The sequence below is a fragment of the Streptomyces sp. NBC_00341 genome, from assembly GCF_041435055.1.
In the GTDB taxonomy this organism is placed as follows: Bacteria; Actinomycetota; Actinomycetes; order Streptomycetales; family Streptomycetaceae; genus Streptomyces.
Window position 1 is genome coordinate 397,988 of record NZ_CP108002.1, and the last position, 56,068, is coordinate 454,055.

Here is a 56,068-nt window from a genome sequence, read left to right on the forward strand (position 1 = left end):
GTGACGGCCTTCTGCCGGTTGCGCTCCACCTCCGCGGACACCGAGGCCGCGAACTCCTGCTGGGTGCGCCGGCTCTCCGTGGCCCGCGGCGACGCCGTCGGCTCCGCGGACACCGTGCGGGTGCTCTTGGCGGTCCCCTGCGAAGAGGTGTCGGAGCTGTCGCAGGCGGCGGCGGAGGCGACGATCAGCGCGGCCAGTACGGCGGGGGTCAGGCTGCGGGCGGCACGGTGGCCGATGGCGCGCCGCACGGGGCTGGTCTGGTTCACGGACGCTCCGTCTGCTCGGAAGTACGAAGGAAGGACCGGCTCTCGTTCCCGCTGTCCAGGGTGAGCGTGGACATCGCGCATACCTCCTGGAGCCGGGAGTACCAATTCGCCCATATTAGGTTGCAAAGGTATGAATTGACTCGTCGAATCACCCACTCAGCACCGCAGTACGCCAAGTCCCCGGGAGGGAACAGATGGACACGGATGCCCTGACCGCCGGCCTCTTGCAGGAGCTCCGGGCGGCCAAGCCCTATCCCGCCCTGTCCCTGACCATGCCGACCCACCGGCGCGCACCCGACAACGCGCAGGACGCCGTCCGGCTGCGCAATCTGGTCGCCGCCGCGGGAAACCGGCTCGACGCCGATCCCCAGGTCGGCCGGGAGACCCGGGCCGCCGTCAAGCAGCAGCTCGACCGGGCGGTCGCGGAGATCGATCCGCGCCGGGCCCTGGACTCGCTGGTGGTCCTGGCCACGGCGGACGAGTACCAGATCTGGCAGCTCCCCCGCACCGCACCCGAACGAGTGGTGCTGAGCGACACCTACCTCACCCGCAACCTGGTCGCCGCCAAGGCGCAGGCCCGGCCGTTCTGGGCGCTCACCGTCTCCGCCGACCACGCGGCCCTGTTCAGCGGCACGGGGGACGCGGCGCACGAGGAGCGGATCGGCGGCTTCCCGCTGACGGCTCCGCACGAGCCGCCCAACCCGCAGCGCGAGGAGCGGATCGGCGACACCCCGAGCACGTTCAGCGACGAGGACACCCGCCAGTTCCTGCGGACCGTGGACGAGAAGCTGCGCGGGGTCCTGGCCACGGATCCGCGCCCGCTGTACCTGGTCGGCCTCGCTCTCGCGCTGGCGATGCTGGACGAGGTCGGTGAGAGCACCGGGGCGGCGGTCGGGCGGGTGACCAAGGGCGCTCCCGCCGACACCACGCCCGGCGGCCTGCTCACCGAGCTGCGCCCCGCCCTGGAGGCCCGGCAGAAGCGGTTCGCCGCCGAGATCGAGGGCAAGCTGGACGAGGCGCGCGGCCGTCACGCCTTCGCCGGCGGTCTCGACGAGGTGTGGGCCGCCGTACGGGAGGCGCGGGCCGGACTGGTAGCGGTGGAGGAGCACTACCAGCAGACGGTCCGGGTCGCCCGGGAGCACCTTGAGCCGGTGAGCGCGGACGCCCTGGACCCGGCGGACGAGAAGGTCCGCGAGGACATCGTGGACGAGCTGGTCGAGGCGGCGCTGGACAGTGGCGCGGAGGTGGTGTTCGTCGCGGACGACTCACTCAAGGAGCACGGGCGGATCGCGGCGGCGCTGCGCTACTGAACGTCGTACGGCAGGGGCCCGGACGGTCGTCCGTCCGGGCCCCCGCCGTACGCGGCGGCGGACCTCAGCCCTCCCAGGTCCAGTCGGCGACCTCGGGGAGGTCCGTGCCGTGCTCGCGGATCCAGGCGTGGTGACGGGTACGGGTGTCGGACATCGCCTGACGCACCGCCACGGCACGGACGCCGAGGCCCGGTACCCGGTCGATGACGTCCATGACCAGCCGGTAGCGGTCGAGGTCGTTGCGGACCACCATGTCGAACGGCGTGGTGGTCGTGCCCTCCTCCTTGTAGCCGCGCACGTGCAGCTGGGCGTGACCGGTGCGGCGGTAGGCCAGCCGGTGGATCAGCCAGGGATAGCCGTGGTACGCGAAGATCACCGGCTTGTCGCGGGTGAAGAGCGCGTCGTACTCGGAGTCGGGCATCCCGTGCGGATGCTCGTCGTGCGGCATGAGCCGGGCCATGTCGACGACGTTCACCACCCGCACCGCCAGCTCGGGCAGGTGATGCCGGAGCAGACCGGCCGCCGCCAGGACCTCCAGGGTGGGGACGTCCCCGGCGCAGGCGAGCACCACATCGGGCTCACGGCTGCCGTCGTCCGTACCCGCCCACTCCCACGTCCCGGCGCCGCGGGCGCAGTGCGCACGGGCCTGGTCGAGGGTGAGCCAGTCGAAGCTGGGCTGCTTCCCGGCCACGATCACGTTGACGTAGTCACGGCTGCGCAGCGCGTGGTCGGCCACGGACAGCAGCGTGTTGGCGTCCGGGGGCAGGTAGACGCGGACGACCTCCGGGCTCTTGTTGAGGATGTGGTCGACGAAGCCCGGGTCCTGGTGCGAGAAGCCGTTGTGGTCCTGCCGCCAGACGTGCGAGGTGAGGAGGTAGTTGAGGGAGGCGATGGGGCGGCGCCACGGCAGCCGGCGCGAGGTACGAAGCCATTTGATGTGCTGGTTGACCATCGAGTCGACGATGTGGGCGAACGCCTCGTAGCAGGAGAACAGTCCGTGTCGGCCGGTGAGCAGGTAGCCCTCCAGCCAGCCCTGGCACAGGTGCTCGGAGAGGACCTCCATGACGCGGCCGTCGCGGGCCAGGTGCTCGTCGGTGGGCAGCGTCCCGGCCTGCCAGGCCTTTCCGGTCGCCTCGTAGAGGGCGTCGAGCCGGTTCGAGGCCGTCTCGTCGGGGCCGACCACCCGGAAGTCCCTGCGGTCCGCGGTGGCCGCCATCACGGCTTCCAGCAGTCCGCCCAGGACCCGGGTCGGCTCGTGCAGGACGGTGCCCGGCCGGTCCACCCCCACCGCGTACGCGTCGAGCGGCGGAACGGGCAGGTCGCGCAGGAGCAGCCCGCCGTTGGCGTACGGGGTGGAGCCGAGCCGGGCCTGGCCTGCGGGCACACGGCTGAGGACCTGCTCCGAGGGGCGTCCTTCGGCGTCGAAGAGCTCCTCCGGCCGGTAGGAGCGCAGCCACGCCTCCAGCTGACGCAGGTGGGCCGGGTTGTCGCGGACCCCGGGCAGCGGGACCTGGTGGGCGCGCCAGGTCCCTTCGACGGGCAGCCCGTCGACCTCGGCGGGGCCGGTCCAGCCCTGCGGGGTGCGCAGCACGATCATGGGCCAGCGCGGGCGGTCGGTGTCGCCGCCGGTCCGGGCGGCCTGCTGGAGCTCTCCGATGCGGTCGACGGCCCGGTCCATCGCGACGGCCATCGCCCGGTGCACGGTGAGCGGGTCGTCGCCCGAGACGAACAGCGGTTCGTGCCCGTAGCCGCGCAGCAGGGCGTCCAGCTCCTCCTCGGGGAGGCGCGCGAGCACCGTCGGGTTGGCGATCTTGTAGCCGTTGAGGTGGAGGACCGGCAGGACGGCCCCGTCGTGGACCGGATCGAGGAACTTGTTGGCGTGCCAGGAGCCGGCGAGCGGCCCGGTCTCCGCCTCCCCGTCACCGACGACGCAGGTGACGAGCAGCTCCGGGTGGTCGAGGGCGGCGCCGTAGGCGTGGGCGAGGGAGTAGCCGAGTTCGCCGCCCTCGTGGATGGAGCCGGGGGTCTCTGGTGCGACGTGGCTGGGCACACCGCCGGGGAAGGAGAACTGTTTGAACAGCAGGCCCATGCCCGCCGCGTCCCTGCTGACGTCGGGGTACGTCTCCGAGTAGCTGCCCTCCAGCCATGAGTTGGCGAGCACCGCGGGACCGCCGTGGCCGGGGCCCCACACGCACAGCGCGGGGATGCCGCGTGCGGCGATGACCCGGTTGAGGTGCGTATACACGAGGTTGAGCCCCGGTGAGGTGCCCCAGTGGCCGAGCAGTCTGGGCTTGATGTGCTCGGGGGCGAGCGGCCGGGTGAGCAGCGGGTTGGCCATCAGGTAGATCTGGCCGACGGCCAGGTAGTTGGCCGCCCGCCAGTGGGCGTCGAGCGCGGAGATCTCTTCGTCGGACGGGCCGGCCGTCGGTGAGGCCGGTGGGGCGTCGCTCATGGTCACCTTCTCAGCGGGCGGAACAGCGGGCAGAACAGTGGGCGGAACGAGGGCTGGGAACGGGCACGGGCGCCGGGGACGCGTTCACCGCGGCTCGGCGCCGTACCAGACGGTGGTGGCGTTGCAGAACTCGCGGATGCCGTGTCCGGCCAGCTCACGCCCGTAGCCCGAGCGCTTCACGCCGCCGAACGGCAGCGCGGGGTGCGAGGCCGTCATCCCGTTGAAGAAGACGCCGCCCGCCTCCAGATCGCGGACGCAGCGCCGGCTCTCCTCCGCGTCACGGGTCCACACGTTGGAGCTGAGCCCGAACGGGGTGTCGTTGGCGAGCTCCACCGCCTCGTCGAGGCTGTCGACCCGGTAGAGCGTGGCGACGGGACCGAAGGTCTCCTCGCGGTGGATCCGCATGGCGGGCGTGATGCCGGTCAGGACGGTGGGCGCGTAGAACCAGCCGTTCTCCAGGCCGCCGCCCAGCCCCTCGGGCCGGCCGCCGCCGCACAGGGCGACGGCGCCCCGCCGTACGGCGTCGTCGACGAGTTCCTCCAGGTCTGTACGGCCCTGCTCGCTGGAGAGCGGGCCGACGTCGGTGGACTCCTCCAGCGGGTCGCCGACGGTCAGGTCGCGCATGCCCACGGTGAAGCGTTCGGCGAACTCCTCGTACACCTCGGTGTGCACGATGAACCGCTTGGCGGCGATGCAGGACTGGCCGTTGTTCTGGACCCGGGCGGTGACGGCGGTACGGGCGGCCCGCGCGACGTCGGCCGAGGGCAGGACGAGGTAGGGATCGCTGCCGCCCAGCTCCAGGACGGTGTGCTTGACCTCGTCGCCCGCGGCGGCCGCGACGGCGCGCCCGGCCGGTTCGCTGCCGGTCAGGGTGGCCGCGGCCACCCGGTGGTCGCGCAGGATCGCCTCGACCGCGGCGGAGCCCACCAGCAGGGTCTGGAAGCAGCCTTCGGGGAATCCGGCCCGGCGGAACAGATCGCCCAGGTAGAGCGCGGTCTGCGGCACGTTCGAGGCGTGCTTCAGCAGCCCGGTGTTGCCCGCCATGAGGGCGGGGGCCGCGAACCGTACGACCTGCCAGAGCGGGAAGTTCCACGGCATCACGGCGAGCACGGCGCCCAGCGGACGGTAGTGGACATAGGCGCGGGAGGCACCGGAGTCCTCGACGTCGGCGGGCGCGGGGTGCTCGTCGGCGAGGAGCTCCTGCGCGTGGGTGGCGTACCAGCGCATGGCCTTCGCGCACTTCGCGGCCTCGGCGCGGGCCGCCTTGACCGGCTTGCCCATCTCCAGGGTCATGGTGCGGGCGATGTCCTGCTGGTCCTCGTCCAGGAGATCGGCGGCCCGGTTCAGCAGCCGGGACCGTTCGCCGAACCCGGTGGTGCGGTACTCCCGGAAGGCGGCGTCCGCCGCGGCGAGCCGCCGCTCGATCTCGTCCGCTTCCAGGGCGTCGAACGTCCTCAGGGTCTCGCCGTTCGCGGGGTTGACCGTCGCGATGGGCATGACTGTGGCCTCCTTGCCTCGGTACTCCGACCGTGCCGCGCCACGTCCGGTGACGCAACGCGGGCCGGGCACACGCGTACCCGTCCGGCGCGGATCATGCGTGCGGGACGCACACGATCCGCGCCGGACGGGAGGACCGCGGGGTGCCCGCGCTCCGTACCGCGCGCCTCAGACGAGGGCGGGGGCCTGGGCCGGGGCGGGGGCGTCCGTCCCGGCGGGGGCCGCGGCTTCGGCTGCCGGGAAGTCCGTGACCACCGCGGGCGGGCGGCGGAACTCGCGGACGCCGGGCAGCGGCGGGAGCGGCACCAGCGCGATGTGCTGCGGCTCCTGCGCGTACCGGGTGAACCAGACGACCTTGCCCTCGGCGGTCCGGCAGGTGCCCCAGCTGTCGCTGAGGGCCATCACCCGGCTGAGCCCACCGCCCTCGTGGAGCAGCCGGGGCATTTCGGCACCGTTGTCAGCGACGGAGACCGTGAGGTGCCGTCCGGACCAGCGGAGTTCGAGGACACAGGTGTTGTCGTCACCGACGTGCCGCTGGACGTTGGTCAGCAGCTCCTCCACAGCACGGCACACGGGCCGTACGTGAAGTTCGAGACTCCAGTGGCGCAGATGCGCGGCGATGATCCGCCGCAGCTGGGACACGCGCTCTGCCGAAACCTGGAGTTCGACCAGATAGTGCCGGTCGAGTGGAACGGTCATCGTCGAGGCTCCTCACATCGAGGCCCACATGCTTCGCCCCGTTGAACGAACGACCCCCGAATGCAAAGAGTGAGCAGATGTCACTTCTGGGTCACTCCTTAGGGTGACCCGGTAGAGCCGGTTGCGCAACACATCCGGCCGCGCACCCCCGGTGACCAGCGCGTTTGCCTCTGCCGGGGGCGGGTGCCCCCTTCCCTCAGGGCAGTTGGGGCAGCAGCCGGTCCGGGGTGAGCGGGAGGGTGCGGAGCCGGACACCGGTGGCGTGCCGGACGGCGTTGCCGATCGCCGCCGCCGCGCCGACGATGCCGATCTCACCGATTCCCTTGCTGCCCATCGGGTTGAGGTGCGGGTCCTCCTCCTCGATCCAGTGTGCCTCGATGCCGACCGCGTCCGCGCAGGCCGGCACGTGGTAGGAGGCGAGATCGCTCTCGGTGAAGTCCCCGAACACCGGGTCCATGCTGCTGGACTCGGTCAGCGCCATGCCGAGCCCCATGGTCATTCCGCCGATGAACTGGGAGCGTGCGGTACGGGAGTTGAGGATGCGTCCGGCGGCGAAGACCCCGAGCATCCGGCGCACCCGGACCTCGCCGGTCCTGCTGTCGACGGCGACCTCGGCGAAGTGCGCCCCGAAGGCGTGCCGGGCGTACGGGGACTCGGCCGCCGTCTCGCTGTCGGTGTCGGCGGTCACCGTCACTCCCTCCTCCGGCAGCGCTCCGGTGCGCTCACCGAGCCGGCGCGCGAGGCCGGCCGCCGCCTTGTGCACCGACCAGCCCCAGGAACCGGTGCCGGAGGAGCCGCCGGCCAGCGGGGCGTCCGGCAGGTCGCTGTTGCCGATGTCGACGATCACGTTCTCGACCGGGGTCTCCAGCGCGCTCGCGGCGATCTGGGCGAGGACGGTGCGGGCGCCGGTACCGATGTCGGTGGCGTTGACCGCGATGCGGTACGAGCCGTCGGCCGCCGCGTGGGCCGAGGCGTGGGAGGCGCTCATGTAGACCGGGTACGTGGCCGAGGCGACGCCCGTACCGAGCAGCAGCGCCCCTTCCCGGCGGACCGCGGGGCGGGGATCGCGGCCGTGCCAGCCGAAGCGCTCGGAGCCCTCCCGCAGGCATGCGGCCAGACCTCGGCTGCTGAAGGGTTTCCCGGAGTCGGGCTCGTCGGCCGGGTCGTTGCGCAGGCGCAGTTCGACGGGGTCGATGCCCAGGGCCGAGGCGAGTTCGTCCAGGGCCGATTCGAGCGCGTACATGCCGGGGGCCTCGCCCGGGGCGCGCATCCAGGACGGGCTCGGGACGTCGAGGGCGGTGACCCGGTGGACGGTGCGGCTGTGCGCGGAGCCGTACATCACCCGGGCCGGTACGGCGGCCTGCTCCACGAACTCCTTGACGGTGGAGGTGTGGGTGATGATCTCGTGGGCGACCGAGGTGAGGGTGCCGTCGGCCTCCGCGCCGAGCCGGACGCGCTGAACGGTGGGCGCGCGGTGACCGACGACCGCGGCCATGTGGCGCCGGGGCATGGCGAGTTCGACGGGCCGGCCGGTGTGCAGCGCGGCCATGGCGGCGAGCACGGCCTGGGGGCGCGGGGTGCCCTTGGAGCCGAAGCCGCCGCCCACGTGTTCCGAGACGACGGTGACCTGGTCCGGCCGCAGCCCGAACACGGTGGCGAGACTGTCCCGCACCTTGGTGGCGCCCTGGCCGGAGTCGTACACGGTGAGATGCCCCTCCGGCGACCAGTGGGCGGTCGAGGCGTGCGGTTCCATGGGGTGGTTGTGCAGCGCGCCGAGCGTGTACGTGGCGTCGATCCGTACGGGCGCGGCGGCGAACGCCCGGTCGAAATCGCCGCGTTCACGTACGGCCGGGTAGCCGCCGTTGGCGGTCTCCGGGGTGTACAGACCGGGGTGATCCGCTGTCAGTACGACGTCGTGCGGGGCGCTCTCGTAGGTGATGTCCAGCGCCTCCGCACCCGCTCGCGCGCCTTCCAGGGTGTCCGCCACGACGAGGGCGATCTGCCAGCCACGGTGCGGCACGCGGTCATTCTGGAGGACGGCGAGGATCGGATCGTCCGGTTCCCGGGTCCGCGGCGCGTTCTCGTGGGTGAGGACGGCGCGGACTCCGGGGAGGGCCATCGCGTCGGCGGTGCCGATCGCGGTGACGCGGCCGCGCGGCACGGTGGCGGGCACCGGCCAGGCGTACAGGCAGCCGGGCAGGTTACGTTCGGCGGAGTAGCGGGCGGCGCCGGTCACCTTGTCCCGGCCCTCGCGGCGGACGACGGGGGCGCCCAGGGGCTGGAGGGTGTCGCTCATGGTGGGAGTCCTCGGCTCTTCAGGGGCGGGCGGCGAGTTCGGCCAGGGCGTCGACGGCCAGCCGGCGGGCCAGGGTGACCTTGAACGCGTTGTCGCGCAGCGGGCGGGCCGCGGCGAGTTCGGCGTCCACCGCGGCTTCGTAGGTCCCGTCGGTGGCGGGTGCGCCGCGGAGGATCTCCTCGGCGGCGCGGGCCCGCCAGGGGCGGTGTGCGAGGCCTCCGAAGGCGAGGGCCGCGTGTTCGCTCCGGCCGTCGCGGACATGCAGGACGACGGCGACGGAGGCCAGGGCGAAGGCGAACGATGCGCGGTCGCGGGCCTTGCGGTAGAGCGAGACCGTGCCGTCGGGCAGCGGCGGCAGAAGGACCTCGGTGATGAGTTCGTCCGGCCGGATCACGGTGTCGGTGGCCGGGTCGTCCCCGGGCAGCCGGTGGAAGTCGGTGGCGGACACGGTCCGTTCGCCGTCCGGTCCGTGCAGCACGACCGTCGCGTCGAGGGCGGCGAGGGCGACCGCCATGTCCGAGGGGTGGGTGGCGACGCACGCGGTGGAGTGGCCGAGGACGGCGAGGTCGCGGTGAGCTCCCTCGCGGGCCGGGCAGCCGCTGCCGGGCTCGCGTTTGTTGCAGGGCTTGGAGGTGTCCTGGAAGTACGGGCAGCGGGTGCGCTGAAGAAGGTTGCCGCCGGTGGTGGCGGTGTTGCGCAGCTGCCCGGAGGCGCCGGCGAGCAGCGCCTGCGAGAGGGCGGGATAGCGGGTGCGTACCGCGGGATGGGCGGCCAGGTCGCTGTTGCGTACCGTCCCGCCGATGCGCAGCGCGCCGTCGGCGGATTCCGTGACCCGGTCGAGCGGGAGCCGGCTGACGTCGATGAGCAGGCCGGGGGTCTCGACGCCCAGCTTCATCAGGTCGACGAGGTTGGTGCCGCCGCCCAGGAAGCGGGCTCCGGGATGGGCCGCGCTCTCCCGGACCGCCTCGGCGACGGATCCGGCGCGCAGATAGCCGAAGGGTTTCACGGTGCCACGTCCCCGATCGCCTCGACGATGTGCGGGTAAGCGCCGCACCGGCACAGGTTGCCGCTCATCCGCTCGCGGATCTCGGCGTCGTCCAGCCGCGCCGGAGCGGTGAGGGGCGCGTCGTGCCCGGTCGCGTGGGAGGGGAAGCCCTCGGCCGCCTCGCCCAGCACTCCGACGGCCGAACAGATCTGGCCGGGCGTGCAGTAGCCGCACTGGAGCGCGTCACGGTCCAGGAAGGCCTCCTGGAGGGGGTGCAGCCGGTCGCCGTCGGCCAGTCCCTCGATCGTGGTGATGCGGGCGCCGTCGTACGCGACGGCCAGGAGCAGGCAGCTGTTCGCCCGCCGGCCGTCCACCAGGACGGTGCACGCGCCGCACTGGCCGTGATCGCAGCCCTTCTTCGCGCCGGTCAGGCCCAGGTGGTGACGGAGCGTGTCCAGGACGGTGGTGCGGTGGTCGAGCGTCAGGGTCCGCTCTGTTCCGTTGACGTTCAGGGTCAGTGCGGAGCGGCCGGCGGTCGCCCGCGGGTCTCCTGCTCCGTCCTCCCGCCGGATGGTGGGATCCACGTGCCACAGCCCTTCGTTCGGGGTCGGTTCTCGGTGTCCTGCCGAGCCACGTCGCTTCGGCTCGCTCCAGCTCATGCCGCGTCACGCCGCTTCACGGAGTCGCGGCCTGTTTGTCCGCCAGCCGCAGCCGCACTTCCTCCTCCTGGTCGCCGGAGACGGTGCCCACGACCCGGACCGTGAAGGCTCCCGCCAGGCTGTGCCTGAGCCGTTCGACCGCCCAGTAGCCGCCCTGGGCGTCGACCGTGACGGTCTCGCCGAGCCGTACGGTCCCGGAGACGACGCGTTCCTCGGTGACGTCGACGGTCGCGGCCCAGGCGGTGGGCCGCTTGCCCGTGACGTCCTGCGGCACGTCGACCGAGGCCCGGTCGGTGGCGAACGCGGCCCGCAGCACGTCGAAGACCGTGCCGGCGTCGTCCTTCGCGCACCCGCTGAGGACGACCGACACCTCTCCGCCCTGCTGGTTCTCCTCCGTCTGTGCTTCCCCTGTGCTGTTCACCGCGGTTCCTTCCTGAGGGTGTACCTCCAGGCTCTCCCCGCGGCCGGGTGTCTGCGAGGCGAGCGGCCCCGCCGCCGTATCGACGGGGGCCGTGAAACGGATCGTACGAATCGAAACGCTTTTTACTCCTGTATCCACTTAAAACATGAATTCGACCTTCGCACCGAATGATGGCCCGGTCCCGGGGTATCCCGCATGCATGGACGTATCGAATGGAGCCCTGAATTCACTGGCCCTCACCCTTGCGGACGGGCGGGGAGCGACCGGGGTGGTGATGGCCGTTGTAGGAGTGGTCCTGGTGGCTCTGCTGATCGGTGCCGTGTGGCTGGGCAAGCGGCGGCGCGCCCAGGAACCACCTCCGCCCCGGCCCGAGGAGCAGCCGGTGGCGCCGGACCACCGCACCCACGTCGAGGAGCCCGACGTCCACGCCGACGACAGCTTCCCGGCCGACGGCCACGGGCTCTCGCCGTACGAGCTCGGTGAGCACCAGGACGGGACGGTCCGCCGGGAGAACGACGAGAAGCGCGACTGAGACGAGAAGCGCCGGCGACCGGTCCACCGCCGCGCGTGTTGCGGGAGCGGGCAGCCGCGGTGAGGCTGGGTGAGGGCCCGCAGGCCATCGGCACATATACATGTCTGCCGCACACCCATGAAGGCAGTAGGACCATGACCGCAAGCAGCTCTGGCACGGCATCCGCTCCCGCGCCTCTGACCGGGCCCGCGGCACCGTGCTGGGTCAACCTCATGACCCGGGATCTGGAGTCGGCCCAGGAGTTCTACGGCCCGGTGATGGGCTGGACCTTCCGGCCGGGCAAGCTCGGCCAGGAGTTCTCGGTGGCCCGCCGCGGGGATGTACCCGTCGCCGGTATCGGCGCGGTGGCGACCACGTTCCGCGTCGCGGTGGCGTGGACGCCCTACTTCGCCGTCGGGGACGCCGATGTGGCCGCTTCCCGGATCCGTGAGCGCAGCGGCACGGTGGCGGTGGGCCCGCTGGCCCTGGGCAAGGGGCGCGGCGCGCTGGCCGCCGACCGCGAGGGGGCGGGGTTCGGCATCTGGGAGCGGACGGAGCCCGCTACCTCGCCGCCCGCGCCGGACGGCCATTCGCACGCCTGGCTGCGGCTGCACACCAGGAGCGCCTTCGACGCCGCGATCTTCTACGGCGAGGTACTGGACTGGGCGAGCGGACAGCCCGGCTCCTGCGAGGTGTCGTACGCGAAGGACGAGGTGATCGTCACGTGCGGCGGGCGTCAGCTGGCCCGGATCAGCTCGGGGGCGGTCGAGGCGGCCCCCGATCCGCTGGTCCGGCCGCACTGGCAGGTCAACTTTCCGGTCCCCGACGTGTCCGCCGCCGTCGCGGCGGCGCGCGAGCACGGCGGATCGCTCGTCGAGGAGCTGTCGCGACCCGCCGCCCGGGAGGCGACGCTGCTCGACCCGGACGGCGGACTCTTCACCCTCACGGAGGTCCACAACCCCGGCACGGCCGCTCCGGCGTGACGGGCCGGGCGTGATCACAGCCGGTGGGCCTCGTCGGGAGACCTCGAAGGCCCTAGGATCCTGGGTACGGCATCGCGCGTCGGTCACCGGCCGGGTGAGGCGTGGAGGTGCCCGTGAGATGCCCGTTGGAGGCATTCCACAGTGTCAGTCGAGTTGAATCACACCATCGTTCACGCCCGGGACAACCGGGAATCAGCAGAGTTCCTGGCCGGCATCCTGGGGCTGGAGATCGGCCAGGAGTGGGGGCCGTTCATCCCGCTCACCACGGCCAACGGGGTCACCCTGGATTTCGCGGCCATTCCCGCCGAATCGATCACTCCCCAGCACTACGCCTTCCTCGTGTCGGAGGCGGAGTTCGATACGGCGTACGCCCGCATCCAGGAGCTCGGGGCCCCGTACTACGCGGATCCGCACGGTAAGCACCCGGGCGAGATCAACCACAACGACGGCGGCCGTGGCATCTACTTCACCGATCCCGCCGGGCACGGGATGGAGATCATCACCCGTCCGTACGGGGGCTACGGGTCCTGACGGCTGGCGCGTGTCCCAGGGGCCCGGCCGGACCCGCCGCACGCGGGTCCGGCCGGGCCCTTCGCCGTACTCAGGCGACCGGGAGCAGCAGTTCCGGCCGGTCCCACATCACGGCGGGCGGAGCGGCTCGCTCGGTGCCGGTGCGCAGGGCCCCCACGCTCAGGTAGAAGCCCTCGGCCGGCGGGTGCGAGACGATGCGGACGCCGGTGAGCCCGGCCTGCCGCGCCTCGTGCAGCAGGTGACCGGCGAGCAGCCGGCCGATGCCGCCTCCCTGTGCGTCGTCGGCGACGAACATGAGGTCGAGCTCGGGCGGATCCAGGATGAGGGAGTAGAAGCCGAGCAGCCGCCCGGTGGCCTCCTCGACGGCCACGAAGACCCTGTGCGTCTCGATGTAGTCGGGGCCCACCCGGTATCCGGCGACCATCGGGGCGTACGGGCCCTCGTAGGCCCGCGAGGCCTGGACCAGTCGGGTCAGCCGCCTCGCGTCCCGGGCGACCGCCCGCCTGATCCGTACGCCTTCACGGGGCGTCGGGCGCCCCGTCTGCGTAACACTTGATCTCATGCGTCGAGTATTACGCATCCGGGGTGCGGGACCGTCGGTGGCCCGACTGCCGCAGGCTCAGGAGGAGTCGCGCGCCGCGCGCCACTCCCCGGCCAGGGCTTCGACGTCGAACGGCTTGAGGTTCAGGAGCGGTCCCGGCGGCGGCCGTCTGATGGCCTCGGTGATCTTCTCGTTCACCTCGGTCAGCATCCGCCGCACCTCGGCCTCCGTCCGGACCCCGGGCAGCGCCGCGAGGACGTCCTCCGCCTCCTTGCGCAGGGCCAGCGTCGGCGGCAGCACGGACACGCCCTCGCGCTGCATCTTCGCCTTGATCCACCACGTCTCGTCGTACGGGCGGTCGAGACCGTCGAGCGGTTTGCCGAATCCCGGCAGCTGGGAGAAGTCGCCGCGCTGTTCGGATTCGCGGATCTGTTTGTCGACCCAGGACTCGAAGCTGATGCCCGTCGGTTTGCGTTCGGTCACCGTGACGCCCCTCCCGGAGAATTCCTGATGGCCCCTTCACGATACCGAGGAGCAGCGGGCGAACCCGCGCCGGGAGGCGTCGCGAAGCGTTCGCACCACCGTCTTCCGGCGAGCAACTCGCCGTTTCCGTGCATGAATCCGTGCGGCGGGGTACACGAGCGGCACGCCCGGACGGACTCTCGTCCGGGCACGGACCGAAAGGAATGGGGCATGACCACTGTCGTGATCATCGTCGCGGTCGTCCTGGTGGTGGCCGCCGGACTCTTCTTCGCCTTCGGCCGGCAGCCGGGCGGGCGTGGTCTGCAGCGCCGCTTCGGACCGGAGTACGACCGGACCGTCGCCCGTCACGACGGCGACGCCAAGGCCGCCGAACACGAGCTGAGCGAGCGGTTGAAGCGTCACCGTTCGCTCGACGAACGCCCGCTGTCGCCGGAGGACCGTGCGCGGTACGCCGAGCGCTGGACCCGGATACAGGGCGGGTTCGTCGATGCGCCGCAGCAGGCCGTCGCCGAGGCCGACGCCCTCCTCGCGGAGCTGGCCCGGGACACGGGATTCCCTGACGGCAGCGACTTCGAGGAGCAGACCGCGGCCCTCTCCGTCCACCACGCCGAGCACCTCAACGGCTACCGCCGGGTGCACGCCGTCCAGCGGGGCGAGGGCAGCACGGAGGAGATGCGCGAAGCCATGATCGAGGCCCGTGGACTCTTCGACGTCCTGGTCTCCAACGGCAACGGGGCCCCGGTCCGCCAGGACCACCACCATGCGGAAGGAAGTGGCACAGCATGACGTACGACACCGAACGCACCCCCCGGATCCCCACCGAATCGCCCACAGCCGGCGAGCAGTCTGCGGTCCCTGCCGAGCAGTCTCCAGTCACCGTCGAGCAGCCTCCGGTTACCACCGAGCAGCCTCGGGCAGGTGCCGGCCGGGCAACCGAGCAGTCCCCCCGGGCTGCCGGACAGCCCCCTGCGGCCTCCCCCACAGCTTCCTCCACGGCCTCCTCCCCGGCCGGCGAACCCGCCTCCGCGGCCGACCGCCCGCTCTTTCGTGAGGCTGATCAGGAGAAGCTGGCGCTGCGGCTCCAGCAAGCGGTGACCGAATTCGTCGAGAACCCCACACGTGCGGTGGAGGAGGCAGAAGGCGCCTTCGACGCGGCGGTCGACGGCCTCGCGCACGCCCTCAAGGAGCGCCGGCGCGAGATGGACGTGCAGCAGCAGGGCAGGGAGTCCGGAACCCGGACCGAGGAACTCCGGATCGTCCTGCAGCAGTACCGCGATCTCACCGAACGGCTGCTGAAGGTCTGAGACTACCGGGACAGGAACAGTCCTCAGGCGGGAGCCACGAGTTCGGCACGCAGGCGCCGCAGGGCCTCTTCCGGGAGGCGGAGCCCGTCGCGTACATAGCCGTCGAGACCTCCCCACCGTTCGTCCATGGCGTCCAGCGCCGTGTCGAGATAGCGGGGGCGGACCTCGATGATCGCGGAAGCGATCTCGGGGTCGCCGCCCGCGTCGAGGAAGTTCTGCACGTACGGCCGGTAGGCAACCCGCACGACCGGGTTCACCGCGAGGTACTCGATCCTCACCGTGTCCCGGGATGCGCCCAGCAGGAGCAGGAGCAGCGCCGCCGCCCAGCCCGTACGGTCCTTGCCCGCCGTGCAGTGGAAGAGGACCGGGCCGGCGGCGCTGTCGGCGACCGTGTCGACGAAGGCCCGGTACGCGGCCGCGGCGCGCGGCGAGAGCACCATCTGCCGGTACGTCTCCGCGAAGATCTCCTCGGCCCTTCCGTCGCCGAGCAGCCGCTCCGCCTCGACGGTGTCGGCGAGCAGGGCGCGGAGCCGGGCGGGCGCCACGCCCGGGTTGTCCCCGAGCACGTCCGCGACGAACAGCCGGGCTCCGGGCGGCAGGCGGTCGGGGGCGAACGCGCGTTCGTCCGCGGTGCGCAGATCGACGACCGTGCGGATGCCGAGGGCCGCCACCGCGGCGTCGTCCGCCGGGCCGAGACCGCTGAGCTGGCCGGAGCGCAGCACCCGGCCGGGCCGGACCTGACAGCCGTACTGCAGGGCGATGCCGCCCAGGTCACGCAGGTTGAGAACGGACACTGCCGGGACGGCCCTGACGGTTTGCACGATGAACTTCCTCTTTTCCCGGCACGTATCCGAATGAGGTTCGGCCTGGCCGGATCAAAAGTCGCATGAGGTCCGGAAATCGGCAATGTAAAACGCCGGGGCTGATCGACCGGGCATACCGGTACGCATGGAGGACACGAAAGGGGCCTCCGCTCGGCCGGCCTGCGAATCCACGGGCCGCACCGGGATGAGCGGGGATTCAACGAAACGCGGAGAGCGGGTACGCGATCACGGCGGAGCTCCGTACGAATTGCATACCCGGCGGGCTGAATGAACGTTACGGAACCACGCCTTTGGTCAATTCTCCGTCATCGCATTCACCGGCCCCCGCGGGGCGGTCGCGTTCATTCAGCCAGCAGTCTGTTCTTCTGGGCCGCGAACTCGGCGTCCGTGAGGACGCCCTGCTTCTTCAGCTCGCCCAGCCGCTCCAGCTGGTTGATCAGGTCGTCCGGGGCCGGCGCGGCCGCCTGCTGCCGCACCGGCGGCTCGGGAGCGGGGACGGGCTGCTGCTCCATCTCCCGTTCGGTGAACTTCTCCTGCTGGTGCTGCTGTACCCGGCCGCTGACCGCGGAGGCGGTGCCCGCGACGACGGCCGTCCGAGCCATCGCGCCGAGCAGGCCGGGTCCGCGTCGGTTCATTCCGGGGCCTCGAAAAATCGGCATGGCGTACGCCTTTCCGTGCGGGAGCGATGTCAGCGGGCGGAACCGGCGGCGGACAGGGCCGCCTCCGCGACACCGGCCGGGATCCGCTCATGGGCGACGAGTTGTCCGCCCGACGCGCGGACGGCCTCGGTGAGCGGCACCGCCCAGAGGTCCTCCCACACGATCAGTGCCGCGGAGCTGCCCGGTGGCACGCTCTCACCCAGCGTCCGGATGTCGTCTTCGTTCAGCATCCCGGTGACCTCGCCCTCGACCCGCTCGAACGAGACGAGGTCGTCGGGGTCGAGGTCGTCCAGCTCAACGGTCTCGATCGTGCCGTCGTCGTCCCGGTACACAAAGGTCAGGTCGATGATGCGGACCGCCTTCGACGCGACCGCGTCGGCCAGCGCCGGCGCGATGGCGCCGGTGAACCGGCTGCCGGGAAAGGCGACGACAAGGTACTCGACAGGTCCCACAGCCACGGGGGTGTCCTCTCCGGGGGGATGGATTGCCAGCAGCATAACTTCGGTCATTTGCCGCCGCACTGCGACAAAACACCCACCGACCTCCAGGGCAAGGGCGCCGAACACTCCCGCCCCGCTTGTTACTCCACAGTACGTAAGGGATCAAGTGCACCCGGGGAGGGCAAGGTCACAGCCGGTGCCTCTGCTCCGCCTCTAGAAACCTGCCCTAGCATCTGGGCATGACGGTCCAGCCTGCTGACGGGCTTTCGTTGGCCGCCGAATTCCCTGACCCCGCCCATGAGCAGTGGCAGAGCCTCGTCGAGGGTGTGCTGCGCAAGTCGGGCAAGGACGTTTCGGGTTCGGCCGCCGAGGAAGCGCTGTCCACCACGGTGGAGGACGGGCTCATCACCCGCCCCCTCTACACCTCGCGCGACGACGCGCCCGATGCCGGTCTCCCGGGCTTCGCCCCCTTCACCCGCGGCGGCAAGCCGGCGGGGAGCACGGCGGGCGGCTGGGGTGTCCGGCAACGGCACACCATCCCCGATCCCGCCCGGCTCAACGAAGCCGTGCTCGCGGATCTGGAGAACGGAGTCACCTCGCTGTGGCTGACCGTGGGGGACGCCGGTGGCGGCGTGCCGGTCTCCGGTCTCGCCCGTGCGCTGGACGGCGTCCTTCTCGACCTGGCTCCGATCGTCCTGGACGCGGGCTCCGAACTCGACGCCGCCGCGACGGAGTTGCTGCGCCTCTACGCGGAGCGGGGGGTATCGCCGCAGTCGGCGCGCGGCAGCCTGGGCGCCGACCCACTGGGGCAGGCCGCCCGCTCCGGCGCGGCGCCGGAACAGGCGGCGGCGGTCAACTGGGCGCTTCGCTGCGCCCGTGAGTACCCCGGGCTGCGGGCGCTGACCGTCGATGCGATGCCCTACCACGAGGCCGGCGGCTCGGCCGCACAGGAGCTGGGCAGTTCACTGGCCACGGGGGTCGCCTACCTGCGGGCGCTGACCGAGGCGGGCCTCGGCGTCGAAGAGGCCTGCGCGCAGCTGGAGTTCCGGTACGCGGCCACCGCCGACCAGTTCCTGACGATCGCCAAGATGCGGGCCGCGCGCCGACTGTGGGCGCGGGTCGCCGAGGTCTGCGGCGCCGCCCGGTCCGGGGCGCAGCGGCAGCACGCAGTGACGTCGCCGGTGATGATGACCCGGCGCGATCCGTGGGTGAACATGCTCCGCACCACGCTGGCCTGTCTCGGCGCGGGCGTCGGCGGGGCCGAAACGGTGACCGTGCTGCCGTTCGATCACGCGCTGGGCCTGCCGGACGCGTTCGCGCGGCGCATCGCCCGTAACACCTCGACGATCCTGGTGGAGGAGTCGCATCTGGCCCGGGTGATCGACCCGGCGGGCGGCTCCTGGTACGTGGAGCGGCTCACCGACGAGCTCGCGGAGTCCGCCTGGGCCTTCTTCCAGGAGATCGAGCGGGCGGGAGGGCAGGCGGCCGCGCTGGAGTCCGGAATGGTCTCGGAACGGCTCGCGGCGACCTGGGCGGCGCGCAAGAAGAACCTGGCGCGGCGCAAGGAACCCATCACCGGCGTCAGCGAGTTCCCGCAGCTCGCCGAGCGTGCGGTGGAGCGCGAGGCCCCGCCGTCCACAGAAGCCCGGGGCGGTCTTCCGGTGGTCCGCCGGGACGAGGCGTTCGAGGAGCTGCGGTCCCGCTCGGACGCACATCTGGCGGCGACCGGCCGACGGCCGAGGGTGTTCATCGCCGCGCTCGGCCCCGCGGCCGCGCACACCGCGCGGGCCTCGTTCGCCGCGAACCTCTTCCAGGCGGGCGGCATCGAGCCGGTCCATGAGCCGGTTCAGGTGGATGCCTCCTCGGTCGCCGCGGCCTTCGCGGCCGCCGGGACGGACGTGGCCTGTCTGTGTTCCAGCGACGCGCTCTACGCCGAACAGGCCGGCGAGGTCGCCGCGGCGCTCGTCTCGGCGGGTGCGCGGCGCGTGTACCTGGCGGGGCGGCCGGGCGACTACACCGGTGTCGACGAGTACGTCTTCGCCGGCTGCGATGTGGTGGCCGTGCTGTCCTCCGTTCTCGACCGTATGGGTGTGGCGTAATGCGGATCCCCGATTTCTCCGACATCGAGCTCGGCCCCGGCAGCGGCGCCGAGGTGACAGAGGACCAGTGGCGTACGGCGGTGAAGGAGTCCTCCGGGAGCTCCGACGGAGACCTCCGGTGGGAGACCCCGGAGGGTATCGCGGTCAAGCCGTTGTACACGGGCCAGGATTTGGAGGGGCTGGACTTCCTGGGTACGTATCCGGGTGTGGCGCCGTTTCTGCGTGGGCCGTATCCGACGATGTATGTGAATCAGCCCTGGACGATCCGGCAGTACGCGGGGTTCTCCACCGCTGAGGAGTCCAATGCCTTCTACCGCCGTAACCTGGCGGCGGGGCAGAAGGGGCTGTCGGTCGCGTTCGATCTGCCGACCCACCGGGGCTACGACAGCGACCATCCAAGGGTGACCGGCGATGTCGGCATGGCCGGTGTCGCGATCGACTCGATCTACGACATGCGCCAGCTGTTCGAGGGCATCCCGCTGGACCGGATGTCGGTGTCGATGACGATGAACGGGGCGGTGCTCCCCGTCCTCGCCCTGTACATCGTGGCCGCCGAGGAACAGGGCGTACCGCCGGAGAAGCTGGCCGGGACCATTCAGAACGACATTCTGAAGGAGTTCATGGTCCGCAACACCTACATCTATCCGCCGAAGCCCTCGATGCGGATCATCTCCGACATCTTCTCGTACACGTCGCAGAGGATGCCGCGCTACAACTCGATCTCCATCTCCGGCTACCACATCCAGGAAGCCGGAGCCACGGCGGACCTGGAGCTGGCCTACACCCTGGCCGACGGGGTCGAATACCTGCGCGCCGGACGCGACACCGGCCTGGACGTGGACGCGTTCGCGCCCCGGCTGTCGTTCTTCTGGGCGATCGGCATGAACTTCTTCATGGAGATCGCGAAACTCCGGGCCGCCCGGCTGCTGTGGGCGAAGCTCGTGAAGCAGTTCGATCCACAGAACCCCAAGTCGCTTTCCCTGCGCACCCATTCGCAGACCTCGGGCTGGTCGCTGACCGCGCAGGACGTCTTCAACAACGTCACCCGCACCTGCGTGGAAGCGATGGCCGCGACCCAGGGCCACACCCAGTCGCTCCACACCAACGCCCTCGACGAGGCGCTCGCGCTGCCCACCGACTTCTCGGCCCGCATCGCCCGCAACACCCAGCTGCTGCTCCAGCAGGAGTCCGGCACGGGCCGGGTCATCGACCCCTGGGGCGGCAGCGCGTACGTGGAGAAGCTGACCTACGACCTGGCGCGGCGGGCCTGGCAGCACATCGAGGAGGTCGAGGCGGCGGGCGGCATGGCCAAGGCCATCGACGCCGGCATCCCCAAACTCCGCATCGAGGAGGCCGCCGCCCGCACCCAGGCCCGCATCGACTCCGGACGCCAGCCCGTCATCGGCGTCAACAAGTACCGCGTCGAGACCGACGAGAAGATCGACGTCCTCAAGGTCGACAACACCTCGGTCCGCACCCAGCAGATCGAAAAGCTCCGCCGACTGCGCGAAGAGCGGGACGAGACCGCCTGCCAGGACGCGCTGCGCGCACTGACGGACGCGGCGGGCCGGGAGCCCGGCCCGGGGCTGGAGGGCAATCTGCTGGCGCTGGCCGTGGACGCGGCGCGGGCGATGGCGACCGTGGGCGAGATCTCGGACGCGCTGGAGAAGGTGTACGGGCGGCACTCGGGCCAGATCCGTACGATCTCGGGTGTGTACCGCAACGAGGCAGGGGAGTCACCGTCCGTGGACCGCACCCGCGCGCTGGTCGACGCGTTCGAGGAGGCCGAGGGACGCCGGCCGCGGATCCTGGTCGCCAAGATGGGCCAGGACGGACACGACCGCGGCCAGAAGGTGATCGCGACCGCCTTCGCCGACCTGGGCTTCGACGTGGACGTGGGCCCGCTGTTCCAGACGCCGGGCGAGGTCGCCCGGCAGGCGGTCGAGGCGGACGTGCACATCGTCGGCGTCTCCTCCCTGGCCGCCGGCCACCTCACCCTCGTACCCGCACTCCGCGAGGAACTCGCCGCCGAAGGTCGCGAGGACATCATGATCGTGGTCGGCGGAGTCATCCCGCCGTCCGACATCGAGGCCCTGCACGAGGCAGGCGCCGCAGCCGTGTTCCCGCCGGGAACCGTAATCCCGGACGCGGCCCACGATCTGGTGACGCGGCTCGGCGCCTCACTCGGCCACGAGCTGTGAGCCGCTGAGCCCATGGCCCCGAAGATCGATCTCGACAGCTACGCGAAGGGCGTACTCGACGGGAAGCGGGCGCACATCGCGCGCGCCATCACACTCGTCGAGTCCACCCGTGCCGACCACCGCGCACTGGCCCAGCAGTTGCTGCGCGAGCTCCTGCCGCACTCCGGCAGCGCCCGCCGCATCGGCATCAGCGGGGTGCCCGGAGTCGGCAAGTCCACGTTCATCGACGCCCTCGGCACGATGCTCACCGGCCTCGGGCACTGGGTCGCGGTGCTGGCCGTCGACCCGTCGTCCAGCCGTACCGGCGGCTCCATCCTCGGGGACAAGACCCGGATGGAGCGGCTCGCGGTGGACCCGGCGGCTTTCGTACGCCCCTCCCCCACCGCCGGCACGCTGGGCGGGGTGGCCAAGGCGACCCGGGAGTCCATCGTGGTGATGGAGGCGGCGGGCTACGACGTGGTGCTGGTGGAGACGGTGGGGGTCGGCCAGTCGGAGACGGCGGTCGCCAATATGGTCGACACGTTTCTGCTGCTGACCCTGGCCCGTACCGGCGACCAGCTCCAGGGCATCAAGAAGGGTGTGCTGGAGCTGGCCGACGCCATCGCGGTGAACAAGGCCGACGGACCGCACGAACGCGACGCCCGCTCCGCCGCACGTGAACTGGCGGGCGCCCTGCGGCTGATGCACCCTGCGGACGCGGCCTGGACACCGCCGGTACTGACGTGCAGCGCCCGCGAGGGAAGCGGCCTCGACACCCTGTGGGAGCGGCTGGAACAGCACCGGACCCTGCTCGAATCGACCGGCCGGCTGGCGGCCAAACGGCGTGAGCAGCAGGTCGACTGGACCTGGACGATGGTGCGCGACGAGCTGCTGGAGAGCCTGCGCAGCCACCCGGGAGTGCGGGCGCTCGCACCGGAACTCGAACTCAGGGTCCGGGAAGGCACCCTGCCCGCCACGCTGGCCGCCGAGCAGATCCTGGCGGCGTTCCGGGACTGAGTGCTGTCCCGGGACGGCCGAATGCGGCCGGACGGGCGGAAATTGGGCTGCGGCGGGAGTCCGGGCCTCCCCATACTGGGCGGGCCCGAACTCCCGGACTCCGAAGGAACTCCCCCGCGTGCAGGCCGCTGTCACCATCACACCCGCCCAGATACCCGAACTGCTCCTGGGACTCGCCACCGTGCGGCCCGTGTTCCTGTGGGGAGCGCCGGGGATCGGCAAGTCGTCGCTCGTGCACCGGTTCGCGGAGTCGCTCGGACTGGAGTGCGTCAGCCTGCTCGGGACGCAGCTCGCCCCCGAGGACCTGATCGGCGTGCCGCAGATCCGCGACGGCCGCTCGGTGTTCTGCCCGCCGGAGGCCATCGCCCGCGACGAGCCCTACTGCCTCTTCCTGGACGAGCTCAACGCCGCCACCCCCGATGTCCAGAAGGCCTTCTACTCCCTCATCCTGGACCGCCGGATCGGCTCGTACGAGCTGCCCGCCGGCTCGATCGTCATCGGGGCCGGCAACCGGGCGACGGACAACGCCCTGGCCAGGCCCATCGCGTCCGCGCTGGTCAACCGGCTCACCCACGTCCATCTGCGGGCCTCGTCGCAGGACTGGCTGGTGTGGGCGGGCGAGAACGGCATCCACCCCTGGGTGACGGACTACCTGATCGACCGGCCCGACCACCTGTGGTCGCAGCCGCCCAAGACCGAGGAGCCGTTCTCCACGCCGCGTTCCTGGCACATGCTCTCCGACGCCCTGCACTCCTTCGGCCCCGACATCGGTGAGGAGACGCTGAAGGTGATCGTGCACGGAACGCTGACACCGGCCCACGCCGTCTCCTTCTGCGGATACGCGAAGATCGTGCGCCACACCTTCGGTATCGAGGCAATCCTCAGGGGGGACGCCTCCTGGCCCACCCGGCTGGAGGACCGTGACCTCCTGTACTACCTCGCGGAGGCATTTCGCGGCCGGCTCGTGAAGGAGCTGCCGCGCCGGAAGGAGCACGTCTCCGCGTCGATGCGGCAGACGTCGTACCGCGCCAAGTCGCTGCTCGTGCAGCTTGCCGAGATTTCGGTCGAGGTCGCGCAGACCGTCATCGCGGACGACGCCGACGGGCTGCCCGTACTGCCCGCCTGGTTCCTCGTCGAGGCGGCGCGCGACATGCCCAGGCTGGTCGAGGCCCGGCGATGAAGGCATCGGCCCGCCGCGCGAACAGCAAAGGCGGCAAGGGCGGCAAGGGCAGTGCGTCCGACCCGGCCGCCGCGGCTTTCGCCGCCGGGCTCGCGCTGGTCACACGCAATCCCGCCTTCGCCGCCCTGAAGGCGTCCGTGTGCAGAGAGCCCGACTGCGGCCTCGCCCCGACGGGAGGGCTGGCCACCGTCACCTCCAACGGCACCATCCACGTCCACCCCGCCAAGCGGGCGGATCCGGCGGAATGGGCCTGGGCCCTGGCCCACTGCCTGCTGCATCTGGGCTTCGGCCATGTCCCGGCCTCCGCGGAGGATCCGCGTGAGCAGCCCGACCGGTTCGACCTCGCGGCACGGTGCGCGGTCGTCAACCGCTTCCTGCTCACCCATCCGACGGGCAGGCCGCCCGTCGATCTGCCGACGGACAGTCCGGGCGGCGACGAGGAGCAGCTGGCCGCACGCTGGCGCCGCGACGGCATCCCCGCCGCCCACGAGCACTGCGGCACCGCGGGCGAGCGCGCGGACCAGATCCTCACCACCTGGCGCGCCTGGAACAACTCCGCCGTCCCGGACTGGGAGACCGCATTCGCTCACGCCCTCACCCGCAGCGTCTCCGCCGCGATGGACCTGGCGGGCGGCCGTCTCGACCGCACGAGCGGGGAGCGCCTGCCGCAGCGCCCCTGGGACCGGGCCCTGAACTGGTTCGTCTCCTCGTACCCGCTGCTCGGCGGAATCGCCGCCGGGCTCACGGTCGTGGCCGACGCCGAACTGGCCCGCTCGCAGAGCATCGACATCGCCGCGGTCAGCTCGGTGGCGGGCGAGATCTACATCAACCCGCTGCGCACGTTCACGGACGAGGAATGGCGCTTCGTCCTCGCCCACGAGATGCTGCACGCCGCGCTCCGCCACGGCGAACGCCGCGGTGGCCGCGACCCGTTGCTGTTCAACGTCGCCGCCGATTACGTCGTCAACGACTGGCTGGTCCGGATGCGCGTCGGTGACATGCCCGCCGGCCTCCTGTACGACCCGGAGCTGCGGGACCTGTCCGCAGAGGAGGTGTACGACCGCATCGCGGGCGACCTGCGCCGGCGCCGCAGGCTCGCGACGCTGCGGGGCAAGGGCGCCGGTGACATCCTCGGCGACCCCCTGCCGCGCCCCGGAGCCCGTCCGTACACCGACCTGGACGACTTCTACCGGCGGGGCCTGGTCCAGGGCTTCGACCTGCACCAGTACGAGGAGCGCGGTCTGCTGCCCGCCGGGCTGATCGAGGAGATCCGGGCACTGGCCCACCCGCCGGTGCCGTGGGACGCGAGACTGGCGCGCTGGTTCGACGAGTACGTTCCCCGGCCGGAGCCCGTACGGTCCTATGCCCGCCCGGGACGGCGGCAGGCATCGACCCCTGACATCCCGAGGGCGGGCCGGTACTTTCCGCCGGAGGAGACGGCCCGCTGCACCTTCGGCGTCGTCCTCGACACCTCCGGCTCGATGAACAGCGGCCTGCTGGGCAAGGCTCTGGGCGCCATCGCCTCCTACGCCGAGGCACGTGACGTCCCCGCGGCGCGCGTGGTCTTCTGCGACGCGGCACCGTACGACGCCGGCTACCTGCCACCGGCCGAGATAGCCGGCCGGGTGCGGGTGCGCGGCCGCGGCGGGACCGAACTGCAGCCGGGAATCGACCTGTTGCACCGGGCGGACGACTTCCCGCCGACGGCCCCGCTGCTCGTGATCACCGACGGCCGGTGCGACACCTTGCGGATCCGGCGCGAACACGCCTTCCTGATCCCGCAGGGGGCGTCCCTGCCGTTCACGGCACGCGGCCCGGTGTTCCGGCTGAGCTGAGCGCGGGTCCGGACGGCGCCCGCCGACCCGAGCCGCCGACCCGAGCCGCCGACGCCGGACCGTGACCTCCGGGCGCGGGCCGTGCTACATTGCCATTGGTACGTGTGTACGCCTTGAAGTTCAGGCGCCGGTACCGCTTCATTTCTCATCACGCTGACGCGCCCGTCCATTCCGGCCAGCGATCCGGCGTTACCGCATTTCATTCCTCAGTCCGGCACGGGCTGTCCCACCGGACTTTCCTGCCCGTCGCACGGGGCGTGACATCTCCGCCCCCGTTTCTGCCGGGCCCCTTCATTCGCATGTCCGCGAAAGGACCACCCCGCATGACCACCACACTCGAACACCCCGTGACCACCGAACCCGCCGCCCGCACGGCCGCGGCCGGTGTCCTCGACATCACCCAGCAGGGGCACGGCACCCTGCGTCCCGCCGACGGCCACGCCACCCCGCGCGACGTCCAGGTGCCGGCCGCGCTCATCCGCCGGCACGGCCTGCGCAAGGGCGACGCCGTCGAAGGGACCTGCGACCGGCCCCGTGCCCTGAGCACCGTCGTCCGCGTCAACGGCCTCCCCCCGCAGGCCCTTCGGGGCCGGCCGCACTTCCGTGACCTCACCCCGCTCCACCCCCGGCGGCGGCTGCGCCTGGAGACTTTCTCGGGCACCCCGTCGACGCGCGTCGTCGACCTCGTCGCCCCGGTCGGCAAGGGTCAGCGCGGGCTCATCGTGGCCCCGCCCAGGACCGGCAAGACGGTCCTGCTCCAGCAGATCGCGGCCTCGGTCGCCGAGAACCACCCCGAGTGCCACCTGATGGTGGTGCTGCTCGACGAGCGCCCGGAGGAGGTCACCGACATGCGGCGATCGGTACGGGGCGAGGTCTACGCCTCCACCTTCGACCGCCCCGCCAAGGAGCACATCGCGCTGGCCGAGCTCGCGCTCGAACGCGCCAAGCGACTGGTCGAGCAGGGCCGCGACGTCGTCATCCTGCTGGACTCCCTCACCCGGCTGTGCCGGGCCCACAACAACGCGGCCTCGGCCGGCGGCCGCACCCTCAGCGGCGGTGTCGACGCGGCGGCCCTGCTCGGACCCAAGCGCCTCTTCGGCGCCGCGCGGCTCACCGAGGAGGGCGGCTCCCTCACCATCCTGGCCACGGCCCTCGTGGACACCGGCTCACGCGCCGACGAGTACTTCTTCGAGGAGCTGAAGGGGACCGGCAACATGGAACTGCGGCTCGACCGCTCCCTGGCCGAGAAGCGCGTCCACCCGGCCGTGAACATCGCGGCCTCCGGAACCCGACGCGACGAACTCCTCGTACCGGCCGAGGAACTGACCGCCGTACGCGGTCTGCGGCGCGCCCTGCACTCCAGGGACGCGCAGACCTCGCTCGAAACGCTGCTGGACCGGCTCCGGCACACCCCGGACAACGCCGCCTTCCTCGAACTGATCCGCAACACGGTGCCGGCCGCCTGAGCAGCGGTCACACGTCCTACCATGTAGCGGCACTTACCAGCAGAGGGAGAGCAGCCACATGGAATTCCGCCGACTCGGCCGCAGCGGTCTGACGATCAGCGAGATCGCGTACGGAAACTGGCTCACCCACGGCTCCCAGGTGGAGGAGGACGCGGCGCTCGCCTGCATCCGGGCCGCCCTGGACGCCGGCATCACCACCTTCGACACCGCGGACGTCTACGCGCAGACACGGGCGGAGGCGGTGCTCGGACGGGCCCTCAAGGACGAGCGCCGCGAAGGGCTGGAGATCTTCACCAAGGTCTACTTCCAGACCGGCCCCGGGCAGAACGACCGGGGGCTCGGCCGCAAGCACATCATGGAGTCGATCGACAACTCACTGCGCCGGCTCCAGACCGACCACGTCGACCTGTACCAGGCGCACCGCTACGACCACACCACGCCGCTGGAGGAGACGATGGAGGCGTTCGCCGACGTCGTCCGCTCCGGCAAGGCGCACTACATCGGCGTATCGGAGTGGACGGCCGGCCAGTTGCGCGCCGGGCACGCGCTGGCCCGCGAACTGCGGGTGCCGTTCATCTCCAACCAGCCGCAGTACTCGGCGTTGTGGCGGGTCATCGAGGACGAGGTGGTGCCCGCGTCCGAGGAGCTCGGCATCGGCCAGATCGTCTGGTCACCGATCGCCCAGGGCGCGCTCACCGGCAAGTACCGGCCCGGTGCGCCGCTGCCGGCCGGCTCGCGGGCGACGGACGACAAGGGCGGGGCCGACATGGTCGCCGACTGGCTGCGCGAGGAGGTGCTGGAGCGGGTGCAGCTGCTGCGTCCGCTGGCCGAGCAGGCCGGTCTGAGCATGGCGCAGCTCGCGGTCGCCTGGGTGCTGCAGAATTCCAACGTCTCCGCCGCGATCATCGGCGCCTCCCGTCCCGAGCAGGTGACGGAGAACGCCGTGGCCGCCGGCGTGCGGCTGGACGCGGACCTGCTGAAGGCCGTCGACCAGGCACTGGACCCGGTGTCGCAGCGGGACCCCGGGCTCACCGCAGGCCACAAGGAGAACAGCTGACGTGACAGCGGCGGGGCCTGGCCGGATTCCGCGGATTCCGGCCGGGCCCCGCCGCTGTGCCGGGTCACATCCCGGTGTGCAGCGCGGCGGTGTGCTCGCGGACCTGTTCCGGGGTGAGGTAGCTGTCCGTGTATTCGAAGTCGCGCAGGGTGGCTGGTTTGCGGGACTGGAATCCGGTGCGGACGAAGTCGTCGCCCGCGGCCGCGTTGATCAGCCAGTTGGTCATGACCCTCGCCTTGGCCACGTTGGTCCGCAGCGCCGACCAGTGATAGCCGCGGGCCACGGCCTGGGCGCCGATTCCGTGCATCTCGATGCCGAGCGGCTTGGAGACGGCGTCCTTGCCGCCGAGGTCCACGACGAGCCCGAGGTCCTTGTGGACGTACGGCTGGAGTGGCTGGTTGCGGAGGGTGGCCAGCAGGTTGTCGGCGATCTTCCGGCCCTGGCGCATCGCGTGCTGCGCGGTGGGCGGGCAGACCGCGCCGTCGCCCTTGGCCAGGTCGGGGACGGCCGCCGCGTCACCGAGGGCGAAGATGCCGTCGTGGCCGGGCAGGCTCATGTCGGGGGTGACCGCCAGCCGGCCGCGTACCGTCTCCGCGTCGAAGGTGGCGACCAGCGGGCTGGCGGTGACGCCCGCCGTCCAGATCAGGGTGCGGCAGGGCAGCACCCGGCCGTCGGTGAAGGTCACCTTGTCGGGGCCCGCCTCGGCGACCGATACCCCCAGGGACACCTCGATCCCCCGTTCGCGCAGTACCTTCAGTGCGCTCTCACCGAGCTTGTCGCCCAGTTCGGGCATGAGCTTGGGGGCGATGTCGATCAGATGCCATTTGATCAGCTTGGGGTCGAGCCTGGGATAGTGCCGGACGGCGTTGGTGGTCAGCCGCTGCAGGCAGGCCGCGGTCTCGGTGCCCGCGTACCCGCCGCCGACGACGACGAACTGCAGCCGCGAGGCCCGCTCCTCCTCGTCGTGGCTGGCGTCCGCGAGATCGAGCTGCGCGATGACGTGATCGCGCACGAAAGCGGCCTCCGCCAGGGTCTTCATGCCCCGGGCGTTGTCGAGCAGCCCGGGGATGTCGAAGGTGCGGGTGACGCTTCCCGGGCTGAGCACGATGTAGTCGTAGCGCTCGTTGACGACCTCGTCGGTGATCTTGCGGATCACGCAGACCTTCGCCAGCGGGTCCACTCCGATGGCCCCGCCGGGAATGATCCTGGTGCGGTGCCGGCTGCTGCGGCGCAATGACACAGCGACCGACTGCGGGGTGAGGACGCCCGAGGCCACCTGGGGCAGCAGGGGCAGGTAGAGCTGGTAGGAGAACGGGGCCACGAGTGCGATGTCGGCCTCGCCGGGACGGAGCCGGCGTTCCAGACGGCGTACGCACTCGACCCCGGCAAAACCGGCTCCGACAACGAGGATCCTGGGTCGTGCCACAGTCTTCGTCCCTTCTCGGGGTCTGCACGGTCATCCGTTCGCCTGCCCCGTCGCACGCGCACGTCACCTCTCATCTTCACGAGACAGCGGCGACTTCGCCTGCTGGGGCGGCGGAACGGACGACCGGTACTCACCTGATCAGGTACGTCACCACCGTGCAGGCGCCGCCGGCCGTCCCTAGGCAGACCACGGTTGCGGCCGCGACGCAGCGCGCCCGCAGCGTGCGGTACCGCCGGCTGTACTCACCGCGCAGCTCCGTGGCGCGGGCACAGACGCGGACCAGCATCACCCGCGAGGCCTCGGCCCGGTCGGCGGCGTACACCCGTTCCACGTCCTCGCGCTGGGCGGTGGTGAGCCAGGGCAGCTCGTCGGTGAAGCGGCGGGCGTACCGGCGCGCCTGCTCGATCTCGGCGTTCCACAGCAGATAGCCCTCCATCTGGGCCAGTCCGCGGGCGCTGTCCTTCTCGGGGTCGATGGACACCCGGTCCTCCTCTCCGCCGGCCCGCCCGCTCACGCCTGCTTGTCCCCCGGAGCGACCGTCACCGAGCGGTCGAGGCGGTTGGACGCGTCATCGAGCTCACGCACGGAGGGGTGGTGCAGGTCGAACGCCGGGGATTCGGAACGGATCCGGGGCAGCGTGACGAAGTTGTGCCGGGGCGGCGGGCAGGAGGTCGCCCACTCCAGCGAACGGCCGTAGCCCCACGGGTCGTCGACCCCGACGTACTCGCCGTACTTGGCCGTCTTCCAGACGTTGTACAGGAACGGGAGCATCGACAGTCCGAGCAGGAACGAGGAGATCGTCGAGATGGTGTTCAGCGCGGTGAAGCCGTCCGCCGCGAGGTAGTCGGCGTAGCGGCGCGGCATGCCTTCCGCCCCCAGCCAGTGCTGCACCAGGAACGTGCCGTGGAAGCCCACGAACAGCGTCCAGAAGGTGATCTTGCCGAGCCGCTCGTCCAGCATCTTTCCGGTGAACTTCGGCCACCAGAAGTGGAATCCCGCGAACATCGCGAAGACCACGGTGCCGAAGACCACGTAGTGGAAGTGCGCCACCACGAAGTACGAGTCCGAGACGTGGAAGTCCATCGGGGGCGACGCGAGGATGACACCGGTGAGGCCGCCGAAGAGGAAGGTGACGAGAAAACCGACGGACCAGAGCATCGGCGTCTCGAAGGAGAGCGAGCCCTTCCACATCGTGCCGATCCAGTTGAAGAACTTCACCCCGGTCGGTACCGCGATGAGGAACGTCATGAACGAGAAGAACGGCAGCAGCACACCGCCGGTGACGTACATGTGGTGCGCCCACACGGTCACGGACAGACCCGCGATGGCGATCGTCGCGCCGACCAGACCGATGTATCCGAAGATCGGTTTCCGGCTGAAGACGGGAATGATCTCGGTGACGATCCCGAAGAACGGGAGCGCGATGATGTAGACCTCCGGATGGCCGAAGAACCAGAAGAGGTGCTGCCACAGGAGCGCGCCGCCGTTGGCCGCGTCGAAGACGTGCGCCCCGAACTTGCGGTCCGCCTCCAGGGCCAGCAGCGCCGCGGCCAGCACCGGGAAGGCCAGCAGGACCAGGACGGCGGTCAGCAGGACGTTCCAGACGAAGATCGGCATGCGGAACATCGTCATGCCGGGTGCGCGCATGCAGATGATCGTGGTGATGAAGTTGACCGAGCCGAGGATCGTGCCGAATCCGGAGAAGGCCAGACCCATGATCCACATGTCGGCGCCGACGCCCGGCGAGCGGACCGCGTCCGTCAGCGGGGAGTAGGCGAACCAGCCGAAGTCGGCCGCACCCTGGGGGGTGAGGAAGCCGGCCACCGCGATGATCGAGCCGAAGAGGTAGAGCCAGTACGCGAACATGTTCAGCCGCGGGAACGCCACGTCGGGCGCACCGATCTGCAGCGGCATGATCCAGTTGGTGAAGCCGGCGAACAGCGGTGTCGCGAACATCAGCAGCATGATCGTGCCGTGCATCGTGAACGCCTGGTTGAACTGCTCGTTCGACATGATCTGCGAACCCGGACGGGCCAGCTCGGCGCGCATGAAGAGCGCGAGCAGACCGCCGATGAGGAAGAACGCGAACGAGGTGACCAGGTAGAGCGAGCCGATCGTCTTGTGGTCCGTGGTGGTCATCCACGTGATGACGACGTTTCCCGGTTCTCTGCTGTGTACCGGAAGCTCGTTGGCGTAGGACTCGTCGTCCTGCGCCGCCCCTGTTGTACCCGTCGTCGTCACTGGGACGCTCCTTCGATTGTCTGCCGCCGGTGGACCGCGCACCCGGCGTGGCGCCGCCTCCACCGGGGTCGGCCGAACGGCCCTGCCCGCACGTCGCGCGCGTTTCCGGTTGCAGCAAACCAGCCGGGTGGCCGCCCGGGGTGGCCCTGTGCCCTCCGTGGCGCGACATTCACCCGTCAGGGCGTCCCCCGAGGCACTCCGCGGCACCGGCCCGGCCCGCCGCCGGAAACGGCGCCGCCCCGGCTCGACGGTGTGTCGGCCGGGGCGGAACGGTCACGAGCGGTGCGGGTGGGGGGAGCGGCAGGGCCACTCCCCCCGTCCACGGCATCCGGTCAGACGAGGCTCGCGATCGCCTGGTTGAACGTCGCGGACGGCCGCATGACGGCCGAGGCCTTGGCCGGGTCGGGCTGGTAGTAGCCGCCGATGTCCACCGGCTTGCCCTGGACCGCGACCAGCTCGTCGACGATGGTCCCCTCGTTCTCGGACAGCGTCTTGGCGAGCGGCGCGAAGGCCTCTGCCAGCTTGGCGTCGGCGGTCTGCCGCGCCAGCTCCTGGGCCCAGTACAGGGCCAGGTAGAAGTGGCTGCCGCGGTTGTCGATGCCGCCGAGCCTGCGGCTGGGGGACTTGTCCTCGTTCAGGAACGTGGCCGTCGCGCGGTCCAGCGTGTCCGCGAGGACCTGGGCGCCGGCGTTGTCCGTCGTCTGCGCGAGGTGCTCGAAGCTGACGGCGAGGGCGAGGAACTCACCCAGGCTGTCCCAGCGCAGGTAGTTCTCCTTGACGAGCTGCTGCACGTGCTTCGGCGCGGAACCGCCGGCGCCCGTCTCGAACAGACCGCCGCCGTTCATCAGCGGGACGACGGAGAGCATCTTCGCACTGGTGCCCAGCTCGAGGATGGGGAACAGGTCGGTGAGGTAGTCACGCAGCACGTTGCCGGTGACGGAGATGGTGTCCTCGCCGCGGCGGATGCGCTCCAGGGAGAACGCGGTGGCCTTCACCGGCGACATGATCTCGATCTGCAGACCGTCGGTGTCGTGGTCGGCCAGGTACGTCCTGACCTTCTCGATGAGCTTGGCGTCGTGCGCGCGGTCCTCGTCGAGCCAGAACACGGCCGGGTTGCCGGTCGCGCGGGCGCGGGTGACGGCGAGCTTGACCCAGTCCTGGATCGGCAGGTCCTTGGCCTGGCACACGCGGAAGATGTCTCCGGCGCCGACGGCCTGCTCCAGCACGGCCTCGCCGTTGCCGTTGACGACCCGCACCGTGCCGGTGGTGGGGATCTCGAAGGTCTTGTCGTGGCTGCCGTACTCCTCGGCCTTCTGCGCCATGAGGCCGACGTTGGAGACCGAGCCCATCGTGGCCGGGTCGTACGCGCCGTTGGCCCGGCAGTCGTCGATGACGACCTGGTAGACACCCGCGTAGCTGCTGTCGGGCAGCACGGCGAGGGTGTCGGCCTCCCCGCCGTCCGGGCCCCACATGTGGCCGGAGGTGCGGATCATGGCCGGCATCGAGGCGTCCACGATGACGTCGCTGGGGACGTGCAGGTTGGTGATGCCCTTGTCGGAGTCGACCATCGCCAGGGCGGGGCCCTCGGCGAGCTCGGCCTCGAAGGAGGCCTTGATCTCGGCACCGATGTGCGGGACCGAGTCCAGGCCCTTGAGGATGCCGCCGAGGCCGTCGTTCGGGGTCAGGCCGGCGGCGGCGAGCGCCTCTCCGTACTTGGCGAAGGTGTTCGGGAAGAAGGCGCGGACCACGTGGCCGAAGATGATCGGGTCGGAGACCTTCATCATGGTGGCCTTGAGGTGCACCGAGAAGAGGATGTCCTCCTCCTTGGCGCGGGCGACCTGTGCGGTGAAGAACTCGCGCAGCGCGGCGACGCGCATGACCGCGGCGTCCACGACCTCACCGGCGAGCACCGGTACGGACTCGCGCAGCACGGTGGTGGTGCCGTCGTCGCCCACCAGCTCGATGCGCAGGCTGCCGGCCTCTTCGATCACGACGGACTTCTCGGTGGAGCGGAAGTCGTCGACGCCCATGGTCGCGACGTTCGTCTTCGAGTCGGCCGTCCAGGCGCCCATGCGGTGCGGGTGCGCCTTGGCGTAGTTCTTGACCGACGCGGGGGCGCGGCGGTCGGAGTTGCCCTCGCGCAGGACGGGGTTGACCGCACTGCCCTTGATCTTGTCGTAACGCGCGCGGGCGTCCTTCTCCGCGTCGGACTTCGGGTCGTCCGGGTAGTCCGGGAGCGCGTAGCCCTGCTCCTGGAGCTCCGCGACCGCGGCCTTCAGCTGCGGGATCGACGCCGAGACGTTCGGCAGCTTGATGATGTTGGCGCCGGGGGTCGTGGCCAGCGCGCCGAGCTCCGCGAGCGCGTCGTCGACGCGCTGGTTCTCCTGGAGGCTGTCGGGGAAGCTGGCGATGATCCGGCCCGCCAGGGAGATGTCACGGCTCTCCACGGTGACCCCGGCCTTGGAGGCGTAGGCCTCGATCACCGGCAGGAACGAATACGTCGCCAGGGCCGGGGCCTCGTCGGTGTGTGTATAGATGATGGTCGAGTCAGTCACCCTGTGCTCCGCTCCACGTCTGCAACATTGCTTGACATCAAGATATCTCGTGATCGCCGCCGCCTCGACAGGGCCCTGCTCCGCACGGGCCGGAACCCGCCGTACCGCCGCGCGGCCCGGCCGGCAGCCGCGTCCGCCGCCGCGCTTTGCCATTGATTTGCCGTAGCGCCCCACCCCTGGCAGCGTGCGGCGGTATGAGTCCGGAAATCGAACACGACGAGCCGCTGACGCTGGCGGTACGGCTGCGCGAGCAGAAGAGCCCGAAGGCGCACGAGCGGCTGCTGGCCCTGGCGGCGCGATATCCCGAGGACGCCGCCATCGCCTATCAGACCGCCTGGTCGCACGATTCCCTCGGCCTGGAGGCACAGGCGGTGCCGTTCTACGAGCGGGCGCTGGAGGGTCCGGGGCTTTCGGCCGAGGACCGTCACGGGGCCTTCCTCGGCCTCGGCAGCACGCTGCGGGTGCTGGGCCGCTACGAGGCGGCGCGCGGAGTATTGCGCAGCGGTCTGGAGGAGTTCGCGCACGATGCCTCGCTGCTGACGTTCCTGGCGATGACGCTGTACAACCTCGGTGAGTCCCGCGAGGCCGTACGGACCCTCCTCAAGGTCACGGCGGCCACCAGTGCGGACGACCGGGTCCAGTCGTACCGCCCGGCGATCGAGTACTACGCCGACCGCCTGGACGAGACGGAGTAAGGGAGCGGGCTCCCAAGGGCCCCTCAGGGCCGTCCCGCCTCCGGGACCTCCTCGCCGGCCGGCACCGGCCCCGGCGGGGTGCCGTCGCCGAAGGGCCGGCCGCCCAGCTGTTCGCGGTGGTGCGGGGACAGCCAGCCCGACAGGTCGGGGCCGACGGGCACGATGCCGGTGGGGTTGATGCCCGTGTGGACCCGGTAGTAGTGCTGCTTGATGTGGTGGAAGTCGACCGTGTCACCGAAGCCGGGGGTCTGGTAGAGGTCCCTGGCGTAGGCCCACAGGACCGGGTCCTCGGTCAGTTTCGAGCGGTTGCACTTGAAGTGTCCGTGGTACACGGCGTCGAAGCGCACGAGTGTGGTGAAGAGCCGGATGTCGGCCTCTGTGACGGTGTCCCCCACCAGGTAGCGCCGGTCCGCGAGGCGCTGCGACACCAGGTCCAGGCGGCGGAACACATCCGCGTACGCGGCCTCGTACTCCCGCTGTCCGGCCGCGAACCCGGCCCGGTACACACCGTTGTTCACGTCGCGGTAGACGCCCTCCATGACCTCGTCGATCTCCTCGCGCAGCGGCTCGGGGTAGAGGTCGGGCGCCCCGGGGCGGTGCAGCGCGGTCCATTCGGTGGCGAGGTCCAGGGTGATCTGCTGGTAGTCGTTGGTGACGAGCTTGCCGCTGGGGATGTCGACGACGGCGGGGACGCTGACTCCGCCGGGGTACCCGCTCTCCCGCTTGTCGTACGCCTCGCCGAGGTACTTGATGCCGAGCACCGGGTCCCGGTCGTCCTCGTCCAGCGTGAAGCGCCAGCTGCGGTCGTCCTGCAGCGGATCGGTGACGGCGAGCGAGAGCGCGTCCTCAAGCCCGAGCAGCCGGCGGGAGACCAGGGCGCGGCTCGCCCAGGGGCAGGCCCGGCTGACGACCAGGCGGTAGCGGCCGGCCTCGACGGGCCAGCCGTCCCGGCCGTCGGCGGTGATCCGGTCGGCGAAGTGGCTGCGGGAACGCTTGAAGGGCTTGTGCCCGTACGCGGTGTTGCCGTCCGGTTCGGTGCTGGCGGGATCGTTCATGGTGTCTCTCCCTGCGGCAGGGCCCGAGGACTTGTGCCGGATCAGGCCGGGTTCGCGGATCGCAATCGTAGCGACGGTGCCTCAAGGGGCGGCGGACTCCCGATGACGGCTTCTCCCCCGCCGTACCCCGCCGACGTCGGCCAGGGCCACGATCAGCCCGGCCAGCACGAAGGCGACGGAGATGACCAGCCCGTGGTCGTACGCGCTGGACCAGCCGGCCGAACCCATCCGGGCGAAGAAGACCGAGCCGACAGCGGCGATCCCGATCGCAGAGCCGACGCGCTGGCCGGTCTGGAGGGTGCCGCCGGCACTGCCCGCGGTGGCCACCGGCACCTGGGACAGAGTCAGGGTCTGGTTGGGGGCGATGACCAGGCCACTGCCCAGACCGGCCAGCAGCAGCGGGGCGGCCATCGCCCAGCCCGCGCCCCTGCCGGGCACCAGGTGGACGGCGAGCGCGGTGGCCCCGAGTCCGACGGCCACGGTCGCCATGCCGATGACGACCAGGGGGCGCCCGTACCGGCCGACCAGCCTGCCGCCGGGGCTCGCGGCGACGGCGGACCCGAGGGCGAAGGGCGTGATCGCGAGCCCCGCCATCAGTGCGGTGTAGTGAAGTCCGCTCTGGAGGTAGAGCGTGGTGATGAAGAAGATCGAGGTGAATCCCGCGAAGTACAGCAGGATCAGCAGGCACCCCAGCCAGTAGGAGCGGACGCGGAAGAGCGAGAGTTCCACCACTGGCTGGGTGCCTTTTCTGGAGCACCGGGACTCCCAGCCGACGAAGGCGGCGAGCAGCGCGGCGGCCGCGGGCAGGAACAGCCATTTGCCGTCGCCCGGCCACTGGCGCGACTGGACGAAGGGCAGCAGCAGCGCCAGCACGCCGGAGCCCAGCAGCAGCACTCCGACCGGGTCCAGGTCCCGCAGCCGCACCGGGCCGGCGGACGGCGTGTCCGGCAGCAGCCGGTGGGCCAGCAGCAGGCAGACGGCCCCGAGCGGCAGGTTGACGTAGAACACCCAGCGCCAGCCCTCCTCCGCGCCGGCCGCCTGGATCAGGAGTCCGCCCAGCAGCGGGCCGACGGCGGTGGAGATCCCGACCACGGTGCCGAACATGCCGAAGGCCCGGCCCCGTTCGCGGCCGGAGAACATCTGCTGGATGAGAGCGGAGATCTGGGGCGACACCAGGCCGCCCGCCAGGCCCTGGACCAGTCGGGCGATCACCAGCCAGAGGCTGGACTGGGCGGCTCCGCAGGCCGCGGACGACAGGGTGAAGAGCGCCAGCCCGGCCATGAAGACCTGGCGGCGCCCCCGGGCGTCGCCGAGCCGTCCGGCGGGAATCAGGAAGAGTCCGAAGGCGAGGGCGTAACCGGACAGCACCCACTGCAGGTCGGACTCCGGGGTGTGCAGGCCCTCCCGGATCGACGGCAGTGCGACGTTGACGATCGACACGTCCAACAGGGTCATGAAGCCTGCGACCAGGCACACCGCGAGCGCCCGCCACCGCCGGGGATCGGGCGCGTCCGGCCCGTCGGCGGACTCCGCACCCCGCCCCCCTGACCCCCGGTACGCCGCACTCTCTGCCATGGCTCGCACCCTAGGTCGCACGCCCCGATTCCTCATCCCGGCAGGGCCACCCGGCCGTGCGCCGCGCGCTACATTGGCGCGGTCACCGTCGGCGAGAACCAGCGCCAGTGTTCGTGCCTGCCGCGAAACGCCAGAGAAAAGCTTGCATATGCAAGGAATAATCACCTAAGGTGCGGCATATGCAGTCCTACACAATCGGACAGGCCGCCCGTCTGCTGGGCGTCAGCCCGGACACCGCACGCCGCTGGGCGGACGCCGGCCGCGTGGCGACCCACCGCGAGGACGGCGGGCGCCGCCTCATCGACGGCCGCGACCTGGCGGCGTTCTCCGTGGAGGTCGCCCAGGGCGGCTCCGGCGAGGACGACGCGTCCTACACCTCGGCCCGCAACGCCTTTCCCGGCATCGTCACCGCCGTCAAGCTCGGGGACGTGGCGGCGCAGGTGGAGATCCAGGCCGGTCCGCACCGGCTCGTGTCACTGCTGACCCGGGAAGCGGTCGAGGAGCTCGGGCTCGAGGTGGGCATGCAGGCCACCGCCCGGGTGAAGTCGACCAGCGTGCATATCGACCGCACCTGACCCGGACGCGGCCCGTGCCCGTGCCCGTCCAGCGGTGTGCCCCCGGGACACGTCTCACCGCGGCAAGGACAGCCCGTCAGTAGACTCGGCCGCGAGCCGCCACCGGTGCCGTCCGACCCCGACTGCGGAAGGCCGTGCGCCACCGGGATCAACGGCTCACGAAGCGGCCCCTGAGCTGCGAGAACCTGATCAGGGCGCCACCTGATGGCCCTACTGGGAGGTTACCGTTGAAGATGCTGATCAACGTCCCCGAGACCGTGGTCGCGGATGCTCTGCGCGGGATGGCCGCCGCCCATCCGGAACTGACCGTGGACGTCGAGAACCGTGTCGTCGTACGGCGTGACGCGCCCGTGGCCGGAAAGGCCGCCCTGGTATCCGGTGGCGGATCCGGGCACGAGCCGCTGCATGCCGGGTTCGTCGGGCCGGGGATGCTGTCGGCCGCGTGCGCCGGCGAGGTGTTCACGTCCCCGGTGCCGGATCAGATGGTGCGGGCCGCCGCCGCCGTCGACAGCGGTGCGGGCGTGCTCTTCGTCGTCAAGAACTACACCGGCGACGTACTCAACTTCGAGATGGCCGCAGAGCTGGCCGAAGAGGAGGGGATACGGGTCGCCCAGGTACTCGTCAACGACGATGTCGCGGTCACCGACAGCCTCTTCACAGCGGGGCGGCGGGGCACCGGAGCGACACTGTTCGTCGAGAAGATCGCCGGCGCGGCGGCCGAGGAGGGTGCTCCGCTGGACCGGGTGGCGGCGATCGCGCGGCAGGTGAACGAGTCGTCGCGCAGTTTCGGGGTGGCGCTGACCTCCGTGACCACACCCGCCAAGGGCTCGCCCACCTTCGATCTGCCCGCGGGCGAACTCGAACTCGGGGTGGGGATCCACGGTGAACCGGGGCGTGAGCGGCGTCCGATGATGACGTCACGGGAGATCGCGGACTTCGCGGTGGACGCGGTGCTGGAGGACCTGCGGCCGCACGGTCCGGTGATCGCGCTGGTCAACGGGATGGGGGCGACACCGCTGCTGGAGCTGTACGGGTTCAATGCCGAGGTGCAGCGGGTGCTGTCCGAGCGGGGCGTTGCCGTGGCTCGTACGCTCGTCGGCAACTATGTGACCTCGCTCGACATGGCTGGCTGTTCGGTGACGCTCTGCCAGGTGGACGAGGAGCTGGTGCGGCTCTGGGACGCACCGGTGGAGACCCCCGCACTGCGCTGGGGCCGTTGAGCCTTCCCGCTCCGCCGTTGCCGCGCACCGTGCCCCACCCGATGAACCCAAGGAGATCATGTGCTCGACACCGACTTCTTCCGCCGCTGGATGACCACGACCGCCGCCGCGGTGGACCGCGAGGCCGCGCATCTGACGGACCTCGACTCGGCGATCGGGGACGCCGACCACGGCAGCAATCTCCAGCGCGGATTCACCGCGGTGACGGCTGCCCTCGACAAGGAACCGCCGCGGACGCCGGGGGCCGTACTGATACTCGCCGGACGGCAGTTGATCTCCACCGTCGGAGGGGCGTCCGGCCCGCTGTACGGCACGCTGCTGCGGCGTACGGGAAAGGCGCTGGGTGACGATGCCCCCGCCGTGACCCGCGACGAGCTGGCGCGGGCGCTCGGGGCGGGCGTGGCGGCGGTGGCCCAGCTGGGCGGGGCCCAGGCCGGGGACAAGACGATGCTCGACGCCCTGCTGCCGGCGGCCGAGGCGCTCGGGACATCGTTCGAGGCGGCGCGGGACGCGGCGCGGGCGGGCGCGCTGGCGACCGTGCCCCTACAGGCGCGCAAGGGCCGGGCGAGCTATCTGGGCGAACGGAGCATCGGACATCAGGATCCGGGGGCCACGTCCTCCGCGCTGCTGATCGCCGCACTGGCGGAGACCGGCGATGCCGCCGGGGGCGCCGCATGAGCGCGGACAAGCAGGTCGGGATCGTGCTCGTCTCGCACAGCGGGCCGGTGGCGGAGGCGGTCGCCGCGCTGGCCAGGGGGCTCGCGGCCGGTGGCGCGACCGCCCCGGTGGCCGCCGCCGGAGGTACGCCCGCGGGCGGCCTCGGGACGAGCCCGGAGCTCATCGCAAAGGCGGCAAGATCGGTGGACGCCGGCGCGGGTGTCGCCGTGCTGGTCGACCTGGGCAGTGCGGTGCTCACGGTCAAGGCGATGCTCGCAGAGGGCGACGAACTCCCGGACGGGGCCCGGCTGGTGGACGCCCCACTGGTGGAGGGCGCGGTGGCCGCGGTGGTCACCGCGTCGGCGGGCGGCGACCTCGATGCCGTGGCGGCCGCCGCTTCGGAGGCGTACGACTACCGCAAGGTGTAGGGCGGGGCCGCCGTGTCGCCGGCGCGGCTCCCGGCCCGTTCGCCCACACTTGACGGCATGTCACCGAACGAGCGGCGCAGCGCCGGGCTCCTCCTCTTCCGTACCACCGGGGAATCCGGCCTGGAAGTCCTCCTCGGCCACATGGGCGGGCCGTTCTGGGCGGGCCGGGAGCGCGCGGCGTGGTCGGTGCCGAAGGGTGAGTACGGCCCCGGGGAGGAGGCGGCGGCCGCGGCCCGGCGGGAGTTCGGGGAGGAGTTCGGCCACCCGGCCCCGGACGGTGCGTGGGTGGCGCTGGGCGAATCGCGGCAGTCCGGCGGCAAGACCGTGACGGTGTGGGCGCTGGAGGCCGACCTCGATCCGGCGACGGCCGTTCCGGGGACGTTCACGATGGAGTGGCCCCGGGGGTCCGGCGTGCGGCGGGAGTTCCCGGAGATCGACCGGTTCGCCTGGTGTACGCCGGAGGTGGCCGCCGAGCGGCTCGTCAAGGGGCAGCGGGTCTTCGTGGACCGGCTGCGCGACGTGCTGAGCGGCGAGCGCGGGGCGTCCGCGCCGGGCGGGTCCTGAGCCCCGGGCCGGTGGACGTTGCGGGAGACGATCTCCACCTGTCGTTCCACCCATGGGTCCAGGTGCGAGAGACCGTGCGACAGCAGTCTTGAGGGCATGACAACGACCGACTGGATCACCGACATCGCCCTCGTCCTGGTCGTCTTCCGGCAGCTGCGGGAAGGCCGACTGGACCTCAAGACCTTCCTGATCCCGCTGGGGATCGTGGCCTTCGTGGCGCACTCGTACCTCGACAGCGTGCCCACCGCGGGCAACGACCTGGTGCTGATCGGCGCGCTGATGGCCGTCGGCGCGGCCCTCGGCATCGCGGGCGGCGTCTACACCCGGGTCCGGGCCGTGGGCGAACACCTGCTGATCAAGGCCGGCGTGGTCTCCGCGGTCCTGTGGGTGCTCGGCATGGGCGCCCGCATGGGCTTCCAGATCTGGGTCTCGCACGGCGGGGGCGCGGACGACGTGGCACGGTTCAGCATCGCCCACCACATCACCACGGATCAGGCCTGGGTCGCCGCCTTCGTCCTGATGGCGCTCACCGAGGTCATCACGCGGCTCGCCACGATCTTCGTCCGGAGCCGGATGGTGAACGGCAGGCAGCCGCACACGACCGCGGCGGCACATCCGGCGCCCTCCCTCGGCCCCACGGCCTGACCATGGACTATGGTCACGCCGTGCCCGAAGCACAGAGCGTCCCAGAAAAGCGGAGCACCGCTACAGAGCAGAGCGCGCCCGGTAGGGGCTCGGCCCCGTACCGGGTGCCCGGCCCCCTGACCCTCACAGGTCACGATCCTCGCGTGGGCTGGGTCCTGACCCTCTGCGTCATCGGCTCCGCGTTCATCACCGTACGGCCGATCGGGCTCAGCGGCCGGGGCCTCGTGGTCGCCGCGCTCATCGTCGTCAACTCCCTGGCCCTCCTGGCCCGGCAACTGCCCGAGACCAGGGTCCCGCCCCGCGTCGCCCTGGTCTGGCTGACCCTCGGCATCGTCGCCGCGGCCGCCCTGATCGCCGTCAGCCGCAGCGGATCGGGCTACCTCTTCGCGTTCTTCCTCGTCGGTCACGCCGGATACCGGCTGCAGCCCAGGCCGGCCCTGGCCCTCGCGGCGTTCTGCAGCCTGCTGTGCGGCGGAGTCCTGTACTTCCGCATCGGCCCCGGCCACCACCTGCTGCCCTGGGCGGTCGGTCTGGCCACCGGCACCCCGGTCGTCATCGGCATCATCAACCGCAGCCGCCGGCGCGCCGTCCAGGCGGTCATCGAGGCCGCGGAGTCCGCCGAGCGGGCCGCCCGCGCCGAGGCGCAGGCCGCCGTCCTCACCGAGCGGGGGCGGATCGCCCGCGACGTGCACGACGTCCTGGCCCACTCCCTCGCGGGCATCAACATGCAGCTGGAGCTGGCGGACGCCCTGATCGAAACCGGTGACCTGGAGAAGGTCCGCGAGGCGAACCAGAAGGCGCACAGCATGGTCAAGGAGAGCCTGAAGCAGGCCCAGTGGACCGTGCACGCGCTCCGTGAGGACTCCCTGCCGCTGGTGGCCAGCCTGACCGCGATGCTCGACTCGTCCGGCCACCGCGACGCCCTCACCCTCACCGGCACAGAGCGCGACGTACCGTCCCAGGTCACACAGAACCTGCTGCGAATCGCGCAGGAGTCGCTGACCAACGCCGCCCGGCACGCGCCCGGCGGCGAGGTGCGGGTGGAGCTGACATTCGATTCCGCATCGACGACACTGAGGATCCGTAACAGCGCGGCGACCCGTGCGGTGCGCGCGGGCGTCGGCAGCGGAATGGGGCTGATCGGCATGCGGGAACGGGTCGCCCTGCTGGGTGGCACGATCACCGCGGGCCCGGTCACCGAAGGACCGGACGAAGGCGGCTGGCAAGTGGAAGCAGTGATACCGGGATGAGTGAACCGACGCAGGATCCCCAGCGGCTGCGTGTGATCGTCGCCGACGACCAGGCTGCCGTACGGGAGCCGCTGGCCGCCGTCCTCGGTCTGGCCGAGGACATCGACGTCGTCGCCTCGGCCGCCGACGGCACAGAGGTACTCGCCGCAGTCGCCGCAGGCCCGGTCGACGTGGTCCTGATGGACCTGCGGATGCCGGTGATGGACGGCACCGAGGCGACCCGGCGGCTCACAGAGGAGCACCCCGAGGTCGCCGTGGTCGTCCTGACCACGTTCGCCGACGACGACTCCATCCTCGCCGCGCTGAGCGCCGGCGCCACCGGCTATCTCACCAAGAACGCGGGGCGCCAGGACATCACCCGCGCCATCCGCGCCGCCGCCGCGGGGCAGTCCGTCCTCGACCGCGAAGTCCAGAACCGCCTCCTGGCGACGGTCCGCACCAAGCCCCCGGCCCCCGCGCAGCCGCTGCCCCGTGACATCACCCCGCGCGAGCGCGAGGTCCTCACCCTGATCGGCCAGGGCCTGCCGAACCGTGCCATCGCCGAGAAGCTCTTCATCAGCGAGGCCACGGTGAAGACGCACATCAACAACCTCTTCGCCAAGGCGGACATCAAGGACCGCGCCGACGCCGTGCGCCGCGCCCTCGGGGCAGGCCTGGCCTGAGCCGTCGAGACTCCGCGGCCCCACCTGGCCACGGCCTGTCCGGCGGATCAGGAGGGCGTCATGCCGGTAGGCCGCGTACGCAGGCCGAGGGCAGTGCCCGCTCCATCCCCTTCAGATGCAGGACGTCCAGCCCATGGCCGTACGCCGTCCAGGCGGCCGCCCCGTACAACCGCGGCCCACACGACGGCGACGAGCGCACGCCCTCCGTCGCGACCAGCGTGTTGAGCAACTGCGTGGTGATGCGGTCGAGTGCCGGCCTGATTTCCTTGTCGAGGTCCGGCCGCCGGGTGGGCCGTCTTTCCGGATGCGCGTCCCAGCGGGTGTACAGCCCGCGCTGCACCAGCTTGTTCGCCTCGATCTGATCCCCGAAGACGGCGACCACCGTCGCAGGGTCCAGCCCGAGCCCGACAGCCCGAGCGGCTGCGTCATCGAGGATCCTCTGCTCCCGAGCGGGGTCGTCGACCGGCCGGTCGGTGCCGTACTTGGCTGCGGCCACCTTGTCGGCGATCAGCAACCGCTCGGCGAACAGATCGGCCAGCGGCGTGAGCGCACGGGCGGCAGAGGGCCCGGGCGCGACGGGCTCCGCAGGCTGCGGTCCGGCGACGGCGGGCATGGCAGCGGCACCGGAGAGCAACAGCGCGGCGCATGAGGCGACCGCCACGGATCGGGTACGTCGGGTTCGCACAGAGCGTGTCCTTTCCATCGTGTCCATATGAGGATGAGCTCAAGGCGTAGGGGCGCTGCTGATCGACACGGGCCCTGCCTGGTGAACATCTGCCGGGTCTGGCCGCATGCACCGTCACGGCGGCGGCACCGACCCCCGGTCCGAGCAGCGTCGGCGCCACCGGGACCGCGCCTGGAGGCGCTCGGTCGTGGGGTGGCATAGCGTTTCCCATGACGGGCCGGGGTCAACAGTGGTGATACGGGACGGCGGATCAGCGGTGGATCGTCACGAGGGCAGAGCTGCACGTCAGGCGGATGACGGATGGTGGTCAGGCCGTCTGCATGAGCTCTGGCTCGTCGCCGAAACTGCGCAGGACGTGACGGGTCTGGCCGATTCTCTCTACGACATGCTGCTCCGTATGCCCGGTGTACTGGCAGTCGTGGGTACCCGCTGGAGCGGCGGGCTGCTGCACTATCTGCGGAGCGTCACCTTGGCGGAGCCGACGTCAGCACTCCTGGAAATCGAACGGGACTACGGCGAATCCGGCGCCGCCGGCGCTCCGGACGGTGATCCGACCGTCACGGTTCACGATGTGTCGGCGCTGGACGGCGCCATGCCGCATGTCCAGGTGCTGGCGGCGGCAGGCGCGCGGAGCTTCGCCGAGTGTGCTGTACCACTGGGGCAGGGCGGCTGGGCCTCGTTCATGGTCGGCACCGCGGGCAGGGACACCATCGACGTGACGCTGCGGATCCGGTTGAAGCAGGTGGCCGAGGTCGCCATGGTCTCGGACCGGCGCATCATGGCGCGGCGTGCCGACGAGGTGCGTCAGGTGAGTGACGCCTTCCTGGCGGAGGCGTCGTTGCAGATGGATTCGAGCCTCGATGTGAAGAGCACCGTGCGGCGGGTGGCACGTACGGCCGTTCCTGCCATCGCCGAGGGGTGCGTCCTGCATCTGTGTCTTCCCGAGGGGCTGAAACCCGTGTCCTTCACGCACATGGACGCCCGTGAGCAGCAGTGGCTCGGCAAGGTCGCGGCAGAGGACGCCTGGCTGACGGAGACGCTGCACAGGGTGCTCGACAGCGGGCGGGCGCTGGCGCTGAAGGGTGAGGGGCTGCGAGGGGGGCCTTTCGGGCCCGCCTCGTCCGGGGCGGGCCGCGCCGTGCGGGCGATCAGTGTGAACCCGCTCAACGCCCGGGGCCGGGTTCTGGGCACCCTGACGTTTCTCTACCATCGGGCGGTCGTGGCCGAGGGGGCATCACGGTTCCTGGCGGGTCTGGCCGACCGGGCCGCGTTGGCCATCGACAGCAGCACCCTGCACGAACAGCGGCGGCACCATGTGGCCTCTCTCCAGCGACATCTGCTCCCGCGAGAACTGCCGCGGATTCCGGGGCTCACGCTGGGTTCCGCGTACGAAGTGGGTGACGTCTCGCTCGATGTGGGCGGTGACTTCTACGACGCCGTCCCGGGGACGCAGGGTGGTGTGACCCTCCTCATCGGCGATGTCTGCGGTCGTGGGGCGGAGGCGGCGGCACTGACGGGTCTGGCCCGCCACACCCTGCGCGCCCTTTTCGAGGACGGCAGTACGCCCGAGCACGCGCTGGAACGGCTGAATCAGGCCCTGGTCAGGGAGAGCACGTCCCGCTTCGTGACGGCGCTCGTAGCGGTACTGGTACCGGACGGAGAGGGGTTTCGTGTGCGCTACTGGAGTGCCGGGCATCCGGCGCCTCTGCTGCGGCGTGCGGATGGCACAGTGGAGGAGCTCGTCGCCCACGGGGATCTGCTGGGCGTGCTGGAGGACATCGAGTACGGGTCCGGCTCTGTGCGCCTGACCCCGGGGGACGCGCTGGTGATGTTCACCGACGGAGTGACCGAGGCGAGAGCGGCCGACGGGCTGTTCTTCGAATCGCGCCTGCAGGAGGAGGTGGCGCGGCGGGGTGCCGGTGATGCCCAGGGGTTCGCCGAGCGGCTGGCGGAGGCTGTCGTGGAATTCCGGGCGACGGGCGCCGACGACATCGCCGTGCTCGTCGCACGGGCGGAGTCCCTCGGATGAGCGGCGCCGCCGGGGAGCAGAGGATCGATCACGATCTCGTCTGGGTGGTCGAGGATTCGGCGGAGGACGCCGAGGCCATCGCGCGGGCGCTCCGTCGCACCCATCCGGGTCTGGCGCTGGACTTCACCGACCGGGGGACGGGATTCGTCGAGCGGTTGCTGGAAGCCGCCCGCCGGCCGGGGCTCGTCCTTCTGGACCTGAAGCTGCCCGGTCCCAGTGGCGCCGAGGTGCTGCGGTCGATCCGCTCCCGGCCAGAACTGGACGGTGTGGCCGTGGTCGCCTTCACCTCGTCCACCGGGCCGGACGAGGTGGACACGACCTATGCGGCAGGGGCCGACAGCTACATCTACAAGCCGGTCAACTTCGAACTCTTCAGCGCGGTGTTGAAGGGGGCTGTCGACTACTGGCAGAGAAAGGCGAAGGGCGGGGACGAGGGCCCTGCCGCTCAGCCTCGCCCCTGACCCTGACCCTGACTGTGGCCCTGAGCCCCTCCCTCCTGACCCAGGGTGAAGAAGAAGGCGGTCCCGCGGCCCGGTTCGCTGTCGAGCCACAGCTCGCCGCCGTGTCGCTCGACGATCCGCCTGACGATCGCGAGTCCCACACCGGTGCCGCCCCCGCGCTCGCCCTGCCCGTGCAGTCTGCGGAAGAGCTCGAAGACCTCGTCCTGCCGGTCGGACGGGATGCCGATCCCGTTGTCCCGGACCACGACGGTCTGCTGTGGCGGCCCGCCGGACGGTGGGCCGAGTGTGTCGACCAGGACCTCTACCGTGCGGTCACCCTGGTCAGCGGCGTACTTGGCCGCATTCACCAGGAGGTTGACCAGCACTTCGTAGATCCGGTTCTCATCGGCGTACACCTCGGGCAGCTCGTGTCTGATGACCCGCACGTGGGCTTCGGCCAGGCGTTCACCGGCCACGTCGAGCGCGGAGTCCAGTACCCGGTCCAGTGGGACACGGGTGCGGTGAAGACCGCCTCGGCCCAGTCGGGCGAAGTGCAGCAGCGAGTCGAGCAGGTCGTCCATCCGGCCGGCCAGTCGCCGCATGGTGTGCAGCCGGCGGACGGTGGTCTCGTCGAGCTCCGCTGCGGCGTCCTCGATGACGAAGGTCGCGGCGTTGGAGATGCCTCGTAGCGGTTCCTTGAGGTCGTGAGCTGCCACGTGGGCGAATGAGTCGAGGTCGGAGTTGGTGATGCGCAGCTGTTCGTTCAACGCCGCGAGCTCCGCCTCGTGCCGGAGTACGAGTCCTGTCAGCGTGCGCCAGAGTTCCTGTGCGGTGGCACGGTCGGTGGGCGTCCAGGGCAGGCACTGTCCGTGGACCACCGCGCGGAATACGGCGCCCGAGCCGCGAGGGGTGAGCCGTTCGCCTCGCGGTCCGACCCGGACGGGCCTGGAGGGGTCGGTGGCCCATTGGCGTGTGGTCGGACGGGCCTTGCGGAACCAGGCGAGGAAATCGCCCGAGCGGCTCAGCGTCACCATCAGGGCCCCTGCCGGTCCGCCTTCCACCATGGCGTCGGGATGGTCCGGCTCCTCCGAGAGGCGGTCCGTACTCCAGACCGTGCCGGGCGCCGGCCCTGCCGCGCGGGCCTGAAGGGTCTCCAGCAGGGCGGGGGAAACGCTCATCCCGCTGATGGTGCTGCGGTCACCGCGGCAGAGCACCGCGCCGTCGGCGTCCAGCAGGTCTCTGAGGGCGTCGTCACCTGCCAGGAGTGAGTCCTCCAGGTCCGACGTGACCCGGGAGATGATCCGGTCGAGGCGCTCGCGGGATGCGGTGAGCGCCTCGGCCTGCTCCCGTTCCTCGATGACCGCGAGCTGGAGGGAGAAGGCCACGCCGAAGAACTCACACGCCGCCCGCATTTCCGGGGGCACGGTGACAGCGGCGTAGCCGTGGCAGGCGATCAGCCCCCAGAGTTCGCCCTCCCGGAGGACACTCACCGACATCGACGACTTCACACCGATGTTCCGCAGGTACTCCAGATGGAAGCCGGACACCGTGCGCAGCACGGAGTTCGACAGGTCCAGCGGCAGGCCGGAATCGGCTCGGAGCGGAGGGTGCAGACCCACGCTGGTGTCGTCCACGTCGGCGATCGCCCGGATCCAGTTGTCGCGGTAGAGCCGCCTCGCCTGGGCCGGGATGTCGCTGGCGGGGAACCAGAGTCCGAGCCAGGGTTCGCAGCCCTCTGCGATGTCCTCCGCGACCACTTCGCCCGGCCCGTTCTCTCCGTCGAAGCGGTAGGCGACCACGCGGTCGAAGCCGGTCAGCGCCCGGATCTCACGGGTGGCCGCCTGGCAGCATTCGACCGCTGTCGCCGAGGACCGCAGACGCGTCAGAGCTCGCCGGACCCCCTGGTAGAAGTGCGAGAAGTGCGGCCCCGCGACGGCGCGCGACTCACACTCCAGAACGACCAGAGGCCCGTGCCGGTGCGCGGTCACGTCGAACATCCGGGGAGCGCCCGCCACATCGATGGGGACGGGGAGAACCAGGCTTGCCGCATCGTGCTGGGCGCAGACCTGGAGCGCCTCGGCCCAGTGCTCGGGGGACAGCAGCCGCGTGATGGGCCCTCCGACCAACTCCTCGGCAGCGATCCCCAGCAGACAACGCGTGTTCAGTGCCGCGGTGTCCACGGTGCCGGTATCGGCATCCACCGCGAGCAGGGTCCCGTGGGACTGGATCATGCCCAGCCGGTGAATGGGCTCCCGGACGCATTCGCTGAGGTCGAAGCCGATGGCCGCCGCCGCTTCGGCCTCGCGGTCCGGTTCCGGTTTCGGTTCCTTTGAGGACATCGCTTCTCCCGCGCACCGAGTTCTCGAACCGCTCCGATCGGGCGTCCGGCTTGTCGCGATCCTTCCACGGCCCCTGCGTCGGAGGGGCTGCCGCGGGCGTGTGTCGTCCTGCCCTCGACGCGGACAGGTGCGGTCACGACGAGTCCGGATTCAGGACCGGCCGTTGTCGCCCTCTCGCTCTCGCGCGGCCCACGGCCTCCTCCCACCTCAGGGTGCTGAGGACGTCGGCACTCCGGCCGGCGCTCCCCCGCGGAGTTCGAGCCGGTCGCCGGTGAAGCGGCTGCGGAAGCTGCGGTCGTGCGAGACGACCACGACAGCTCCCCGGTACGCCGCCAGCGCCGCCTCCAGCTCCTCCACCAGGTCGAGGGCGATGTGGTTCGTCGGTTCGTCAAGCACCAGCAGATCGGCGGGCCGGGTGACCAGCCGGGCCAGCGCCAGTCTGCGCTGCTGGCCGACGGAGAGGTCGGCCACCGGAACACCCAGATCCTCGGTACGGAACAGCCCGAGGGCGAGAAGCAGGTCGGTGTACTCGTCGGCGTGACCGGGGCGTCCCGCCGCGAAGGTCGCCAGGAGCGTGCGGCGGGTGGGCCGGGCGGGGAGTTCCTGCGGGAGATATCCGATCCGGGCCCGGCGGCGCACCGTGCCGCTCTCGGGTGCGAGGTCTCCCGCCAGGATCCTCAGCAGGGTCGACTTGCCGGCTCCGTTGGGCCCGGTGACCAGCAGGCGCTCCCCGGCCGTCACCCGCAGCGCGGGCATACGCAGCCGGTTTCCGACCGAGACGGAGTCGAGCTCCACCAGTGGGCCCTGCGGCGGTTCGCCCTGGGCGGCGAGATCCAGGCGGACGGTGAAGCGCAGGGGCCGGGGCGGGGCGGGAACCGGGGCCCGGTGCAGCGCCTCCAGTCGGGTTCTGGCCGCTCTGACCTGACCGGACAGCTTGGCCTCGTGCGAGCGGCGGTGCTTGCCGAAGCCCTCCCCCGGGTCGTTCCCGGTGCCGGCGAGCCGCCGGCCCGTGGCACTCACCAGCTCTTCGGTGCGGGCCAGTTCGTCCAGCCACTCCTGATGGTCCTGCGCCCAGCGGCGCCGGGCGGCCGCCTTCGCCGTGCGGTAGCCGTCCCAGCCGTCGCCGTAGGTGGCGACGCCGCGCAGGTCGCGGTCCACCTCGACGATGACGGTGGTGGTCCGTTCCAGGAACGCCCGGTCATGGGTGATCACGACGGCGGTACCGCGGTGGGCCCGCAGCTGGTCCTCCAGCCAGGTGGTGGCCCTGAGGTCGAGGTGGTTGGTCGGTTCGTCGAGCAGCAGCAGTTCGGGACCGGACGCCATCACACAGGCGAGCGCGAGCCGGGACTGCTCGCCGCCGGAGAGGGTGCCGAGCCGGCGTTCCCTGGTGAGGTGCCCGAGTCCGAGGCCGTGCAGCGCCGCGTCGACGCGGGCGTCGGCCAGGTAGCCGCCGCGTTCCTCGTACTCGGTCAGCAGGTCTCCGTATGCGGCGAGCCGGGCGTCGTCCGGGCCGCCGGGCAGGGCGAGTGCGGCTTCGGCGGTACGGATCCGCCGCTCCAGCGCGCGGAGTCCGGCCAGGGCCGTGTCGACGGCGTCCTGAACCGTACGGGCGGGGTCCAGCGCGAGTGTCTGGGAGAGGTAGCCGGTGCCGCCGGGGAAGCGGACGGTGATCTCACCGCTGTCCGGTGCCTCGGCGCCGGCCAGCAGCCGCAGGAGCGTGGACTTCCCGGAGCCGTTCTCACCGATGACTCCGACGCGGTCGCCGGGGCGGACGGTGAGCGACACCTGATCGAGGACGGTGCGGTCTCCGTACGCCTTGGAGACGTCCTTCATGGCCAGTTGGGCGCGGTCGTGCTTGGGGGACATGGGTCGCTCTTCCTCTGGTGGCATGACTCGGCGGCCCGTGACCGGGCGCGGCGGGCGGGGATGCCGAACGGACGGGAGGGGCGGTGCCACGCGGGTGGCCCATGCGGGCCGGCAGCGACGCTCTGCGTCGCGCGGGGTGGCGCCCCGGGCCGGAGTCAGCGGAAGAAGTAGTACGAACCCATGGCGGTCAGTGTAGGCACGGGGCGCGGCGCTGTCAGGTCACTTTTCGCCCGGTCAGGACCCGAGCATGTCCGGTCCTGGGCAGCGGCTACGGGGTCTCGCCCTGGGCGGTCTCGATGCTGCTGTGCAGGTCGTGCGTCGCGTCGAGGGCGGCCGCTCCCGAGACGGCCAGGCAGGCGATCAGGGTCGCGGCGGCGGCGCGGCCGATCCGCGGGCGCGCGGCGGCGTGGCCGAGCAGGGCGGCGACCCGGCGCGGGACGGGCCCGGCCGCCGCGGCGAGCGCCGGTGCGGGGCGGGGCGGGGTGGTTCCTCCCGCCGTCCGGGCGGCCAGCGCGGCGCGCCCGATGGCACGGGCGGCGACCGCGCGGTCCCCGACGGCTCGCGCGGCGGCCTCGTCCGCGCAGCGTTCCAGTGCGTATCCCATTGGTGCGCGCAGGGCGCGGAGCGCCGGGTGGCAGCGGGCGGACAGCTCGGCGGCGACGAGGTACAGGTGGTGGCGCCCGGTGAGGTGCGCGCGCTCGTGGGCCAGGAGGGCGTCCCTCTCGGCGGGGTCCAGCGCGTGCAGCATTCCGGTGGTGACGACGATCCGGCCGGATCTGCCGGGCCGTCCGGGCAGCGCGTAGGCGTCGGGCCGGGCGTCCCGCAGTACGGCGAGCTCGCTCCCGTCGCCCGGCTGCGGTCCGGAGTCCCGGTGGAGCTGCGCCCAGTGCCTGCGCGCAGCACGGGTCACGGCCAGGGCGCAGCCCAGGAGCAGCGCGAGTGCGGCGGCCGAGAACGGGACGGCGAGGCCCGGTTCGGCGGCGGCGAGCGGGTGCACGAACTCTCCGGCGGCGGCCACGGCGGACAGCCGGCCGGCGCCGGGCACCACCAGCAGGGCCAGCGCGCACACGGTGCACAGGGCCAGGCCCGCGCCCGTCACGGCGAGCAGCCGAACGGCCTGCCGGGGCGACAGCGCGTCCGCGAGCCGACGGGCCGCCGGAACGACGAGGAACGGCACCAGCAGCGGAACCCATACGGCGTAGATCATCCGGCCTCCCCGTCGAGCAGCTCGCGCAGCAGCCGCTCGTCCTCGTCACTGAGCTGCGACACGAAGCGTGCCAGTACGGTGCCGCGGTCCTCGTCCTTGCGCAGTTCGCTGTGCATCCGGCGGGCGGTCAGCCCGGCGGCGTCCTCCGTGGGGGTGTAGGCGAATCCACGTCCGGACCTGGTGCGGGCGACCGTGCCCTTCTCGTGGAGGCGGGACAGGATGGTGGTGACGGTGGTCCGCGCGAGTTCCGCCCCGATCGCTCCCTGCACCTGGCCGGCGGTGAGCGGGGTATCGGCTGCCCAGAGGGCCGCCAGGATCGTGGATTCCAGCTCACCGGACGGGCGCCGCTCCACCGGTACCTGACCGGGATCCGGTACCTGACCGGGATCCGGCGCCGGCGGGACGGGCTGCCGCCGGGCCGGGGGCGCCTTCCCGGTGCCAGGTCCTTCGTGCGGCCGGGGGGCGGATTCTCCGCCGGATATTCCGTTCACCTGTGGCATGGGAACTCTCCTCCCCCTTCGGGCGTCTACAGTGATGTAGACCGTCTACATCACTGTAGTCAGTCCGGGGTGTTCCACCGGGCACCCGCTCACCATTATGGGAGACCCTCCACCGTGTCCGTACTCTCACTGGCGGCCATGCCGCAAGCGGTGAACCTGCTGGATGCCGGTTCACTGCTCGGCACGTTCGGCGCGCTCGGCGTCGCCGTCGTGCTCTTCGCCGAGACGGGGCTGCTCGTCGGCTTCTTCCTGCCCGGCGATTCCCTGCTGTTCACGGCGGGCCTGCTGAGCGTCGACGGTGCCCACGGCCCGGTCGGGCTGTCGCTGCCGCAGGTGCTGCTCGCGGCGGTGGCCGGAGCGCTGCTGGGTGCCCAGACGGGCTACTGGCTCGGCCGCAGGGGCGGCCGGGCACTGCTCGCCCGCACCCGCTCCCGGCGACTGCGCGAGGGCGCCGACCGCGCCGCGGAGCTGCTCGCCAGATACGGCCACGCCCGCGCGATCGTGCTGGCCCGCTTCGTCCCCGTCGTACGCACGGTGCTCAATCCGCTGGCCGGCGCGCTCGACGTCCCGGCCAGGGTGTTCGCCCTGTGGCAGGTCATCGGTGGCGTGGTCTGGACGGCCGGGCTGGTCCTCGCCGGATACGCGCTGGGGTCCTCGGTCCCGAACGTCGACCGCTACCTGCTGCCGATCGTCGCTCTCGTGGTCGTGGTCTCCCTCATCCCGCTCGCCGCCGAACTGCTCCGCTCCCGCAACCGGAGCACTGCCGAAGGAGACAACAACTGATGCCGCTCGCTTCCGCGGCCACCTCGATCGACGGTGGGCTGTACACCTGGGTCACCGAGCTGGCCCAGCGCTCCCCCGCCGTCCTGGACTCCGCCGTCCGCCTGTGGTCGGACTACGGGCTCGCCCTGTTCGCGGTGCTCATGCTCGCGTCCTGGTGGCGTTCCCGGTCGTCGGAACCCGCGCGTACCGCCATGGCGCTCTGCGCCCCGCTCGTCGTCGTCGCCACGTATCTCGTCAACGACGTGGTGAAGTCCGCCTTTCACGAGCAACGCCCCTGCCAGACGCTGCATGTCGTGACGGTGGAGGCGTGCCCGGCGCTCGGCGACTGGTCCTTCCCCAGCAATCACGCCGCCATCGCCGCGGCGGCCGCGACGGCGATCTGGCTGACCGACCGGCGGCTCGGAAGGGTCGCGGTGCCGGCCGCGCTGGCGATGGCGGCGTCCCGGGTGTGGATCGGCGCGCACTACCCGCACGATGTGCTCGTCGGGCTGCTGATCGGCGTGCTGGTCGCCTGGCCGCTCACCGTCGCGGCCGGCCGCTGCGCCCCGGCGGTGGTCCGGCTGCGTGACAGCCGGCTGCGTCCGCTGGTGGCGGTGGGGACGGGCCCGGCCTCTGGCCTTCGTGGCCACCTCTAGCCTTCGTGGGCAGGTCCAGCCTTCGTGGGCAGGTCCAGCCTTCGTGGCCGGGTCTAGCCTTCGTGGCCGGGCATGCGGATGACAGCGAGACCACCGTCGAGGTCCACGGTGGAGCGGTGCGGCGGGGCGCCGTCCTCCTCGTCGTCGCGGAGCAGCAGGGCGCTCTGCCGCTCCTTGAGCTCGCTCTGCTTGCCGGGTGAGAAGGTCGCGTGCAGCTGCTCGAAGCCGGTCGCCGACACCTGGCCCTGTCGGGCGCTGTTGCGCCACGGCAGCAGACCGGCCCGGCCCGCGCGAAGCATCAGCTGATCGAGGAAGGCGACGACGGTCAGACCGATCACCAGTCCGGGCAGTGTCATCATCGCGGCGAATTCCATGCGGGCAGTATCCCTCGCGTGCGGCGCGGCGTGAACCCGGCCGCGGCATACGCCTCTGCGGGCCGTCGCGTGGTGCGACGGCCCGCAGAGGGCGTAGGCGGACGGGCTCGGAGGGTCAGCCGTTGGGGAGGATGACTGCCCGGCCGCTGATCTTGCCGTCGTGCAGCCGTTCGTACGCCAGCGGTGCCTCGTCCAGCGAGTACGTCTCGACGTGCACCTCGACCGATCCGGCATGGGCGAGATCGAGGACCTCGGCCAGCTCGGAGCGAGATCCCCAGTACGGGGCGGACACCGTGGTGTTGAACGGCAGGGAGCCGAAGCCCACCGGCAGCGCCCCGCCGCCGATGCCCACGATCGTGACGTCGGAGTCGATGGCGGCCGCGGCGCCCGCGGTGGCCACGGTGGGCGGTGCGCCGACGAAGTCGAGGACGACCTGTGCGCCGATGCCGCCGGTCAGCTCGCGGATTCGCGTCGCGGCGTGTTCGTCGGACAGGACGGTCTCGTGCGCCCCGACAGTGCGGGCGAGGGCGAGCTTGTCCTCCGTGACGTCCAGGGCGATGACGCGGACGGCCGTCATGGCGCGCAGCAGCTGGATCGCGACGTGACCGAGTCCGCCGGTGCCGATGACGACAGCGGTCGCGCCGGGTACCAGCTTCGCCAGGGAGCGCTTGATCGCGTGGTACGGGGTGAGACCGGCGTCGGTGAGCGGCACGGCCTGGACCGGGTCGAGGTCTCCGATCGGCACCAGGTGGCGCGGGTCGTCGACGATCATGTACTCGGCCATGGCGCCGGGCGAGCCGAGCCCGGGCGGGTTGATGCCGAGCTCCTTGGCGCGCAGGCAGTAGTTCTCCTTGCCCTCGGCGCACTTGACGCACGTGCCGCAGCCCCAGGGTCCGTAGACCGCGACCGAGTCGCCGACGGTGAGTCCGTCGACCCCGTCGCCGAGTGCGGCGATGGTCCCGACCCCCTCGTGTCCGAGGGTGAGCGGCAGCGGGAACGTCAGCTGCTCCGCGGGCCAGCTCATCACCGCGATGTCCGAGTGGCAGACACCTGCGGCGGTGACCTTCAGCAGAACCTGGCCGGGGCCGGGTTCCGGGTCCGGCACGGTGACGACCTCCGGCGCGGCGCCTACGGTGCGGTACTGAACGGCTTTCATGGGTCCTCCTTGACCTCTGCTGTTCTATTTCTCACCCCCGAAGCCCCCGTACGCCATTCAGGAGGCGGAGTATCCGCCGTCCACCAGGTGGTAGCTGCCGTGGATGAACGAGGCGCGGTCGGAGAGCAGGAAGGCGGCGAGCTCCGCCACCTCCTGCGCGGTGCCGAGACGGCCGGCCGGGTGCAGCGAGATGAGGTGGTCGCGGGCGGGGCCGTCCGTGTTGCGCAGCAGCGGGGTGTCGATGAAGCCGGGGCCGACCGCGTTGACACGGACGTTCTGTGCCGCGTACTCGAGTGCCGCCGTCTTGGTGAGGCCGACGACTCCGTGCTTGGCGGCGACGTACGCGGGTGAACCGGCGAAGCCGTTGGTGCCGAGGATCGACGACATGTTGACGATGGCGCCACCGCCGGCGGCGACGATCGCGGGAAGCTCGTAGCGCATCGAGTAGAAGACGCCGCTGAGGTTGGTGGCGACGACCCGGTTCCAGTCCTCGACGGCGTAGTCGCCGGTCGGGCTGCTGGGGCCGCCGATGCCCGCGTTGTTCACCGCGAGGTGCAGGGCTCCGAAGGTGTCGACGGCGAACCGCACGCCCGCTTCGACGGAGGCGGGCTCTGTGACGTCCATGGCGACGGCCGCGGCCTTGGCCCCGGTGCTCTCCAGTGCGGCGACCGCCTTGCGGGCGCTCTCCTCGTCGTAGTCGGCCACGACCACGGACGCGCCCGCGGCGGCGAGCCGGTGGGCGAGGGCCAGTCCGATGCCGGAGGCCCCTCCGGTGACGAGAGCCGTGCGTCCGGCGAATTCCTGCTCGGTG

Annotated in this window: 53 protein-coding genes (2 of these 53 cut by a window edge); 26 read left to right on the forward strand and 27 right to left on the reverse strand. The window is 71.4% G+C overall.

Annotated elements, in window-relative coordinates; translation table 11 throughout:
- On the reverse strand, positions 1-266 hold the beginning of the coding sequence (locus OG892_RS01850) for a hypothetical protein (protein ID WP_371628280.1). 301 nt of this gene lie to the left of the window's left edge; the window shows 266 of its 567 coding nt (coding positions 1-266); its start codon is at positions 264-266; its stop codon lies beyond the left edge, outside the window.
- Positions 267-460: 194 nt separating this feature from the next.
- Here OG892_RS01850 and OG892_RS01855 point away from each other — a divergent pair, with 194 nt between their 5' ends.
- On the forward strand, positions 461-1,576 hold the full coding sequence (locus tag OG892_RS01855) for a chemotaxis protein (protein ID WP_371628281.1): 1,116 nt from the start codon (positions 461-463) through the stop codon (positions 1,574-1,576).
- A 64-nt stretch (positions 1,577-1,640) separates the two neighbouring features.
- Here the strand turns inward: OG892_RS01855 and OG892_RS01860 are convergent, their stop codons facing one another.
- From OG892_RS01860 to OG892_RS01890, 7 genes are all read right to left on the reverse strand, one after another.
- On the reverse strand, positions 1,641-4,028 hold the full coding sequence (locus OG892_RS01860; RefSeq protein WP_371628282.1) for a phosphoketolase: 2,388 nt from the start codon (positions 4,026-4,028) through the stop codon (positions 1,641-1,643).
- 84 nt (positions 4,029-4,112) lie between these two features.
- Positions 4,113-5,525 (reverse strand): NADP-dependent succinic semialdehyde dehydrogenase, encoded by a 1,413-nt coding sequence (locus OG892_RS01865; protein WP_371628283.1) that lies wholly within the window; start codon positions 5,523-5,525, stop codon positions 4,113-4,115.
- A 168-nt stretch (positions 5,526-5,693) separates the two neighbouring features.
- Positions 5,694-6,224 carry an ATP-binding protein gene (locus OG892_RS01870; protein WP_371628284.1) on the reverse strand — a complete coding sequence of 177 codons (531 nt, stop codon included), beginning with the start codon at positions 6,222-6,224 and terminating at the stop codon, positions 5,694-5,696.
- Positions 6,225-6,420: 196 nt separating this feature from the next.
- Complete coding sequence (locus tag OG892_RS01875; RefSeq protein WP_371628285.1) at positions 6,421-8,520, reverse strand: xanthine dehydrogenase family protein molybdopterin-binding subunit; 2,100 nt, start codon at positions 8,518-8,520, stop codon at positions 6,421-6,423.
- Positions 8,521-8,539: 19 nt separating this feature from the next.
- On the reverse strand, positions 8,540-9,526 hold the full coding sequence (locus OG892_RS01880; protein WP_371628286.1) for a xanthine dehydrogenase family protein subunit M: 987 nt from the start codon (positions 9,524-9,526) through the stop codon (positions 8,540-8,542).
- A complete protein-coding gene (locus tag OG892_RS01885; RefSeq protein ID WP_073737943.1) occupies positions 9,523-10,089 on the reverse strand; it encodes a 2Fe-2S iron-sulfur cluster-binding protein in 567 nt (188 codons plus the stop codon). The genes OG892_RS01880 and OG892_RS01885 overlap by 4 nt, the downstream gene beginning before the upstream one ends.
- A gap of 91 nt (positions 10,090-10,180) precedes the next feature.
- Entirely contained in the window at positions 10,181-10,585 is a 405-nt protein-coding gene (locus tag OG892_RS01890; protein ID WP_073737944.1) for a hypothetical protein, read from the reverse strand.
- A gap of 199 nt (positions 10,586-10,784) precedes the next feature.
- Between OG892_RS01890 and OG892_RS01895 the strand changes: the two genes are divergently transcribed.
- The 3 genes from OG892_RS01895 (at position 10,785) to OG892_RS01905 (ending at position 12,610) form a co-directional block, all read left to right on the forward strand.
- Positions 10,785-11,117, forward strand: coding sequence for a DUF6479 family protein (locus OG892_RS01895; protein ID WP_073737945.1), 333 nt, complete (start codon positions 10,785-10,787; stop codon positions 11,115-11,117).
- 134 nt (positions 11,118-11,251) lie between these two features.
- Complete coding sequence (locus OG892_RS01900) at positions 11,252-12,079, forward strand: VOC family protein (protein ID WP_328868125.1); 828 nt, start codon at positions 11,252-11,254, stop codon at positions 12,077-12,079.
- A 141-nt stretch (positions 12,080-12,220) separates the two neighbouring features.
- The gene (locus OG892_RS01905; RefSeq protein ID WP_073737947.1) at positions 12,221-12,610 is read left to right on the forward strand and encodes a VOC family protein; all 390 of its coding nucleotides are present in this window, start codon (positions 12,221-12,223) and stop codon (positions 12,608-12,610) included.
- A gap of 70 nt (positions 12,611-12,680) precedes the next feature.
- Here OG892_RS01905 and OG892_RS01910 read toward each other — a convergent pair whose 3' ends face one another.
- Complete coding sequence (locus OG892_RS01910; protein WP_371628287.1) at positions 12,681-13,172, reverse strand: GNAT family N-acetyltransferase; 492 nt, start codon at positions 13,170-13,172, stop codon at positions 12,681-12,683.
- A gap of 57 nt (positions 13,173-13,229) precedes the next feature.
- The gene (locus tag OG892_RS01915) at positions 13,230-13,634 is read right to left on the reverse strand and encodes a DUF1992 domain-containing protein (RefSeq protein WP_371628288.1); all 405 of its coding nucleotides are present in this window, start codon (positions 13,632-13,634) and stop codon (positions 13,230-13,232) included.
- A 210-nt stretch (positions 13,635-13,844) separates the two neighbouring features.
- On the opposite strand from OG892_RS01915, the gene OG892_RS01920 reads away from it, so the two are divergent.
- Together OG892_RS01920 and OG892_RS01925 are read left to right on the forward strand one after the other, a co-directional pair.
- The gene (locus tag OG892_RS01920; protein WP_073737950.1) at positions 13,845-14,420 is read left to right on the forward strand and encodes a hypothetical protein; all 576 of its coding nucleotides are present in this window, start codon (positions 13,845-13,847) and stop codon (positions 14,418-14,420) included.
- Complete coding sequence (locus OG892_RS01925) at positions 14,417-14,938, forward strand: hypothetical protein (RefSeq protein ID WP_073737951.1); 522 nt, start codon at positions 14,417-14,419, stop codon at positions 14,936-14,938. The genes OG892_RS01920 and OG892_RS01925 overlap by 4 nt, the downstream gene beginning before the upstream one ends.
- Positions 14,939-14,961: 23 nt before the next feature.
- Here the strand turns inward: OG892_RS01925 and OG892_RS01930 are convergent, their stop codons facing one another.
- The 3 genes from OG892_RS01930 to OG892_RS01940 form a co-directional block, all read right to left on the reverse strand.
- Complete coding sequence (locus tag OG892_RS01930; protein ID WP_073737952.1) at positions 14,962-15,759, reverse strand: tyrosine-protein phosphatase; 798 nt, start codon at positions 15,757-15,759, stop codon at positions 14,962-14,964.
- Positions 15,760-16,103: 344 nt separating this feature from the next.
- Entirely contained in the window at positions 16,104-16,397 is a 294-nt protein-coding gene (locus tag OG892_RS01935) for an SHOCT domain-containing protein (RefSeq protein WP_073737953.1), read from the reverse strand.
- Between the two features lie 53 nt (positions 16,398-16,450).
- Positions 16,451-16,879: a DUF6325 family protein gene (locus OG892_RS01940; RefSeq protein WP_242436827.1), complete on the reverse strand. Its 429-nt coding sequence runs from the start codon at positions 16,877-16,879 to the stop codon at positions 16,451-16,453.
- Positions 16,880-17,100: 221 nt separating this feature from the next.
- Between OG892_RS01940 and mutA the strand changes: the two genes are divergently transcribed.
- The 7 genes from mutA to OG892_RS01975 all read left to right on the forward strand — a co-directional run bounded on the left by mutA (position 17,101) and on the right by OG892_RS01975 (position 27,695).
- A complete protein-coding gene (gene mutA, locus OG892_RS01945) occupies positions 17,101-18,960 on the forward strand; it encodes a methylmalonyl-CoA mutase small subunit (protein WP_371628289.1) in 1,860 nt (619 codons plus the stop codon).
- Positions 18,960-21,161 (forward strand): methylmalonyl-CoA mutase, encoded by a 2,202-nt coding sequence (scpA, locus tag OG892_RS01950; RefSeq protein ID WP_371628290.1) that lies wholly within the window; start codon positions 18,960-18,962, stop codon positions 21,159-21,161. Before mutA ends, scpA begins: the two co-directional genes overlap by 1 nt.
- Before the next feature lie 12 nt (positions 21,162-21,173).
- The gene (meaB, locus tag OG892_RS01955; protein ID WP_371628291.1) at positions 21,174-22,157 is read left to right on the forward strand and encodes a methylmalonyl Co-A mutase-associated GTPase MeaB; all 984 of its coding nucleotides are present in this window, start codon (positions 21,174-21,176) and stop codon (positions 22,155-22,157) included.
- 118 nt (positions 22,158-22,275) lie between these two features.
- Entirely contained in the window at positions 22,276-23,337 is a 1,062-nt protein-coding gene (locus OG892_RS01960) for an ATP-binding protein (RefSeq protein ID WP_371628292.1), read from the forward strand.
- Positions 23,334-25,172, forward strand: coding sequence for a hypothetical protein (locus OG892_RS01965; RefSeq protein ID WP_371628293.1), 1,839 nt, complete (start codon positions 23,334-23,336; stop codon positions 25,170-25,172). Before OG892_RS01960 ends, OG892_RS01965 begins: the two co-directional genes overlap by 4 nt.
- Before the next feature lie 221 nt (positions 25,173-25,393).
- The gene (gene rho, locus OG892_RS01970) at positions 25,394-26,638 is read left to right on the forward strand and encodes a transcription termination factor Rho (protein ID WP_371631557.1); all 1,245 of its coding nucleotides are present in this window, start codon (positions 25,394-25,396) and stop codon (positions 26,636-26,638) included.
- 58 nt (positions 26,639-26,696) lie between these two features.
- Positions 26,697-27,695, forward strand: coding sequence for an aldo/keto reductase family protein (locus OG892_RS01975; protein ID WP_371628294.1), 999 nt, complete (start codon positions 26,697-26,699; stop codon positions 27,693-27,695).
- A gap of 64 nt (positions 27,696-27,759) precedes the next feature.
- Here OG892_RS01975 and OG892_RS01980 read toward each other — a convergent pair whose 3' ends face one another.
- From OG892_RS01980 to OG892_RS01995, 4 genes are all read right to left on the reverse strand, one after another.
- Complete coding sequence (locus tag OG892_RS01980) at positions 27,760-29,121, reverse strand: NAD(P)/FAD-dependent oxidoreductase (protein WP_073737962.1); 1,362 nt, start codon at positions 29,119-29,121, stop codon at positions 27,760-27,762.
- Positions 29,122-29,251: 130 nt separating this feature from the next.
- Complete coding sequence (locus tag OG892_RS01985; protein WP_371631558.1) at positions 29,252-29,596, reverse strand: hypothetical protein; 345 nt, start codon at positions 29,594-29,596, stop codon at positions 29,252-29,254.
- Between the two features lie 35 nt (positions 29,597-29,631).
- Complete coding sequence (ctaD, locus tag OG892_RS01990) at positions 29,632-31,362, reverse strand: cytochrome c oxidase subunit I (protein WP_073737963.1); 1,731 nt, start codon at positions 31,360-31,362, stop codon at positions 29,632-29,634.
- A 332-nt stretch (positions 31,363-31,694) separates the two neighbouring features.
- Positions 31,695-33,917, reverse strand: a complete 2,223-nt coding sequence (locus OG892_RS01995) for an NADP-dependent isocitrate dehydrogenase (protein ID WP_073737964.1) — start codon at positions 33,915-33,917, stop codon at positions 31,695-31,697.
- Between the two features lie 194 nt (positions 33,918-34,111).
- Between OG892_RS01995 and OG892_RS02000 the strand changes: the two genes are divergently transcribed.
- On the forward strand, positions 34,112-34,612 hold the full coding sequence (locus OG892_RS02000) for a tetratricopeptide repeat protein (protein ID WP_371628295.1): 501 nt from the start codon (positions 34,112-34,114) through the stop codon (positions 34,610-34,612).
- Positions 34,613-34,635: 23 nt separating this feature from the next.
- Here the strand turns inward: OG892_RS02000 and OG892_RS02005 are convergent, their stop codons facing one another.
- Together OG892_RS02005 and OG892_RS02010 are read right to left on the reverse strand one after the other, a co-directional pair.
- Positions 34,636-35,667 (reverse strand): glutathione S-transferase C-terminal domain-containing protein, encoded by a 1,032-nt coding sequence (locus OG892_RS02005; RefSeq protein ID WP_328868113.1) that lies wholly within the window; start codon positions 35,665-35,667, stop codon positions 34,636-34,638.
- An 81-nt stretch (positions 35,668-35,748) separates the two neighbouring features.
- Positions 35,749-37,242, reverse strand: coding sequence for an MFS transporter (locus OG892_RS02010; RefSeq protein ID WP_371628296.1), 1,494 nt, complete (start codon positions 37,240-37,242; stop codon positions 35,749-35,751).
- 179 nt (positions 37,243-37,421) lie between these two features.
- Between OG892_RS02010 and OG892_RS02015 the strand changes: the two genes are divergently transcribed.
- The 8 genes from OG892_RS02015 to OG892_RS02050 all read left to right on the forward strand — a co-directional run bounded on the left by OG892_RS02015 (position 37,422) and on the right by OG892_RS02050 (position 43,243).
- On the forward strand, positions 37,422-37,817 hold the full coding sequence (locus tag OG892_RS02015) for a molybdopterin-binding protein (RefSeq protein WP_073737968.1): 396 nt from the start codon (positions 37,422-37,424) through the stop codon (positions 37,815-37,817).
- A 233-nt stretch (positions 37,818-38,050) separates the two neighbouring features.
- A complete protein-coding gene (gene dhaK, locus OG892_RS02020; protein ID WP_328868530.1) occupies positions 38,051-39,037 on the forward strand; it encodes a dihydroxyacetone kinase subunit DhaK in 987 nt (328 codons plus the stop codon).
- A 60-nt stretch (positions 39,038-39,097) separates the two neighbouring features.
- The gene (dhaL, locus tag OG892_RS02025; protein ID WP_073737970.1) at positions 39,098-39,715 is read left to right on the forward strand and encodes a dihydroxyacetone kinase subunit DhaL; all 618 of its coding nucleotides are present in this window, start codon (positions 39,098-39,100) and stop codon (positions 39,713-39,715) included.
- Entirely contained in the window at positions 39,712-40,122 is a 411-nt protein-coding gene (locus OG892_RS02030) for a PTS fructose transporter subunit IIA (protein ID WP_073737971.1), read from the forward strand. Before dhaL ends, OG892_RS02030 begins: the two co-directional genes overlap by 4 nt.
- Before the next feature lie 57 nt (positions 40,123-40,179).
- The gene (locus tag OG892_RS02035; RefSeq protein WP_328868112.1) at positions 40,180-40,686 is read left to right on the forward strand and encodes an NUDIX domain-containing protein; all 507 of its coding nucleotides are present in this window, start codon (positions 40,180-40,182) and stop codon (positions 40,684-40,686) included.
- 96 nt (positions 40,687-40,782) lie between these two features.
- Complete coding sequence (locus OG892_RS02040; RefSeq protein ID WP_073737973.1) at positions 40,783-41,331, forward strand: hypothetical protein; 549 nt, start codon at positions 40,783-40,785, stop codon at positions 41,329-41,331.
- 143 nt (positions 41,332-41,474) lie between these two features.
- The gene (locus OG892_RS02045) at positions 41,475-42,581 is read left to right on the forward strand and encodes a sensor histidine kinase (protein WP_371628297.1); all 1,107 of its coding nucleotides are present in this window, start codon (positions 41,475-41,477) and stop codon (positions 42,579-42,581) included.
- Entirely contained in the window at positions 42,578-43,243 is a 666-nt protein-coding gene (locus OG892_RS02050; protein WP_371628298.1) for a response regulator, read from the forward strand. Before OG892_RS02045 ends, OG892_RS02050 begins: the two co-directional genes overlap by 4 nt.
- Before the next feature lie 58 nt (positions 43,244-43,301).
- On the opposite strand, the gene aroQ is transcribed toward OG892_RS02050, so the two are convergent.
- On the reverse strand, positions 43,302-43,856 hold the full coding sequence (aroQ, locus tag OG892_RS02055) for a gamma subclass chorismate mutase AroQ (protein ID WP_371628299.1): 555 nt from the start codon (positions 43,854-43,856) through the stop codon (positions 43,302-43,304).
- A 469-nt stretch (positions 43,857-44,325) separates the two neighbouring features.
- On the opposite strand from aroQ, the gene OG892_RS02060 reads away from it, so the two are divergent.
- Positions 44,326-45,957: a PP2C family protein-serine/threonine phosphatase gene (locus OG892_RS02060; protein WP_371628300.1), complete on the forward strand. Its 1,632-nt coding sequence runs from the start codon at positions 44,326-44,328 to the stop codon at positions 45,955-45,957.
- The gene (locus tag OG892_RS02065) at positions 45,954-46,418 is read left to right on the forward strand and encodes a response regulator (RefSeq protein WP_371628301.1); all 465 of its coding nucleotides are present in this window, start codon (positions 45,954-45,956) and stop codon (positions 46,416-46,418) included. The genes OG892_RS02060 and OG892_RS02065 overlap by 4 nt, the downstream gene beginning before the upstream one ends.
- Here the strand turns inward: OG892_RS02065 and OG892_RS02070 are convergent.
- From OG892_RS02070 to OG892_RS02085, 4 genes are all read right to left on the reverse strand, one after another.
- The gene (locus OG892_RS02070; protein ID WP_371628302.1) at positions 46,403-48,736 is read right to left on the reverse strand and encodes an ATP-binding protein; all 2,334 of its coding nucleotides are present in this window, start codon (positions 48,734-48,736) and stop codon (positions 46,403-46,405) included. The genes OG892_RS02065 and OG892_RS02070 overlap by 16 nt on opposite strands.
- A 207-nt stretch (positions 48,737-48,943) precedes the next feature.
- Positions 48,944-50,602: a ribosomal protection-like ABC-F family protein gene (gene abc-f, locus OG892_RS02075; protein ID WP_371628303.1), complete on the reverse strand. Its 1,659-nt coding sequence runs from the start codon at positions 50,600-50,602 to the stop codon at positions 48,944-48,946.
- A gap of 268 nt (positions 50,603-50,870) precedes the next feature.
- Positions 50,871-51,809, reverse strand: a complete 939-nt coding sequence (locus tag OG892_RS02080; protein ID WP_371628304.1) for a M56 family metallopeptidase — start codon at positions 51,807-51,809, stop codon at positions 50,871-50,873.
- A complete protein-coding gene (locus OG892_RS02085; protein WP_073737981.1) occupies positions 51,806-52,162 on the reverse strand; it encodes a BlaI/MecI/CopY family transcriptional regulator in 357 nt (118 codons plus the stop codon). The genes OG892_RS02080 and OG892_RS02085 overlap by 4 nt, the downstream gene beginning before the upstream one ends.
- 285 nt (positions 52,163-52,447) lie before the next feature.
- Between OG892_RS02085 and OG892_RS02090 the strand changes: the two genes are divergently transcribed.
- Together OG892_RS02090 and OG892_RS02095 are read left to right on the forward strand one after the other, a co-directional pair.
- Positions 52,448-53,092, forward strand: a complete 645-nt coding sequence (locus OG892_RS02090; RefSeq protein ID WP_371631559.1) for a DedA family protein — start codon at positions 52,448-52,450, stop codon at positions 53,090-53,092.
- Positions 53,092-53,727 (forward strand): phosphatase PAP2 family protein, encoded by a 636-nt coding sequence (locus OG892_RS02095; RefSeq protein WP_371628305.1) that lies wholly within the window; start codon positions 53,092-53,094, stop codon positions 53,725-53,727. The genes OG892_RS02090 and OG892_RS02095 overlap by 1 nt, the downstream gene beginning before the upstream one ends.
- A gap of 53 nt (positions 53,728-53,780) precedes the next feature.
- On the opposite strand, the gene OG892_RS02100 is transcribed toward OG892_RS02095, so the two are convergent.
- From OG892_RS02100 to OG892_RS02110, 3 genes are all read right to left on the reverse strand, one after another.
- Positions 53,781-54,101, reverse strand: a complete 321-nt coding sequence (locus OG892_RS02100; protein WP_073737983.1) for a DUF6191 domain-containing protein — start codon at positions 54,099-54,101, stop codon at positions 53,781-53,783.
- 115 nt (positions 54,102-54,216) lie between these two features.
- A complete protein-coding gene (locus tag OG892_RS02105) occupies positions 54,217-55,257 on the reverse strand; it encodes an NAD(P)-dependent alcohol dehydrogenase (protein WP_073737984.1) in 1,041 nt (346 codons plus the stop codon).
- 57 nt (positions 55,258-55,314) lie between these two features.
- Positions 55,315-56,068: the 3' portion of an SDR family NAD(P)-dependent oxidoreductase gene (locus OG892_RS02110; RefSeq protein ID WP_073737985.1), read on the reverse strand. The gene runs 20 nt beyond the window's last position; 754 of the gene's 774 nt are visible here — the last part of the coding sequence; its start codon lies off the right edge, out of view; the stop codon is at positions 55,315-55,317.

What these genes read in the sequence shown, in the direction of transcription:
- OG892_RS01875 (WP_371628285.1), bottom strand. Translation starts at nt 8,520, where the DNA reads ATGAGCGACACCCTCCAGCCCCTGGGCGCCCCCGTCGTCCGCCGCGAG.
- OG892_RS02060 (WP_371628300.1), top strand. Translation starts at nt 44,326, where the DNA reads ATGCCCGGTGTACTGGCAGTCGTGGGTACCCGCTGGAGCGGCGGGCTG.
- OG892_RS01925 (WP_073737951.1), top strand. Translation starts at nt 14,417, where the DNA reads ATGACGTACGACACCGAACGCACCCCCCGGATCCCCACCGAATCGCCC.
- OG892_RS02090 (WP_371631559.1), top strand. Translation starts at nt 52,448, where the DNA reads ATGCCGCAAGCGGTGAACCTGCTGGATGCCGGTTCACTGCTCGGCACG.
- aroQ (WP_371628299.1), bottom strand. Translation starts at nt 43,856, where the DNA reads ATGCCCGCCGTCGCCGGACCGCAGCCTGCGGAGCCCGTCGCGCCCGGG.
- OG892_RS02095 (WP_371628305.1), top strand. Translation starts at nt 53,092, where the DNA reads ATGCCGCTCGCTTCCGCGGCCACCTCGATCGACGGTGGGCTGTACACC.
- OG892_RS01900 (WP_328868125.1), top strand. Translation starts at nt 11,252, where the DNA reads ATGACCGCAAGCAGCTCTGGCACGGCATCCGCTCCCGCGCCTCTGACC.
- mutA (WP_371628289.1), top strand. Translation starts at nt 17,101, where the DNA reads ATGACGGTCCAGCCTGCTGACGGGCTTTCGTTGGCCGCCGAATTCCCT.
- OG892_RS01975 (WP_371628294.1), top strand. Translation starts at nt 26,697, where the DNA reads ATGGAATTCCGCCGACTCGGCCGCAGCGGTCTGACGATCAGCGAGATC.
- OG892_RS01860 (WP_371628282.1), bottom strand. Translation starts at nt 4,028, where the DNA reads ATGAGCGACGCCCCACCGGCCTCACCGACGGCCGGCCCGTCCGACGAA.
- OG892_RS02040 (WP_073737973.1), top strand. Translation starts at nt 40,783, where the DNA reads ATGACAACGACCGACTGGATCACCGACATCGCCCTCGTCCTGGTCGTC.
- OG892_RS01870 (WP_371628284.1), bottom strand. Translation starts at nt 6,224, where the DNA reads ATGACCGTTCCACTCGACCGGCACTATCTGGTCGAACTCCAGGTTTCG.
- OG892_RS01865 (WP_371628283.1), bottom strand. Translation starts at nt 5,525, where the DNA reads ATGCCCATCGCGACGGTCAACCCCGCGAACGGCGAGACCCTGAGGACG.
- OG892_RS02050 (WP_371628298.1), top strand. Translation starts at nt 42,578, where the DNA reads ATGAGTGAACCGACGCAGGATCCCCAGCGGCTGCGTGTGATCGTCGCC.
- OG892_RS02035 (WP_328868112.1), top strand. Translation starts at nt 40,180, where the DNA reads ATGTCACCGAACGAGCGGCGCAGCGCCGGGCTCCTCCTCTTCCGTACC.
- dhaK (WP_328868530.1), top strand. Translation starts at nt 38,051, where the DNA reads ATGCTGATCAACGTCCCCGAGACCGTGGTCGCGGATGCTCTGCGCGGG.
- OG892_RS02105 (WP_073737984.1), bottom strand. Translation starts at nt 55,257, where the DNA reads ATGAAAGCCGTTCAGTACCGCACCGTAGGCGCCGCGCCGGAGGTCGTC.
- OG892_RS01935 (WP_073737953.1), bottom strand. Translation starts at nt 16,397, where the DNA reads ATGAACCGACGCGGACCCGGCCTGCTCGGCGCGATGGCTCGGACGGCC.
- OG892_RS02065 (WP_371628301.1), top strand. Translation starts at nt 45,954, where the DNA reads ATGAGCGGCGCCGCCGGGGAGCAGAGGATCGATCACGATCTCGTCTGG.
- meaB (WP_371628291.1), top strand. Translation starts at nt 21,174, where the DNA reads ATGGCCCCGAAGATCGATCTCGACAGCTACGCGAAGGGCGTACTCGAC.
- OG892_RS01920 (WP_073737950.1), top strand. Translation starts at nt 13,845, where the DNA reads ATGACCACTGTCGTGATCATCGTCGCGGTCGTCCTGGTGGTGGCCGCC.
- OG892_RS01965 (WP_371628293.1), top strand. Translation starts at nt 23,334, where the DNA reads ATGAAGGCATCGGCCCGCCGCGCGAACAGCAAAGGCGGCAAGGGCGGC.
- OG892_RS02015 (WP_073737968.1), top strand. Translation starts at nt 37,422, where the DNA reads ATGCAGTCCTACACAATCGGACAGGCCGCCCGTCTGCTGGGCGTCAGC.
- OG892_RS01910 (WP_371628287.1), bottom strand. Translation starts at nt 13,172, where the DNA reads ATGAGATCAAGTGTTACGCAGACGGGGCGCCCGACGCCCCGTGAAGGC.
- OG892_RS02010 (WP_371628296.1), bottom strand. Translation starts at nt 37,242, where the DNA reads ATGGCAGAGAGTGCGGCGTACCGGGGGTCAGGGGGGCGGGGTGCGGAG.
- OG892_RS02005 (WP_328868113.1), bottom strand. Translation starts at nt 35,667, where the DNA reads ATGAACGATCCCGCCAGCACCGAACCGGACGGCAACACCGCGTACGGG.
- OG892_RS02070 (WP_371628302.1), bottom strand. Translation starts at nt 48,736, where the DNA reads ATGTCCTCAAAGGAACCGAAACCGGAACCGGACCGCGAGGCCGAAGCG.
- OG892_RS01855 (WP_371628281.1), top strand. Translation starts at nt 461, where the DNA reads ATGGACACGGATGCCCTGACCGCCGGCCTCTTGCAGGAGCTCCGGGCG.
- OG892_RS02000 (WP_371628295.1), top strand. Translation starts at nt 34,112, where the DNA reads ATGAGTCCGGAAATCGAACACGACGAGCCGCTGACGCTGGCGGTACGG.
- OG892_RS02100 (WP_073737983.1), bottom strand. Translation starts at nt 54,101, where the DNA reads ATGGAATTCGCCGCGATGATGACACTGCCCGGACTGGTGATCGGTCTG.
- abc-f (WP_371628303.1), bottom strand. Translation starts at nt 50,602, where the DNA reads ATGTCCCCCAAGCACGACCGCGCCCAACTGGCCATGAAGGACGTCTCC.
- OG892_RS02080 (WP_371628304.1), bottom strand. Translation starts at nt 51,809, where the DNA reads ATGATCTACGCCGTATGGGTTCCGCTGCTGGTGCCGTTCCTCGTCGTT.
- OG892_RS01895 (WP_073737945.1), top strand. Translation starts at nt 10,785, where the DNA reads ATGGACGTATCGAATGGAGCCCTGAATTCACTGGCCCTCACCCTTGCG.
- OG892_RS02030 (WP_073737971.1), top strand. Translation starts at nt 39,712, where the DNA reads ATGAGCGCGGACAAGCAGGTCGGGATCGTGCTCGTCTCGCACAGCGGG.
- scpA (WP_371628290.1), top strand. Translation starts at nt 18,960, where the DNA reads ATGCGGATCCCCGATTTCTCCGACATCGAGCTCGGCCCCGGCAGCGGC.